The sequence below is a fragment of the Streptacidiphilus alkalitolerans genome (assembly GCF_042511045.1).
GTDB lineage: Bacteria > Actinomycetota > Actinomycetes > Streptomycetales > Streptomycetaceae > Streptacidiphilus > Streptacidiphilus alkalitolerans.
In genome coordinates this window covers 401,271-457,891 of sequence record NZ_JBHEZX010000004.1, presented here as the reverse complement: position 1 = coordinate 457,891, position 56,621 = coordinate 401,271, and the positions used below count along the sequence as shown (strand labels likewise).

At 72.0% G+C, this 56,621-nt stretch carries 52 protein-coding genes (2 of these 52 cut by a window edge); 18 read left to right on the top strand and 34 right to left on the bottom strand.

All coding sequences use genetic code 11. The features are described from left to right. From recO to leuA, 3 genes are all read right to left on the bottom strand, one after another. Nucleotides 1-587, bottom strand: the 5' portion of a protein-coding gene (gene recO, locus ACEZDG_RS11505; RefSeq protein WP_380506531.1) for a DNA repair protein RecO. Its footprint begins 160 nt before the window's first position; only the first 587 of its 747 coding nucleotides appear in the window; its start codon is at nt 585-587; its stop codon lies beyond the left edge, outside the window. Between the two features lie 46 nt (nt 588-633). Next, on the bottom strand, nt 634-1,296 hold the full coding sequence (locus tag ACEZDG_RS11500) for a TerB family tellurite resistance protein (protein ID WP_380506528.1): 663 nt from the start codon (nt 1,294-1,296) through the stop codon (nt 634-636). 171 nt (nt 1,297-1,467) lie between these two features. Continuing rightward, on the bottom strand, nt 1,468-3,234 hold the full coding sequence (gene leuA, locus ACEZDG_RS11495) for a 2-isopropylmalate synthase (protein ID WP_380506525.1): 1,767 nt from the start codon (nt 3,232-3,234) through the stop codon (nt 1,468-1,470). Between the two features lie 216 nt (nt 3,235-3,450). On the opposite strand from leuA, the gene ACEZDG_RS11490 reads away from it, so the two are divergent. Together ACEZDG_RS11490 and ACEZDG_RS11485 are read left to right on the top strand one after the other, a co-directional pair. After that, nucleotides 3,451-4,551, top strand: coding sequence for a M4 family metallopeptidase (locus ACEZDG_RS11490; protein WP_380506522.1), 1,101 nt, complete (start codon nt 3,451-3,453; stop codon nt 4,549-4,551). A gap of 60 nt (nt 4,552-4,611) precedes the next feature. Beyond that, nucleotides 4,612-4,881: a protealysin inhibitor emfourin gene (locus ACEZDG_RS11485; protein ID WP_380506519.1), complete on the top strand. Its 270-nt coding sequence runs from the start codon at nt 4,612-4,614 to the stop codon at nt 4,879-4,881. A 69-nt stretch (nt 4,882-4,950) separates the two neighbouring features. On the opposite strand, the gene ACEZDG_RS11480 is transcribed toward ACEZDG_RS11485, so the two are convergent. Genes ACEZDG_RS11480 through ACEZDG_RS11470 form a run of 3 tightly spaced genes read right to left on the bottom strand, consistent with a single transcriptional unit; the run spans nt 4,951 to nt 9,436 of the window. Continuing rightward, entirely contained in the window at nt 4,951-7,434 is a 2,484-nt protein-coding gene (locus ACEZDG_RS11480) for a beta-glucosidase family protein (RefSeq protein WP_380506516.1), read from the bottom strand. A gap of 2 nt (nt 7,435-7,436) precedes the next feature. Continuing rightward, nucleotides 7,437-8,135, bottom strand: a complete 699-nt coding sequence (locus tag ACEZDG_RS11475; protein WP_380506513.1) for an alpha/beta fold hydrolase — start codon at nt 8,133-8,135, stop codon at nt 7,437-7,439. A 23-nt stretch (nt 8,136-8,158) separates the two neighbouring features. Continuing rightward, nucleotides 8,159-9,436: an MFS transporter gene (locus ACEZDG_RS11470; protein WP_380506510.1), complete on the bottom strand. Its 1,278-nt coding sequence runs from the start codon at nt 9,434-9,436 to the stop codon at nt 8,159-8,161. 119 nt (nt 9,437-9,555) lie between these two features. On the opposite strand from ACEZDG_RS11470, the gene ACEZDG_RS11465 reads away from it, so the two are divergent. After that, on the top strand, nt 9,556-10,581 hold the full coding sequence (locus ACEZDG_RS11465) for a LacI family DNA-binding transcriptional regulator (protein ID WP_380506507.1): 1,026 nt from the start codon (nt 9,556-9,558) through the stop codon (nt 10,579-10,581). A gap of 22 nt (nt 10,582-10,603) precedes the next feature. Here the strand turns inward: ACEZDG_RS11465 and era are convergent, their stop codons facing one another. The 4 genes from era to ACEZDG_RS11445 form a co-directional block, all read right to left on the bottom strand. Beyond that, nucleotides 10,604-11,599 carry a GTPase Era gene (gene era / locus ACEZDG_RS11460; RefSeq protein ID WP_380506504.1) on the bottom strand — a complete coding sequence of 332 codons (996 nt, stop codon included), beginning with the start codon at nt 11,597-11,599 and terminating at the stop codon, nt 10,604-10,606. Between the two features lie 46 nt (nt 11,600-11,645). Then, nucleotides 11,646-11,804: a hypothetical protein gene (locus ACEZDG_RS11455; RefSeq protein ID WP_380506501.1), complete on the bottom strand. Its 159-nt coding sequence runs from the start codon at nt 11,802-11,804 to the stop codon at nt 11,646-11,648. 94 nt (nt 11,805-11,898) lie between these two features. Beyond that, complete coding sequence (locus ACEZDG_RS11450; protein ID WP_380506498.1) at nt 11,899-12,264, bottom strand: cytidine deaminase; 366 nt, start codon at nt 12,262-12,264, stop codon at nt 11,899-11,901. Nucleotides 12,265-12,299: 35 nt separating this feature from the next. Continuing rightward, nucleotides 12,300-12,734 (bottom strand): nitroreductase/quinone reductase family protein, encoded by a 435-nt coding sequence (locus ACEZDG_RS11445; protein WP_380506495.1) that lies wholly within the window; start codon nt 12,732-12,734, stop codon nt 12,300-12,302. A gap of 69 nt (nt 12,735-12,803) precedes the next feature. Between ACEZDG_RS11445 and ACEZDG_RS11440 the strand changes: the two genes are divergently transcribed. Then, nucleotides 12,804-13,727 carry an LLM class flavin-dependent oxidoreductase gene (locus ACEZDG_RS11440; protein WP_380506492.1) on the top strand — a complete coding sequence of 308 codons (924 nt, stop codon included), beginning with the start codon at nt 12,804-12,806 and terminating at the stop codon, nt 13,725-13,727. On the opposite strand, the gene ACEZDG_RS11435 is transcribed toward ACEZDG_RS11440, so the two are convergent. From ACEZDG_RS11435 to hrcA, 13 genes are all read right to left on the bottom strand, one after another. After that, entirely contained in the window at nt 13,708-14,925 is a 1,218-nt protein-coding gene (locus tag ACEZDG_RS11435) for a M20 metallopeptidase family protein (RefSeq protein ID WP_380506489.1), read from the bottom strand. The two genes, ACEZDG_RS11440 and ACEZDG_RS11435, sit on opposite strands and share 20 nt — an antisense overlap. Before the next feature lie 164 nt (nt 14,926-15,089). Further along, nucleotides 15,090-16,769, bottom strand: coding sequence for a beta-1,3-glucanase family protein (locus ACEZDG_RS11430; RefSeq protein ID WP_380506486.1), 1,680 nt, complete (start codon nt 16,767-16,769; stop codon nt 15,090-15,092). Between the two features lie 190 nt (nt 16,770-16,959). Next, complete coding sequence (locus ACEZDG_RS11425) at nt 16,960-18,303, bottom strand: hemolysin family protein (protein WP_380506483.1); 1,344 nt, start codon at nt 18,301-18,303, stop codon at nt 16,960-16,962. Beyond that, complete coding sequence (gene ybeY / locus ACEZDG_RS11420; RefSeq protein WP_380506480.1) at nt 18,300-18,788, bottom strand: rRNA maturation RNase YbeY; 489 nt, start codon at nt 18,786-18,788, stop codon at nt 18,300-18,302. The genes ACEZDG_RS11425 and ybeY overlap by 4 nt, the downstream gene beginning before the upstream one ends. Before the next feature lie 14 nt (nt 18,789-18,802). Beyond that, nucleotides 18,803-19,861 carry a PhoH family protein gene (locus tag ACEZDG_RS11415; RefSeq protein ID WP_380506477.1) on the bottom strand — a complete coding sequence of 353 codons (1,059 nt, stop codon included), beginning with the start codon at nt 19,859-19,861 and terminating at the stop codon, nt 18,803-18,805. 135 nt (nt 19,862-19,996) lie between these two features. Next, nucleotides 19,997-20,914 carry a ribonuclease Z gene (locus ACEZDG_RS11410; protein ID WP_380506474.1) on the bottom strand — a complete coding sequence of 306 codons (918 nt, stop codon included), beginning with the start codon at nt 20,912-20,914 and terminating at the stop codon, nt 19,997-19,999. 7 nt (nt 20,915-20,921) lie between these two features. After that, nucleotides 20,922-21,296, bottom strand: a complete 375-nt coding sequence (locus ACEZDG_RS11405) for a histidine triad nucleotide-binding protein (protein WP_380506471.1) — start codon at nt 21,294-21,296, stop codon at nt 20,922-20,924. 106 nt (nt 21,297-21,402) lie between these two features. Continuing rightward, complete coding sequence (locus ACEZDG_RS11400) at nt 21,403-22,464, bottom strand: tetratricopeptide repeat protein (protein WP_380506468.1); 1,062 nt, start codon at nt 22,462-22,464, stop codon at nt 21,403-21,405. Next, nucleotides 22,461-23,738, bottom strand: coding sequence for an ATP-binding protein (locus ACEZDG_RS11395; RefSeq protein WP_380506465.1), 1,278 nt, complete (start codon nt 23,736-23,738; stop codon nt 22,461-22,463). Before ACEZDG_RS11395 ends, ACEZDG_RS11400 begins: the two co-directional genes overlap by 4 nt. A gap of 115 nt (nt 23,739-23,853) precedes the next feature. Then, nucleotides 23,854-27,090 (bottom strand): S41 family peptidase, encoded by a 3,237-nt coding sequence (locus tag ACEZDG_RS11390; protein ID WP_380506461.1) that lies wholly within the window; start codon nt 27,088-27,090, stop codon nt 23,854-23,856. A 103-nt stretch (nt 27,091-27,193) separates the two neighbouring features. Then, nucleotides 27,194-27,937, bottom strand: coding sequence for a 16S rRNA (uracil(1498)-N(3))-methyltransferase (locus tag ACEZDG_RS11385; protein WP_380506458.1), 744 nt, complete (start codon nt 27,935-27,937; stop codon nt 27,194-27,196). 32 nt (nt 27,938-27,969) lie between these two features. Beyond that, nucleotides 27,970-29,118, bottom strand: a complete 1,149-nt coding sequence (dnaJ, locus tag ACEZDG_RS11380; protein WP_380506455.1) for a molecular chaperone DnaJ — start codon at nt 29,116-29,118, stop codon at nt 27,970-27,972. Nucleotides 29,119-29,175: 57 nt separating this feature from the next. After that, a complete protein-coding gene (gene hrcA / locus ACEZDG_RS11375; protein ID WP_380506452.1) occupies nt 29,176-30,207 on the bottom strand; it encodes a heat-inducible transcriptional repressor HrcA in 1,032 nt (343 codons plus the stop codon). 203 nt (nt 30,208-30,410) lie between these two features. Here hrcA and htpX point away from each other — a divergent pair, with 203 nt between their 5' ends. Genes htpX through ACEZDG_RS11360 form a run of 3 tightly spaced genes read left to right on the top strand, consistent with a single transcriptional unit; the run spans nt 30,411 to nt 32,795 of the window. Beyond that, nucleotides 30,411-31,331 carry a zinc metalloprotease HtpX gene (htpX, locus tag ACEZDG_RS11370; protein WP_380506449.1) on the top strand — a complete coding sequence of 307 codons (921 nt, stop codon included), beginning with the start codon at nt 30,411-30,413 and terminating at the stop codon, nt 31,329-31,331. Nucleotides 31,332-31,389: 58 nt separating this feature from the next. After that, complete coding sequence (pspAB, locus tag ACEZDG_RS11365) at nt 31,390-31,974, top strand: PspA-associated protein PspAB (RefSeq protein ID WP_380506446.1); 585 nt, start codon at nt 31,390-31,392, stop codon at nt 31,972-31,974. Next, nucleotides 31,971-32,795: a DUF3097 domain-containing protein gene (locus ACEZDG_RS11360; protein WP_380506443.1), complete on the top strand. Its 825-nt coding sequence runs from the start codon at nt 31,971-31,973 to the stop codon at nt 32,793-32,795. Before pspAB ends, ACEZDG_RS11360 begins: the two co-directional genes overlap by 4 nt. 5 nt (nt 32,796-32,800) lie before the next feature. Here ACEZDG_RS11360 and hemW read toward each other — a convergent pair whose 3' ends face one another. Beyond that, complete coding sequence (gene hemW, locus ACEZDG_RS11355) at nt 32,801-34,030, bottom strand: radical SAM family heme chaperone HemW (protein WP_380506440.1); 1,230 nt, start codon at nt 34,028-34,030, stop codon at nt 32,801-32,803. An 83-nt stretch (nt 34,031-34,113) separates the two neighbouring features. Here hemW and lepB point away from each other — a divergent pair, with 83 nt between their 5' ends. Beyond that, nucleotides 34,114-34,983, top strand: coding sequence for a signal peptidase I (gene lepB / locus ACEZDG_RS11350; protein WP_380506437.1), 870 nt, complete (start codon nt 34,114-34,116; stop codon nt 34,981-34,983). A 23-nt stretch (nt 34,984-35,006) separates the two neighbouring features. Here the strand turns inward: lepB and ACEZDG_RS11345 are convergent, their stop codons facing one another. Next, the gene (locus ACEZDG_RS11345; RefSeq protein ID WP_380506434.1) at nt 35,007-36,914 is read right to left on the bottom strand and encodes an AMP-dependent synthetase/ligase; all 1,908 of its coding nucleotides are present in this window, start codon (nt 36,912-36,914) and stop codon (nt 35,007-35,009) included. A 254-nt stretch (nt 36,915-37,168) separates the two neighbouring features. Here ACEZDG_RS11345 and ACEZDG_RS11340 point away from each other — a divergent pair, with 254 nt between their 5' ends. Beyond that, entirely contained in the window at nt 37,169-38,902 is a 1,734-nt protein-coding gene (locus tag ACEZDG_RS11340; RefSeq protein ID WP_380506431.1) for an ABC transporter ATP-binding protein, read from the top strand. After that, a complete protein-coding gene (locus tag ACEZDG_RS11335; protein ID WP_380506427.1) occupies nt 38,899-40,869 on the top strand; it encodes an ABC transporter ATP-binding protein in 1,971 nt (656 codons plus the stop codon). The genes ACEZDG_RS11340 and ACEZDG_RS11335 overlap by 4 nt, the downstream gene beginning before the upstream one ends. A gap of 67 nt (nt 40,870-40,936) precedes the next feature. On the opposite strand, the gene ACEZDG_RS11330 is transcribed toward ACEZDG_RS11335, so the two are convergent. Beyond that, nucleotides 40,937-41,443, bottom strand: coding sequence for a hypothetical protein (locus ACEZDG_RS11330; RefSeq protein WP_380506424.1), 507 nt, complete (start codon nt 41,441-41,443; stop codon nt 40,937-40,939). Nucleotides 41,444-41,461: 18 nt separating this feature from the next. Further along, nucleotides 41,462-42,256 (bottom strand): DUF6597 domain-containing transcriptional factor, encoded by a 795-nt coding sequence (locus ACEZDG_RS11325; RefSeq protein ID WP_380506421.1) that lies wholly within the window; start codon nt 42,254-42,256, stop codon nt 41,462-41,464. A gap of 65 nt (nt 42,257-42,321) precedes the next feature. Between ACEZDG_RS11325 and ACEZDG_RS11320 the strand changes: the two genes are divergently transcribed. Next, nucleotides 42,322-42,903, top strand: coding sequence for a TIGR03086 family metal-binding protein (locus ACEZDG_RS11320; protein WP_380506418.1), 582 nt, complete (start codon nt 42,322-42,324; stop codon nt 42,901-42,903). Between the two features lie 44 nt (nt 42,904-42,947). Here ACEZDG_RS11320 and ACEZDG_RS11315 read toward each other — a convergent pair whose 3' ends face one another. The 4 genes from ACEZDG_RS11315 to ACEZDG_RS11300 all read right to left on the bottom strand — a co-directional run bounded on the left by ACEZDG_RS11315 (nt 42,948) and on the right by ACEZDG_RS11300 (nt 49,336). Further along, complete coding sequence (locus tag ACEZDG_RS11315; RefSeq protein WP_380506415.1) at nt 42,948-44,273, bottom strand: extracellular catalytic domain type 1 short-chain-length polyhydroxyalkanoate depolymerase; 1,326 nt, start codon at nt 44,271-44,273, stop codon at nt 42,948-42,950. A gap of 219 nt (nt 44,274-44,492) precedes the next feature. Further along, entirely contained in the window at nt 44,493-46,442 is a 1,950-nt protein-coding gene (locus ACEZDG_RS11310) for a protein kinase domain-containing protein (RefSeq protein WP_380506412.1), read from the bottom strand. 174 nt (nt 46,443-46,616) lie between these two features. Further along, the gene (gene lepA / locus ACEZDG_RS11305; RefSeq protein WP_380506409.1) at nt 46,617-48,491 is read right to left on the bottom strand and encodes a translation elongation factor 4; all 1,875 of its coding nucleotides are present in this window, start codon (nt 48,489-48,491) and stop codon (nt 46,617-46,619) included. Nucleotides 48,492-48,898: 407 nt separating this feature from the next. Further along, entirely contained in the window at nt 48,899-49,336 is a 438-nt protein-coding gene (locus tag ACEZDG_RS11300; protein ID WP_380506406.1) for a DoxX family protein, read from the bottom strand. A 61-nt stretch (nt 49,337-49,397) separates the two neighbouring features. Between ACEZDG_RS11300 and ACEZDG_RS11295 the strand changes: the two genes are divergently transcribed. The 7 genes from ACEZDG_RS11295 (at nt 49,398) to ACEZDG_RS11265 (ending at nt 52,783) form a co-directional block, all read left to right on the top strand. Further along, nucleotides 49,398-49,718: an antibiotic biosynthesis monooxygenase family protein gene (locus ACEZDG_RS11295; protein ID WP_380506403.1), complete on the top strand. Its 321-nt coding sequence runs from the start codon at nt 49,398-49,400 to the stop codon at nt 49,716-49,718. Nucleotides 49,719-49,843: 125 nt separating this feature from the next. Then, a complete protein-coding gene (rpsT, locus tag ACEZDG_RS11290; RefSeq protein WP_380506400.1) occupies nt 49,844-50,110 on the top strand; it encodes a 30S ribosomal protein S20 in 267 nt (88 codons plus the stop codon). 331 nt (nt 50,111-50,441) lie between these two features. Then, the gene (locus ACEZDG_RS11285; RefSeq protein WP_380506397.1) at nt 50,442-50,564 is read left to right on the top strand and encodes a hypothetical protein; all 123 of its coding nucleotides are present in this window, start codon (nt 50,442-50,444) and stop codon (nt 50,562-50,564) included. 124 nt (nt 50,565-50,688) lie between these two features. After that, complete coding sequence (locus tag ACEZDG_RS11280; RefSeq protein ID WP_380506394.1) at nt 50,689-51,084, top strand: DUF6879 family protein; 396 nt, start codon at nt 50,689-50,691, stop codon at nt 51,082-51,084. A 108-nt stretch (nt 51,085-51,192) separates the two neighbouring features. Further along, on the top strand, nt 51,193-51,417 hold the full coding sequence (locus ACEZDG_RS11275) for a hypothetical protein (protein ID WP_380506391.1): 225 nt from the start codon (nt 51,193-51,195) through the stop codon (nt 51,415-51,417). A 43-nt stretch (nt 51,418-51,460) separates the two neighbouring features. Beyond that, complete coding sequence (locus ACEZDG_RS11270) at nt 51,461-51,913, top strand: DUF6879 family protein (RefSeq protein ID WP_380506388.1); 453 nt, start codon at nt 51,461-51,463, stop codon at nt 51,911-51,913. A gap of 15 nt (nt 51,914-51,928) precedes the next feature. After that, a complete protein-coding gene (locus ACEZDG_RS11265) occupies nt 51,929-52,783 on the top strand; it encodes a helix-turn-helix domain-containing protein (protein ID WP_380506385.1) in 855 nt (284 codons plus the stop codon). A gap of 486 nt (nt 52,784-53,269) precedes the next feature. On the opposite strand, the gene holA is transcribed toward ACEZDG_RS11265, so the two are convergent. The 3 genes in view from holA to ACEZDG_RS11250 are tightly spaced (at most 48 nt apart) and all read right to left on the bottom strand, a layout consistent with a single transcriptional unit that may run on beyond the window. Then, nucleotides 53,270-54,253 carry a DNA polymerase III subunit delta gene (gene holA / locus ACEZDG_RS11260; RefSeq protein WP_380506382.1) on the bottom strand — a complete coding sequence of 328 codons (984 nt, stop codon included), beginning with the start codon at nt 54,251-54,253 and terminating at the stop codon, nt 53,270-53,272. A 48-nt stretch (nt 54,254-54,301) separates the two neighbouring features. Continuing rightward, nucleotides 54,302-54,595, bottom strand: a complete 294-nt coding sequence (locus tag ACEZDG_RS11255; RefSeq protein ID WP_380506379.1) for a hypothetical protein — start codon at nt 54,593-54,595, stop codon at nt 54,302-54,304. A 7-nt stretch (nt 54,596-54,602) separates the two neighbouring features. Further along, nucleotides 54,603-56,621 carry the 3' portion of a ComEC/Rec2 family competence protein gene (locus ACEZDG_RS11250; protein WP_380506375.1) on the bottom strand. The gene runs 441 nt beyond the window's last position, so the window shows 2,019 of its 2,460 coding nt (coding positions 442-2,460); its start codon lies off the right edge, out of view — the gene reads right to left on this strand; its stop codon occupies nt 54,603-54,605.

Here is a 56,621-nt window from a genome sequence, read left to right as displayed (position 1 = left end):
GGGGAGGGTACGACACTGCCGGGAACCCGGCAGTCGGGGCAGAGCGAGCCTCCGGTCTGCACCGAGAAGAACCGGTTGGGGCCGGGCATCCCGCACTTGGCGCAGTCGTCGAACGACGGAGAGTAGCCGTTGACCGACAGCGAGCGCAGCAGGAAGGCGTCCAGCACCAGCGGGGAGTCGTGCTCGGCGGCGGCCAGCGTCCGCAGCGCGCCGATCAGCAGCAGGTACTGCTGGACCGCGGGCTCGCCCTCGTTCTCGGTGAAGCGCTCGGCGGTCTCCAGCATCGCGGTGGCGGCGGTGTAGCGGCCGTAGTCGTCGACGATCCGGCTCCCGTACGGGGTGATCGTCTCGACCTGGGTGCAGAGCGCGAGGTGCCGGCCGACCAGGTCCTCACCCCGGGAGAAGAACTGCACGTCGACATGGGAGAAGGGTTCCAGCCGGGCGCCGAACTTGGACTTGGTCTTCCGCACCCCGCGGGCGACGGCGCGGACCCGGCCGTGCTGCCGGGTGAGCAGGGTGATGATGCGGTCCGCCTCGCCCAGCTTCTGGGTGCGGAGCACCACCCCGTCGTCGCGGAACAGACTCATGCCCGCCATTGTCGCCCATGGGGGCGACAGCCAGGACCGTCCGCGGTCAGGAGTGCGGAGTCCTGGCCGCGGCGACCAGGGTGGCCTCGATCCGTCCCGCGCTGAGGTTGAGGCAGCGTCCGGCGGCGCGCAGCGCCTCCTGCTCGGCCGGGCGGTAGGGGCCGTCGGCGAGGGCGATCCAGGCGCCCTGGGTGAGCAGCCGCTCCCGTCCCGGCTCGGCCAGGTGCGGGGCCAGCGGTTCCAGCGCGGTGTGGAGTTCCACGGCCAGGCCGCTGCCGCAGCCGTAGAGCTCGCCCAACTCCTCGTCGGCCGCGGTCATCGCGGCCAGCGCAGCCAGGATCTGCGGCTCGTCCAGGTCGCTGTGGCCGGCCTCGTGGACCACGCCGAGGGCCGCCTCGCGGGCGCCGCGGGAGGTTCCGCCGGCGGCGAGGACGGCGAGGACGACCGCGTACTGCGCGGTGCGCAGCATCGCCAGCAGATTGCCGGAGGTGGGCCGTTCCAGGGCGTCGAGGCCGTAGCGGGCGCGGCAGGCGGTGCACTGCAGGGTGGTCCCGGCGTCACCGACCGGCAGCACCGGCAGTCCCAGCAGCCGCAGCCATCTGCGACCGCCCTGGCGGCGGTAGTTGCGGTCGCCGCCGCATCCCGGACAGAAGAACTCTCCGAGCGCCTCGGTACGCCACCGGGCTCGGACACCTGCCAGCTGTGCCACGGCGCACTCCCACCTGACTGCAGACCGACTGCGATGTCGGTCGCACCGATGCTGCCATGAGCAGTGACACCCTGTCAGTACCCCGGGCAGTCGGCAGATCAGAAATTTGTGGCCGAAAACACACTGGCTCCCCGCTGGAACAGCGGGAAGCCAGTGCCGGAACTGCGGGTGTCAACCGCGCTGCGCCCGGTTGACGGCGCTGACCACGGCCTTGATCGAGGCCAGCACGATGCTGGTGTCGATGCCGACCCCCCAGAGCACCCGTCCGTCCACGGCGCACTCCCAGTAGGAGGCGGCCTGGGCGCCGGAGCCCTGGCTCAGGGTGTGCTCGACGTAGTCCAGCAGCCGGGCGTCGATGCCGATCGAGCCCAGCGCGACGAAGAAGGCGTCCAGCGGGCCGTCGCCGACGCCGGCCAGCTCGACCGGGGCGCCGTCCACGGTGGCCTGGACGCTGATCGCGTCCTTGCCCTCGGGGGTGCTGCTCAGCCGGTAGGCGCCCAGCTGGATCCGGCCCCAGGGGGCGTCCGGGGTGGGCAGGTACTCGTCCTCGAAGGCGGCCCAGATCGCGGCCGGGGTGACCTCGCCGCCGTCGGTCTCGGTCTTCGCCTGGATGATCTTCGAGAACTCGATCTGCATCCGGCGCGGCAGGTCCAGCTTGTGGTCGTTCTTCAGCACGTAGGCGATGCCGCCCTTGCCGGACTGGCTGTTGACCCGGATCACGGCCTCGTAGGAGCGGCCCACGTCCTTGGGGTCGATCGGCAGGTACGGGACGCCCCAGGTGTGCTCGCCGACCGGGTGGCCGGCCGCGGCGGCGTCGGCCTCCAGCGCGTCGAAGCCCTTCTTGATGGCGTCCTGGTGGGAGCCGGAGAAGGAGGTGTACACCAGGTCGCCGGCGTAGGGGTGGCGCTCGGGGACGACCATCTGGTTGCAGTACTCGTAGGTGCGGCGGATCTCGTCGATGTCCGAGAAGTCGATCATGGGGTCCACGCCCTGGGAGAACAGGTTCATCCCGACGTTGACCAGGTCCAGGTTGCCGGTCCGCTCGCCCTGCCCGAACAGGCAGCCCTCGACCCGGTCCGCGCCGGCCATCACGGCCAGCTCGGCGGAGGCGACGCCGGTGCCCCGGTCGTTGTGCGGGTGCGTGGACAGCGCGACGAAGGCGCGGCGGGACAGGTTGCGCGACATCCACTCGATCATGTCGGCGTAGACGTTGGGGGTGCAGCGCTCCACCGTGGTGGGCAGGTTGAGGATGATCTCGCGGCCCTCGGCGGGCTGCCAGACGTCCATCACCGCCTCGCAGACCTCCAGCGCGAAGTCCAGCTCGGTGTCGATGAAGATCTCCGGCGAGTACTGGTAGCCGAAGACCGTGGTCGCGTCGAGCAGCTTCTCCGCGTACTCCATCACCAGCCGGGTGCCGTCCACGGCGATGTTCTTGATGTCCTCCTTGGAGCCCTTGAACACCACCCGGCGGAACAGCGGCGAGGTCGCGTTGTAGAGGTGGACGGTCGCCCGGGGGGCGCCGACCAGCGACTCCACGGTGCGGGCGATCAGGTCCTCACGGGCCTGGGTCAGCACGCTGATGGTGACGTCCTCGGGGATCGCGCCCTCGTCGATGATCGAGCGCACGAAGTCGAAGTCGGTGGCCCCGGAGGAGGGGAAGCCGACCTCGATCTCCTTGTAGCCCATCTTCACCAGCAGGTCGAACATCGCCCGCTTGCGGGCCGGGGACATCGGGTCGATCAGCGCCTGGTTGCCGTCCCGCAGGTCGGTGGACAGCCAGCGCGGGGCCTTGCTGATCACCTTGGAGGGCCAGGTCCGGTCCGGCAGGTCGACCGTGCCGAAGGGTACGTAGCGCTGGAACGGCATTCCGGAGGGCTGCTGCCGGACGGTGGCCGCGGTGACCGGGGTGGACCGCTCGTTGAAAGGCGTGTCGGACATTCTCATGCTCCATCAGGTAGGTACGGGTCCAGGGCCCGACCGACGGAACTGCGGCACCAGAGAGCGCACAGCACGAGTCCCCGCGGCGAGGGAGTCGGCCTTGTCGGAACTACAGGCCCTCGCCGCGGCAGCTAAGAAGAAGCAGCCCGGTACGCATGATGCGGACAAGACTAGCCCAGTCCCTTCCGTCGCCACAATCTCGTCCCGCCCGCTGGGATGACACAGAGTGAGATCTCTGCCACTTTTGGTGAGGTGATCAGCCGAATCCCCGCACCTGTCCACTGCGGCATCGTCCCGCCGCACATCCTCGAACACCTGGTCGCGCACGCCGAGGACCTCGCCGTGCGCGAGGCCGCCGAGCGGTCGCTGGCCCTGGACGCGCTGCACCGGGAGCAGCGGGTGCTGCCGCCGCCCGCCGCCCGGGCGCTGCTCCCCGAGCGGTCGCTCACCACGCCGCAGCGCACGGTCAGCGACGACCACCACACCGAGCGGCTGCCCGGCCGCACCGTACGCACCGAGGGCGCGCCGCCGGTGGCCGACCGCACCGTCGACCGGGCCTACGACGGCCTCGGCGCCACCTTCGACTTCTACCTGGCCGCCTACCGGCGGCACTCCATCGACGACCGGGGCCTGCCGCTGGACGCCACCGTCCACTACGGGCAGAAGTACGACAACGCCTTCTGGAACGGCTCGCGCATGATCTTCGGCGACGGGGACGGGGTGCTCTTCAACGACTTCACCGTCTCGGTCGACGTGATCGGGCACGAACTCACCCACGGGGTCACCCAGTTCAGCGCCAACCTGGACTACCAGGGGCAGTCGGGGGCGCTGAACGAGTCGGTCTCGGACGTCTTCGGCTCGCTGGTCAAGCAGTACGCGCTGGGGCAGACCGCCGACCGGGCCGACTGGCTGATCGGCGCGGGGCTGCTCGCCCCGCAGGTGCAGGGGATCGCGCTGCGCTCGATGCGGGCCCCGGGCACCGCCTACGACGACCCCAGCCTCGGCACCGACCCGCAGCCGGCCACCATGGCCGGATATGTGGACAGCAGCGGCGACAACGGCGGGGTGCACCTCAACTCGGGCATCCCCAACCACGCCTTCTACCTGGCCGCCACCGCGATCGGCGGCTACGCCTGGGAGCGGGCGGGGCAGATCTGGTACGACGTGCTGACCGGCGGCGGGATCGCCGCCTCGGCCGATTTCGCGGAGTTCGCCGCGGCGACGGTGGCGGCGGCCGAGACCCGCTACGGCGCGGGGGCGGAGGCGCGGGCGGTACGGGAGGCCTGGGTCCAGGTGGGGGTAATCACACAGAACTGATCAAAAGAGAGCACCCAACCCCCTGTTCCGGTCGCTACACAACGGTGCACACTGGCCACTATGCGTATCCAGGTCACCCGCTCCGGCGGGCTCCTCGGCGCCGAGCGCCGCTCCGTACTCGACACCGAAGGACGTCCGGACGCCCCGCACATCCATGCCCTGGCCAGGGAAGCCCTGGGCTCCTGCAACCGCACGCCCTCCTTCGGCGTGCCGGACGGCTTCCACTACGCGATCAGCGTCGACGAGCGCGGCACCGGGCACTGCGCGGAACCGCAGTTGACGGACAGTCAGCGAAGCCTGATCTCCCTGGTGCTGGCCCAGGGGCACTGACGGGCCGTCCGGGCGGGCGCTGACGCCGTCCGCCCCGGGCAGGCACTCCCGGGACGGACGGCGGGCCGGTCAGCCCTCCAGCGGCAGGTCGAAGGCCACGGCTGGCCCGCGGTCGGCGGCGCTGCGGCCCGCCTGCACCGCGTAGCTGCCGGGGCGCAGCGTCCACCCCGCGTCGCCCCAGGTCTGGAAGGCCCGCAGCGGCAGCTCCACCCGGGCCTCGACCACCTCGCCGGGCCCGGCCGCCACCACGGCGAACCCGGCCAGCCGGCGGTCCGGACGGCTGCGGTCGGCGCCGTCCGGGGCCAGGTAGACCTGGACCGTCTCGCGTCCGGCCCTGGTTCCGGTGTTGCGGACCCGGACCAGCGCCACCGCCCGCGCGGCGTAGGGGTCCGCGCCGCTGCCCGGATCGGCCGGGCGCAGCTCCAACCCCTGGTACTCCCAGTCGGTGTAGCCGAGGCCGTGGCCGAACCAGTAGGCGGGCTGGGCGGTGCCGCGGCGCTGCCAGGCCGGGTAGCCGATGAACAGGCCCTCCTGGTACTCCAGCGCCCCGTCGGTGGTCTCCACGCCCCAGACCGGGCTGTCGGCCTGCTCGGCCGGCCAGGTGGTGGGCAGCCGGCCGCCGGGCTCGGCCAGGCCGAGCAGCACGTCGCCCAGCGCCGCCCCGGCCTCCTGCCCGGGGAACCAGGTCAGCAGCACCGCGGCCACCTGCTCGCGCCAGGGCATCAGCACCGGGGCACCGGCGTTGACCACCACCACGGTGCGCGGGTTGGCCGCGGCGACCCGGGCCACCAGCTCGTCCTGACGGCCCGGCAGGGCCAGGCCGGTGCGGTCGACCCCCTCGCTCTCCACCTCCTCGGTGGTGGCCACCACGACCACGGCGACGTCGGCGGCGGCGGCCAGCGCCACCGCCTCCTCGATCAGCTGGTCCGCGGTGGCGACCGGCTCGGAGTGGCCCAGGGCGAAGGACACCAGGCCGAACCCGGCGAAGGCCGACGCCTCGGGCAGGGTGTGGGTGAGGCTGACCTCGACCGGCGCGGTGCTGGACAGCTCCAGCTCGAACACGGCCTCCGGCGGGTTCAGGAAGGCGGCGGCGGGGTCGTTGCCCTCGACCCGCACCACACCGTCGAACAGCAGCGCGCCGCCCGCCTCCAGCCGGAACCGGCCCGCGCCCCTGATCGCCAGCCGGTGCGTGCCGACGGCCCGCGGGGCCAGCGTCCCGGTCGCCCTGACCGAGCCCAGCGCATCGAAGCCGACCCCGGCCGGCAGTTCGCCGATCCAGCGGACGCTGCCGTCCGGCACCGGCACCGCGGCCAGCGCGGAGCCGTCCCTGCCGATCAGCTCCGCGCTCAACGGCGAGGCCAGCGGCGGGACATGGGTACGCGGGTCGGCGCCCAGCGCATAGCCCAGCGCGGTGCCGGGGGGCAGTGCCGCGCGCAGCCCGTCCAGCGGGCTGACCACCCGGGTCGGGAACACCTGGGCGCTGCCGCCGCCACCGATCCTGGCCTCGGCCGCCGCCGCGCCGATCAGCGCGATCGAGCCGGGGGCCGGGTCCAGCGGCAGGATGCCGTCGTTGCGGAGCAGGGTGAACGAGCGGGCGGCCACCTCCCGGGCCAGTGCCTCGCCGTCGATCGGCGCGGGCAGCCGGTCGGCCGGGACCGCGGCCGGGGCGTCCGCCAGCAGCCCGACCCGGGCGGCCAGCCGCAGCACCCGGCGGGCCAGGTCGTCCACCGCCTGCTCCGGGACCCGGCCGTCGCGGACGGCGGCGACCAGGTGCTCCCCGTAGACGGTGACCGGTCCCGGCATGGCCACGTCCAGGCCGCCGAGGGCGGCGCGGACGGTGTCGCGGGCGCCGGTCCAGTCCGAGACCAGGACCCCGTCGAAGCCCCACTCCCCGCGCAGCACCCCGTTGTTGAGCGCGTCGTGCTCGCTCATGCTGACGCCGTTGACCCGGTTGTAGGCGGCCATCAGGCCCCACGGCCGGGCCTTGCGGACGATGGCCTCGAACGGGGCCAGGTAGAGCTCGCGCAGGGTGCGCTCATCCGCCCGGACGTCCACGGTGTAGCGCTCGGTCTCGGAGTCGTTGCCGACCCAGTGCTTGGGCGTGGTGGCCACGCCCCCGTCCTGGACGCCGGCCACCAGGGCCGCGCCGATCTCCCCGGTCAGCAGCGGGTCCTCGGAGTACGCCTCGAAGTGGCGTCCGCCGCGCGGGCTGCGGTGCAGGTTGACGGTGGGCGCGAGCACCACGTGGGCGCCCTTGCGGCGGGCCTCCTGGGCCAGCAGCGCGCCCAGCCGGCGGGCCAGGGCGGTGTCCCAGGTGGCGGCGAGCGCGGTCGGCGAGGGGATGGCGATCGACGGGTCGTCCGGGGTCCAGTGCTCGCCGCGGACGCCGGCCGGGCCGTCCGACATCACCATGCGGCCGAGGCCGATGTCCTCGTTCGCAGGCAGCGACCACATGTCCGCGCCGGCCAGCAGGGCCACCTTGGCGGCCAGGTCCAGCTTGCCGAGAGCGGCCTCGACCGCCGTCTCCCGGAGGGTGTCGTCGTGGGTGGTCATGGTCAGATCCAGCCTTCCAGAGAGCTGAGGAAACCGTCGAAGTCGTCCCGGTGGACGGTGTGCCCGGCCCCGGCGACCGTACGCACCTCGAAGCCGCGGTCGCGCAGGGTCCGCGCGTCCTCGGGGCCGATCAGGAAGCTCGGGTCGGCCAGTTGCACCAGCGAGGGGACGACCGGCTTGTCCGGCAGCTCGGCCTCGGCCTCGCGTCCGGACAGGGCGAGTGCGGTGGCGCTGTCCCAGACCGCGAGGGTCTCCAGCTCGACCTGGACGTCCGCCTGTTCCCAGCGCGGGTTCATCGCGGTGATGGTCTCGGCGGTGGCCTGCGCGGCGAAGTCGACGAACATCGCCGGATCGAAGCCCCGGTCCCGCTGGACGAAGCGCCAGGCCGGGTCGGAGTAGACCGCGCGGGCCGGGCGCAGCCGGTCCACCGCGCGGGAGAGGGTCAGCCCGCCCAGCGAGTGGCCGATCGCCAGCTCCGCGCCCTGCGGCAGGGTCTCCACCAGGTCGTCGGCATACAGCGCGGGGGTGTACTCGCCGCGCCCGGAGGCACCGTGGCCGCGCAGGTCGACGGCGATGACGCGGTAGCCGCGCTCGGCCAGGGCCGGCCCGACCCGGCGCCAGGTGCGCGAGTCCGACATGATGCCGTGGACCAGCAGGGCGATCCGGTCGCCGCTGCCCCACTCACGGGTGTTGAGCTTCATGGTCAGTTGTGCCTTTCAGCGGATCAGCGAACGCTGCGGATGGGACGGACGGCGAGGGCGCCGAGGATGCTCAGCACTCCCCCGACCAGGAACAGGGTGGTGTAGCCGGCCGCGCCGACCACCACGGAGGCGACGAACGGCGCGACGATCTGCGGGGCCGCGTTGGCGATGTTCAGCACGCCCATGTCGCGGGCGGCGTCCTCGGCCCTGGGCAGGACCAGGGTGACCAGCGCGGTGTCCACGGCCATGTAGCAGCCGAAGGCCAGGCCGTTGACCACGCCGAAGACCGCCATCCCGGTGAAGGTCGGGCTCAGCATCGGGATGACCATGGCGCAGCCGGCCGCCGCGGCGGAGATGCCGACGAAGCGCTTGCGGGCGTCCAGCCGGTCCGAGAGCGGTCCGCAGACGGCGATGGAGACCAGCATGGCGACGCTGGCGACGGGGGTCAGGATGGCGACCGCGCCGGTCGGCGACATCCCGTGCGGCAGTGCGATGTGGTCCTGCAGGATGTAGAGCTGGTAGCCGCTGACCGAGAAGTAGCCGAGCACCAGCAGCGCCCGGCCGATGAAGGCCCAGCGGAAGTCGTGCGCCCGCAGGCTGTCGGTGAAGGCCGCCGCCCGCTGCCCCAACGTCGGCTGCTGCCGCGGCTGTTGCGGCCCCGCACTCCCCTTCGGCTCCCGGCTCAGGCCGGTGAACAGCACCGCGCCCGCCGCGACCAGCGCGCCCAGGGTCAGGTAGCCGGTGCGGAAGTGGTCCGAGAAGCCGTTGGCGACCAGCACCCCGAGGATGCTGCCGACCGGCATGCCCAGGCCCACCGCGGCGGAGGCCGCGCCCCGGCGCTCGACCGGGATCCGGTCGGGGACGACCGAGGTGATCGCGGCCTGGTAGACGTTCATCACGGCCTGGCCGAGGCACCAGGCGATGCCGACCAGCAGGACCGAGTTGACCGCCCCCATCAGCGCCATCACCGGCACCGCCAGCAGCCCGCCGGTCAGGATCCACGGGTTGCGCCGGCCCGAACGGTCGGACAGGGCGCCGGCGACCGGGTTGAACAGGGCCGCGAACACCGCGCTCACCCCCGAGACCAGGCCCAGCACGGCGACCTTGTGGTGCGGGGTGATCTGCTCGATCTGCAGCGGCAGCAGGATCCCGCCGACGCCGATGTAGAGGGCGTACATCACCGAGTTGCCGGCGAACAGCAGCGGCAGCAGCCCGCGCCGGTCCGGTCCGGAGCCCTCGGCACCGGCGGCGCCGGAGCTTGGGGCCGCCGATGCGGCTTCGGTCAGGGGATTCAGGGCCACATTGCCCTCCATCGTCGGGTCCCTACATGGTTACACGTGTCATGATGACTCGTGTAACCATAGGTGTAACAGCTCCCGGCCCCCTGCACCAGCCCTCGGTCTGGAAAGATGCGAAAGCGATGAACCAGCAACCGACCGCCCCCACGGGCACCCCCACCAGCGCCGACGTCGCGCGTCTCGCGGGCGTCTCGCGGGCCACCGTCTCGTACGTCCTCAACGACACCGCGGGCGGCCGGGTCGGCGAGCAGACCCGGCAGCGGGTCCGCGCCGCGGCGGAGGAGCTCGGCTACATCCCGCACGCCGCCGCGCGCTCCCTGCGGGCCGGGCACAGCGGGATCGTGCTGCTGGCCACTCCGGAGATCACCCTGGGGCCGCTGTTCAGCGAGTTCTTCACCGAGCTGCGGGCCGGGCTGCGCGACCACGGCTACACCGCCGTGATCTACGGCGACAACAGCGGGGACGGCGGCGACCGGGCCGAGTCCGCCGCCCGGATCTGGGCGGAGCTGCGCCCCACCGCCGTGCTGGCGGGCGTCGGGACCCCGCTCACTCCCCGCTCCGCCGAACTGCTCCGGCGCTCCGGCACCAGGGCCGTGATCACCCTGGCCGACCCGCCGGTGGCCGGGGTGCACGCGCTGGTGCTCGACCAGCGCCGGATCGGCGCCACCGCGGCGGAGCACCTGCTGGCCCGGGGCCACCGCGCCCTCGGCGTGGTCGTCCCCACCGACCGCAGCCTGGACCTGTTCAGCCTGCCCCGGCTGGCCGGGGTGCGGGAGGCGGTCGACGGCGGGATCCGGGTCGAACGGCTGGACCTCGACTACACCGAGCAGGCCGCCGCCCGGCTCGCCGCCGACTGGCCCGGGCTCGGCCTCAGCGCCCTGTTCAGCTACAACGACGAGTACGCGATGCTGTTGATGAGCGCCTTCCAGGACGCCGGCATCGGCATCCCCGACGAGGTCGCCCTGGTCGGCGCGGACGACCTGATGCTGGCCCGGCTGCTCCGGCCCCGGCTGACCTCGGTGCAGCAACTGCTGCCGCCGGGGCGGACCCTGGCCGATCTGATCGACCGTCTGATCCGGCACCCGGACACCCCGCCGGAGATCCACGACCTGGGCACCGCCAGGATCGCCGTCCGCGACTCCAGCTGACCCGACATCAGCTGTTGGTGCGTCAGAAACCGAGCTTGCGCAGCTGCTTGGGGTCGCGCTGCCAGTCCTTGGCGACCTTCACATGCAGGTCGAGGTAGACCGGGGTGCCGAGCAGCGCCTCGATCTGCTGGCGGGCCACCGTCCCCACGTGCTTGAGCCGGGAGCCCTTGGAGCCGATCACAATGGCCTTCTGGCTCTGCCGCTCGATGTAGACATTGGCGTGGATGTCCAGCAGCGGCTTGCCCTCCGGGCGGCCCTCGCGCGGCAGCATCTCCTCGACCACCACGGCCAGCGAGTGCGGCAGCTCGTCCCGCACGCCCTCGAGCGCGGCCTCGCGGATCAGCTCGGCCACCATGATCTGCTCGGGCTCGTCGGTGAGGTCGCCCTCCGGGTAGAGCATCGGGCCCTCGGGCAGCATCGGCACCAGCAGGTCCGCCAGCAGCTCCACCTGCACGTCACCGGTGGCCGAGACCGGCACGATCTCGGCCCACTCGATGCCGAGTTCGGCGCCCAGCTGGGAGATCGCGATCAGCTGCTCGGCCAGCTGCTTGGAGGTGACCAGGTCGGTCTTGGTGATGATGGCGACCTTGGGGGTGCGCTTGATCCCGGCCAGCTCCTTGGCGATGAACTTGTCGCCGGGGCCGAGCTTCTGGTCGGCGGGGAGGCAGAAGCCGATCACGTCGACCTCGTTCCAGGTCGCCCTGACCACGTCGTTCAACCGCTCGCCGAGCAGCGTGCGCGGCTTGTGCAGGCCGGGGGTGTCCACCAGGATCAGCTGCGCGTCGGGCCGGTGCACGATGCCCCGGACGGTGTGCCGGGTGGTCTGCGGGCGGTCCGAGGTGATCGCGACCTTGATCCCGACCAGGGCGTTGGTGAGGGTGGACTTGCCCGCGTTGGGGCGCCCGACGAAGCAGGCGAAGCCCGACCGGTGCGGGCGGGCCCCCTGGGGGGCGGCGTCGGCGGCGTCAGTGGCGGGCTTGGCGGTCTGCTGGGTGGGGCGAGAGCTCATAGGGACCATTCTCCCCTATGCCGGGCAGCTGCATGGTCCACAGCGGGCGAGCGGGCTACTTGCCGCGTTTGAAGAGGGAGCCGATGCCGCCGAAGACGGTGAACAGGGCCACGATGATCGAGGCGGCGAGCCAGCCCGGGTTGCGGTGCTCCTGCCAGTGGCCCATCCCCATCAGCACGAACAGGACCCCCGCGACAAAACCTATGCCCCCCACGGCTTCCCTCCCTAGACACTTCTGCCCCGACCCTAGTCGGGCCGGGGCAGAAGGCAAGACGCACGTTCGAGCAGCGGACGCTTCAGCGGACCCGTCAGCCGGCCTCGACGGTCGACCGCAGCGCGCCGTCGAGTCCGGCCAGCAGCACCGGGGTGCCGGCGCCGCCGAGGTCGCGCACCGCGGCGAGGTCCGCCGCGGCGGGCTCGGTGGCGGCGCTGACCACGGCTGCCGCCTCCAGGCCCTTCGCCCCGCTGGCCACGGCCATCGCCACGGCCGTCTGCAGCGCGGTGAGCCGCAGCGACTCCAGGGCGACCGTCCCGGCGACATAGGTGCGGCCGGTCTCGTCCCGCACCGCCGCCCCCTCGGCCACGCCGTTGCGGGCACGCACCGAACGCGCCAGGGTGATGATCTTCTTGTCCTCGGGGTCGATCCCGGTCGCGTGATCGCTCGCGTCGCTCATACGTCCGAGGATACGGCCCCGTACTGCCTGGTCAGCTACCGCCTGGTCAGCACGACCACCGGGATCGGTCCGGGCGCGGTGGCCTGGAACTCCTCCAGTGCGGGCAGCCGGGCCAGCTGGGCCGCCCACAGCGCCGCCCGCTGCTCCCCCTCGGCGTCGGCCGCCACCGCCGCGAACGTCTCCGTGCCGATCTCGACCGTCACCTCGGTCGGATGCGCCAGCAGGTTGTAGTACCACCCGGGCCGGGTCGGCCGGCCGCCGTTGGCGGCGAACACCGCCCACTGCCCCTCCCCCGCCGGGAGCGCCGCCAGCGGCATGGTCCGCTGCTCGCCGGTGCGCGCACCGCGGGTGGTGAGCAGCAGCAGCGTTCCACCGGCGAACGGGCCGCCGACCACCCCCTTGTTCGCCCGGAACTCCTCGATGATCTGCTGGTTCCACTGCAACCGCTGGGCCTGATCCTGCTCCGCCACTGAAACTCCTCAGTTCTGTCGGCCAGTTGCCATGAATCCTGGCAGGCTTCCGGCACTAGCGTGCGCGGTATGACAAGGGACCGAATCGGAGTGATGTACGAACGCGACTGGGCGCCGGAAGGTCTGCCGCAGTTCGCCAGGGATGTGGAACGGCTCGGCGTGGACGAGCTGTGGGTGGTCGAGGACCTGGAATGGGCCGGCTCGATCGCGTCCGCGTCCACCGCGCTCGCGGTGACCGAGCGGCTGCGGGTCGGGATCGGGATCACCCCCGCGCCGCTGCGGAACCCCGCGCTGCTGGCCATGGAGCTGGGCGCGCTGGCCCGGATGTTCCCCGGCCGGCTGTCCGCCGGGGTGGGCCACGGGCTGCGGGCGTGGATGGCGAAGGTCGGCGCGGCGCCGCGCAGCCCGCTGGCGCTGCTGGAGGAGACGCTGACCGCGGTGCGCGGGCTGCTGCGCGGCGAGGAGGTCAGTGTGGACGGCCGGGAGGTGCGCCTCGACCGGGTACGGCTGGTGCACCCGCCCGCGGTGGCGCCGCCGGTGCTGGCCGGGGTGGTCCGGCCGCGGTCGCTGGAGCTCGCGGGCCGGGTCGCGGACGGCACGATCGTGGCCGAGGGCCACGGACCGCAGGACCTGGCGCAGGCGCTGGCCCACATCGCCAAGGGCCGCGCCGACCGGGCCGGGGGCCGCGCGGCGGACGGTACGGAGGGCGGCGCGGAGGGCCCGGCGGAGCACGGCCTGACCGTGTTCGCCTTCCTGTGCGTGCAGGACGACCCGGAGCTGCTGCGGGCCACCGTGGGCCCGGCCCTGGCCGCCCACGCCGCCTGGCTGGAGCGCCCGGTGGAGCAGGTCTTCGCCGCCCTCGGCCCGGCCGGCGACGCGGCCGCGCGGGTGCGCGACCTGTGGGCGGCCGGGGCCGACTCGGTGGTCCTCCGCGCCGTCGGCCCCGAGCCCCTCGCCCAGCTGACGGCGGTGCTCAGCGAGCTTCGCGGCTGAGACGTCCTACGGCCAGGGCGGCGAGCAGGGCCGCGCCGTCGGCGAGGACGGCGTCGGCGAAGGCGGCTTCCGGCGAGTGGTTGTAGGGCGCGGTGGCCGGGTCCTTGCCGTCCACGCAGGCGCCCAGGAAGACGAAGGCGGCCGGGACCTGCTCGGCGACGAAGGAGAAGTCCTCGGCCCCGGCCAGCGGCTGCGGCATCGTGGTCCAGCGGTCGGGGCCGAGCAGTTCCCGGACGGTGGCCTCGGCGAAGGCCAGCTCGGTCGGGTCGTTGACGGTGACCGGGTAGACGTCGACGTACTCCGCCTCGGCCTCCAGGCCGTGGGCGGCGGCGATGCCGCGGACCACCCGCAGCGACTCCTCGCGCACCCGGTCCCGCGCCTGCGGCGAGAAGGAGCGGACCGTGGTCTCCAGGTAGGCGTCGTCCGGGATGACGTTGTTGATGGTCCCGGCGCGGAGCAGCCCGGTGGTGACCACGACCGGGTCGAAGGCGTCGAAGCGCCGGGTCACCATGGTCTGCAGCGCGAGCACCGTCTCGCAGGCCGCGGGGACGGGGTCCAGCGCGGAATGCGGTGAGGAGCCGTGGCCGCCGCGTCCGCGCAGGGTGACCTCAAGGGTGTCGGCGGCGGCCATGATCGTCCCGGTCCGGCCCAGCACCTGCCCCTGCGGCATCGACGAGGCCACATGCAGGGCGTAGGCGGCCACCGGCAGCGAGCCGCTGGCCTGCAGCAGCCCCTCGTCGATCATCACCTTGGCGCCGCCGCGGCCCTCCTCCCCCGGCTGGAACATGAACACCACGTCCCCGGCCAGGGTCTCCCGCCGTTCGCAGAGCAGCCTGGCCGCGCCGACCAGCGCGGTGACATGCAGGTCGTGGCCGCAGGCATGCATCGCCCCGGCAATCTGCGAGGCGTACGGCAGGTCGGCGGTCTCCTGCACCGGCAGCGCGTCCATGTCGCCGCGCAGCAGCACCGTCGGCCCGGGCAGGCCGCCGCGCAGCACCGCCGTCACCGAGCTGAGCTGCTTGCCCAGGGTGACGGTCAGCGGCAGCCCCTCCAGCGCGGCCAGCACCTTGGCCTGGGTCAGCGGCAGTTCCAGGCCGATCTCCGGTTCCCGGTGCAGGGCGTGGCGCAGTTCGACCAGCCCGGGCTGCAGGGCGGCGGCGGACTCGCGGAGGGCGGAAACGGCGGAGGCAGCGGGCATGGGCGGGGACTCCCGGGTCGGACGGCGCGGACCTGACGACAAGAGGCCTATCACCCGACCCCCGCCGCCGTCACCACCGCCTCCGCCGCCGGCTCGCCCGCCGGCCCCGCCGCCTCGGCCGCGACCGGAGCGGGGGTGCCGGCTCCGGTCGCCCCGCGGACGGGTCAACTGGGCTTGAAGGTGAACCAGTTGACGTTGACGTAGTCCGCCGGCTGACCACTGGTAAAGGTCAGGTAGACGGTGTGCACACCGGTGGTCCTGGCGATCCCGGCCGGGACCGTCCGCCAGCTCTGCCAGCCGCCGGTGTTCGCCAGCGCGAAGCTGCCGACCGGGGTGGCGGTGCGGCTGTCCAGCCGCACCTCGACCAGGCCGCTGGCGCCGGAGGGGGCCCCGGAGGCGACCCTGGCCTGGAACTGGGTGGCGCCGCTGCCGAAGTCCACCCCGTTGTAGGCGAGCCAGTCGCCGTTGGCGATCGAGCCGACGTCCTGGCCGCCGCCGCTGTCCGTGGTGCCCTCGGTGATGGTGCCGGACTGGGCGGAGTACGCCTCGGCCTGGATCGTGGCGAAGGCGCTCACCCCGCCCACCGGCGGCGCCGTGGTGGGCGGCGCGGAGGTCGGCGGGGTCCCCCCGCCGCTGCTCGCGCCGCCGCCGACGCTGATCGTCCACAGGGTCGGCACCGAGGACTGGACCCGCCCCTCGAAGTCCACCCCGGCCGGGTGCACGTCGTCGTAGGGGAAGGCATAGCCGAGGTGGTCGGTCTCGATCTGGTGCAGCAGCCGGGCGTAGTGGTTGGTCCGCGGCTGGGCGTAGAAGTTGGCCGGGTTCTCACCGTCCGGCTGGTTCGGGTTGTCCAGCAGCGTGGTGCGGTTCAGGGCGGCGGCCAGCCGGGCGCTGATGTTGCCCATCTCGTCGTTGCCGGTGGTGAACGGAGCGCTGCTGCAGTTGAACACCGCCGCGGTGGAGGGCTTGCTGAAGCTGCCCACCCCGGGGAAGGACAGCACCCCGTTGCTGACCCGGCCGCGGGTGGTGCCCCAGGACGCCTGGGTGTCCAGCACCAGGTCGGTGCTCTGGTACTTCTGCCACACCTGGTCGATGTAGCTGTCCAGATAGCCGCTGAAGAGCGCCGGGTTGGAGGTGATCGCGGTGTTCGGGCTCAGCACCCGCAGCGGGTTCCCCGCCCCGTCCCTGACGATCAGTCGGCCCCAGTCGCTGCCGTCGGTGGCGGCCTGCGCGGTCAGCGAGTTGGCCAGGGTGGTCAGACCGGTCGTGGAGAGCCCCTGCACGGTCTGGGTGCCCTGGCTGGTCTGCAGGTTGAAGCCGATCGCCACCGCGGCGAAGTCCACATAGCTGATGTTGGCGTAGAGCTGGTTGGTGTCGTACGTGAACTCGCAGAAGGCGTAGGAGGTGGCGATGTTGGGGTCGCTCGGGTTGCTCACCGACGGCATCGCGATACCCGGGCCCGGGTTCACCAGGAAGGTGAGCTTGGCCCCGACCGAGAAGTAGATCCGCCCGCTGGCCAGGTGCGGCACGGAGATGGTCCGCGAGGCGCCCCGGGCGGGCAGCGCGATGGCGCAGTCCGCGCCCAGGGCGGCGCCCGGCGCGCTGGGGGACGGCGGGTGGTAGAGCGTGCTCCCGTCGGCCTCCAGGAAGGCCCAGCTGTTGCCCTGCGAGATGTCCAGGCCCAGCACGTACGCGTACACGGTGTCGGACGACGTGTTGTTGACCAGTTGCACATTGAGCGTCGTGGGGGTCGACGCCGAGGCGCTGCGCTGCAGCGAGGTGAGCAGGATCGGCGCGGCGACGGCCGCGAGGGAGGCGCCGATCAGGGTTCGACGGTTGATCACGTCATGCTCCTGGGGGACCGGACAGTCGAACGTGGGGGTTGCCGGCTGTCGTGGCAGTTGATGGCACGCGGAAAGGGCGTTTTCACTGTCTCGGTGCTGACCGTGAATGGTCAAGACCTCTGACTGAAAGCGCTCTCAAGCGCGCCTTAGCGCTACCTGTCGCCCCGGCCGTCGCGGCCGTCGCGGCCGGTCAGTCGGACTCGGGGCGCTCCTGGTCGTCCTCGTCGTCCCGGCCGTCCCGCAGCGGCACCGGCTCGGCCAGCAGAGTGCCGATCCGGTTGCGACGGCCCGCGGTGCTCTCCGCGGTCAGCCGGATCGCGCTGATCGGCAGGTCGTGCTCCTCCGGCACCGGCACCTCGATGGCGGACCCGGGGATCGGCACCCGGCCCAGCGACTTCGCCAGCAGACCGCCGACCGTCTCGACGTCCTCGTCCTCCAGCTCGATGCCGAACAGCTCGCCCAGCTCCTCCACCGGCAGCCGCGCGGTGATCCGGTAGGAGCCGTCGCCCAGCGCCTCCACCGGCGGGGCCTCGCGGTCGTACTCGTCGGTGATCTCGCCGACGATCTCCTCCAGGATGTCCTCGATGGTGACCAGGCCGGCCGTGCCGCCGTACTCGTCGATCACCACCGCGACATGGATCCGGTCCCGCTGCATCTCCCGCAGCAGATCCGCCACCGGCTTGCTGTCCGGGACGTACGTCGCCTGCCGCATCACCTCGCTGACCGGCTCGGACTCGGCCTCCCGGTTCACATGGGTGCGGCGCACCAGGTCCTTGAGGTAGACGATGCCGACCACGTCGTCCTCGTTGTCGCCGACCACCGGCATCCGGGAGAAGCCGCTGCGCAGCGCCAGCGTCAGCGCCTGACGCACCGTCTTCTCCCGCTCCACCATCACCAGGTCGGTGCGCGGCACCATCACCTCGCGGACGATGGTGTCGCCCAGCTCGAACACCGAGTGCACCATCCGGCGCTCGTCGTCCTCGATCAGCGAGTCCTTCTCGGCCAGGTCGACCAGCGCCCGCAGCTCCGCCTCCGAGGCGAACGGGCCCTCGCGGAAGCCCTTGCCCGGGGTGAGCGCGTTGCCGAGCAGGATCAGCAGCCGCGGGATCGGGCCGAGGATCCGGTTCAGCGGCAGCAGCACCACCGACGCGGCGGTGGAGACGTTCATCGGGTGCTGCCGCCCGATGGTCCGCGGCGAGACCCCCACCGCCACGTACGAGACCAGCACCATCGCGCCGATGGCGACCAGCAGCGCCAGCCAGGTCTCGTGGTACGAGCGGACGCAGACCACGGTCACCAGCACCGCGGCGGCCATCTCGCAGGTCACCCGGATCAGCGTGGCCAGATTGAGGTAGCGGATCGGGTCGGCGGCCAGCGTCAGCATCCGCTGCGCGCCGCGCCGGCCGTGTCGGACGGCCTCCTCGGCGCGGAAGCGGGACACCCGGGAGATGCCCGCCTCCGCACACGCCGCCAGCCACGCGAGGATCACGAGGAGGACGGCGAGCACCAGGAAGCCGGTACTACTGCCGCTCATCGGGTCGTGGGGGCCGGCGACGGCCCCGTATCGCCGCGCTCGGCGCGCCAGTCGTCCAGGATCCGCTTCTGCAGCCCGAACATCTCACGCTCCTCGTCCGGGTCCTCGTGGTCGTAGCCGAGCACGTGCAGCACCCCGTGCACGGTGAGCAGCTGCAGCTCGGCGTCCATGGAGTGCCCGTTGGCCTTGCCCTGGCGCTCGGCGACCTCCGGGCAGAGCACGATGTCGCCGAGCAGGCCCTGCGGCAGCTCCTCGTCCTCCTTGCCCGGACGCAGCTCGTCCATCGGGAACGACATCACGTCGGTCGGCCCGGGCTCGTCCATCCACTGGATGTGCAGCGCCTCCATCGCCTCCGCGTCGATGACGATCACGGACAGTTCGGAGAGCGGGTGGATCCGCATCCGGTCCAGGGCGAAGCGGGCGATGTCCAGGATCGCCTGCTCGTCCACCTCCGTGCCGGACTCGTTGTTGATGTCGATCGACATGAGGGGTGTGGTTCTCAGCTTTCGGTACGTCGGGGCTTGCCGGACTTGGCGGCCTCGTGCGCGGCATCGTACTGCCCGTAGGCGTCCACGATCCTGCCGACCAGCTTGTGGCGCACCACGTCCTGGCTGGTCAGACGGCTGAAGTTGATGTCTTCGACATCGGCCAGGATCTCCTGGACGATCTTCAGCCCGCTGACGGTGCCGCCCGGCAGGTCGATCTGGGTGACATCGCCGGTGACCACGATCTTCGAGTTGAAGCCGAGCCGGGTCAGGAACATCTTCATCTGCTCGGCACTGGTGTTCTGCGCCTCGTCCAGAATGATGAAAGCATCATTAAGAGTTCTTCCACGCATGTAGGCCAGGGGGGCGACCTCGATGGTGCCGGCGGCCATCAGGCGGGGGATGGAGTCGGGGTCGATCATGTCGTGCAGGGCGTCGTAGAGCGGGCGCAGGTAGGGGTCGATCTTCTCGTAGAGGGTGCCGGGGAGGAAGCCCAGGCGCTCGCCGGCCTCGACCGCGGGGCGGGTCAGGATGATCCGGGAGACCTGCTTGGCCTGCAGCGCCTGGACCGCCTTGGCCATGGCCAGGTAGGTCTTGCCGGTGCCGGCCGGGCCGATGCCGAAGACGATGGTGTGCTGGTCGATGGCGTCGACGTAGGTCTGCTGGTTGAGCGTCTTGGGGCGGATCGAGCGGCCCCGGCTGGTCAGGATGTTGGCGGTGAACACGGCCGAGGGGCTCTGCGAGCCCTCGGGGCTGTTCGGGTCCTCGGCGGCCTTGCGCAGCATGGCGATCGAACGCTCCACGGAGTCCTCGGTCAGGGGCTGGCCGGTGCGCAGCACCAGCATCATCTCGTCGAACAGGCGCTGCACCAGGGCGATGGCGACGCGGTCGCCGGTGGCGGTGATCTCGTTGCCCCGGGCGTGGATGTCCAGGTCGGGGAAGGCCTTCTCGATCACCTTCAGGAGTGAGTCCCCGGTGCCCAGGACGGTCACCATCGGGTGGTTCTCCGGAATGATGATCTTTGCCTGGGGCTGTGCGGGCACCTGCTGGGCGCGTGGTTTCGTTGAAGTCATGGGTTGGCGCTGCGGCCTGCCTCTTCCCAATCACTGTCGGGTCCGTGGTGTGACAAGGGTACGTCGGACGGTAGGGCTGGAATGCATGATGCTCCGCCTGTACCGGGCGTGGCGCCAGTCGTTTTATGCGAACGCTCACGCACGGTTGGGTACCGGGACCCGGCCGAGGTCCTCGGCGAGGACGATCTCGCCGTCGAAGTGCTTCCGGGCCTCGGCGAGGTGGCCCGCGGTGTCGGCGTAGCGCTGGGAGAAGTGGGTGAGCACCAGCCTGCGCACCCCGGCCTCGGCGGCGGCGCGGCCGGCCTCCGCGGCGGTGAGGTGGCCGTGGTCGCGGGCCAGCCGGGCGTCCGGTTCCAGGAAGGTGGCCTCGATGACCAGCAGGTCCACGCCCTCGGCCAGCCGGGCCACGCCCTCGCAGAGCCTGGTGTCCATCACGAAGGCGGCGCTCTGGCCCCGGCGCGGCTCGCTGACCTGCTCCAGGGTCACCGTGGAGCCGTCCTCCAGGGTGAGCGCGCCCTCGCGCTGGAGCCGGCCGACGGCGGGCCCGGCGAGGCCGTGGGCGGCCAGCCGTTCGGGCAGCAGCCGGCGGCCGTCGGGCTCGGTGAGCCGGTAGCCGAAGGACTCGACCGGGTGCGAGAGCCGGACCGCCTCCAGCGTGAACGGGGCGCCCGGCGCCTTGAGCTCGCCGGGGTGGACGATCGGCTCGGGGCGGAGTTCGACGGTCTCGTGGAACACGCTGGCGTGCCGCAGCCGGTCGAAGAAGTCCTGGCCGGAGGCGGGGTAGTAGGCGGTGACCTCGTGCGGCGGCCGGTCCAGGTTGATCCGCTGGATGATGCCGGGAAGGCCGAGGCAGTGGTCGCCGTGGAAGTGGGTGACGCAGATCCTGGTGATCGCGGAGGCGCTGACCCCGGCGTGCAGCAGCTGCCGCTGGGTGCCCTCGCCGGGGTCGAACAGCAGGCCCTCGCCGTCCCAGAGCAGCAGGTAGCCGTTGTGGTTGCGGGTCCGGGTGGGGACCTGGCTGGCCGTGCCCAGGACCACCAGTTCACGTTGCACGGCCGGGTCAGACCAGCTTCTCGCGCAGGCCGTCCCCGCCACCGAGGACGTGGACGTGGGCGTGGAACACGGTCTGGCCGGCCCCGGCGCCGGTGTTGAAGACCAGCCGGTAGCCGGTGCCGCCGGCCGACTCGGCGACCTTCTCGTCCGCGGCGACCCGGCCGGCCTCGGCCAGCAGGGCGCCGGCCAGCGCCGGGTCGGCCTCGGCGAGGGAGGCGGCGTCGGGGTAGTGCGCCTTGGGGACCACCAGGACGTGGGTGGGGGCCTGCGGGGCGATGTCGCGGAAGGCGAGGGTGGCCGCCGTCTCCCTGACCACGGTCGCCGGGATCTCCCCCGCCACGATCCTGCAGAACAGGCAGTCCGCCTGCGGCTCTCCCGACACCGGTCATCTCCTCGGTCGCTGCGGTCCGGATCGCCCGGACGGCGTGCTGGCATCGTACCGGCGGCCGGCCTGCCGCCCTTGCGGGTCGGCGTGGTTCAGCGCCGGGTCAGATGTCCTTGGAGGCCCGTTTGGAGGCCGACTGGGCGGCCTGGAAGGCGGCGATCTGGAGCACGAACGCGGTGAGCACGACCAGGTTGAGGTGCGGGTCGAGGGGCGGGAAGAGCAGCAGGGCGAGGGCGGCGATGGTGAAGGCGGCGACGCCGAGGAAGGAGAGCCGGACCGAGAGGCTGCCGCGGACGGTGCGCAGCAGCGGCATCCGCAGCCGGGCGGGCAGCTGCCGGGCGGCCCAGACCCACCATCCGGCCCAGCCGAGCACCACCAGCGCCAGCAGCACCGCCCGGCTGTAGCGGCCGAGGCCGGCGTCGGTGGAGACGATGCCGAGGTCGGTGAGCAGCAGCACGGCGACCGAGACCCAGCGGGCCCGGGAGATCAGCTGGGTGGCGACCACCCGGAGGTTGTGCGCGCCCACGCCGGTGCCCCGGTCGTTGGCGGCGACGGCGGCGAAGCCCTCGGCGGCGGAGCGGTGGTCGCCGCGCTTCATGTCGATCCTGGCCAGGTTGTTGCGGGCGCCGAGGTGCTCGGGGTCGAGCCGCAGCGCCTCGCGGTAGCAGGCCTCGGCCTGGTCCGTGCGTTCGCTCCGCTCGGCGACGCAGCCGGCGATGTAGTGCGGGGCGGGCTGCTGCGGGGCCAGTTCCCGGGCCCGCTCGGCCGCTTCGCGGGCCACCCGGGTGTTCGCGGCGGTGACGTCCGCGAGTTCGACCTGGGCGATCAGCATGTGGCCGTACCAGAACCAGGGTTCGAGCCGTACGGCCTCGTCGGCGCTGGTCCTGGCCTCGGCGTAGCGTTCCAGGCCGACCAGGGCGAGGGCGCGCATCCGCCAGCCGAGCGCCTTGTCGGGCGCCTCGACCAGGGCCCGGTCGGCGGCGTCCAGGGCGCCGCGGTGGTCGTCCAGGCCGTAGCAGCAGCGGGCCATGGCGCACCAGGCGTCGGCGTCGGCCGGGTCCTCGGCGAGGGCCTCGGCGAGCACCGCCTTGGCCTGGGCGTTGCGGTCCAGGTCCATCAGCGCGCGGGCGCGCCTGACCCGTACCGACGTCTCTCCTTCGGTCACAGCCTGCGGGTCCGCTTCAGGTGGGCCAGCAGGTCGTCGTAGCTGCCGCCGTCGTTGGCGAACAGGGCGACGTTGCGGGCCGCGGTGAACCAGCTCTCGATCGAGGGCTTGACCTCCTTGGCGGCGGCCAGCAGGTCCGGCATGCCGATCATCCGGACGGTGCCGCTGGCGGCGGAGTCCAGCAGGGCGGTCTCGGCCGCGGTCTCGCAGAGGTGGGCCAGGTCGGCGCCGGAGTAGCCGTCGGTCTTCTTGGCCAGCTTGGCCAGGTCGACGCCCTCGATCGGACGGTCCCTCAGGTGGTACTTCAGCACTGCCACCCGGGCCTCCTGGTCCGGCGGCAGCACCAGCAGGGTGCGGTCGAGCCGGCCGGGGCGGCGCAGCGCGGTGTCCACGTCCCAGGGCGCGTTGGTGGCGGCCAGGACGAACACCCCCTCGTTGTCCTGCTGGGCCCCGTCCAGTTCGGTCAGCAGCTGGTTGACGGTGCCGCGCATGGCGTTGTGGCGCATGCTCTGCCGCTTGCCGCCGAGGGCGTCGATCTCGTCCAGGAAGACCACGCAGGGGGCGTTGCGGCGGGCTGCGGCGAAGACCTCGTGCAGATTGCGCTCGGACTGGCCGATGTACATGTCGAGCACGTCGCTGAGGCTGACCGAGAGGAACTTGGCGCCGAGCTCGCCGGCGACGGCGCGGGCGATGAAGGTCTTGCCGCAGCCGGGCGGCCCGTACAGCAGCAGGCCGCCGCGCAGCGACTTGCCGTAGAGGCGGCGCAGTTCGGGGTTGCGCATCGGGGCCAGGAAGGCGGCTTCGAGCCGCTGTTTGACCTCGGTCATCCCGCCGACGTCGGCGAGGCCGACGTGGCTGGTCTCGACGTCCCAGGCGAGTTCGTCGCCCGGGTCGTCCTCGCCGTCCGCGGCGGCGGGGTCGACGAAGCGGGGCTGGGCGATGTCGCTGAGCTGCTGCTCGGCGCTGGTCCAGTCGAACGGGGGCGGCTCGGCGGGCAGCGGGTCGGGTGCGGGCTGCGGGTCGAGCGCGGGCGCCGGGTCGAGCGCGGGCAGGCCCAGCGCACGCATCATCAGTTTCCGTGCCTCGGTGCTCCCCGGGTCGTGCTGCAGCGCCGCCGCGGCCTGGGCCACGGCCTCCTCGGTACGGGCGTCGTCGAGCAGCAGCGCGGCCAGGTGCAGCCGCAGCGGCACGTCGGCCGGCGTCGCCGCGACGGCCGCGCGGAGGCTGCGGATCAGCGGTGTGTCGAGGGAGTGGTCCGGGGAGTCTTCTGCCATGTCGTGACCCTAACCGGCCGGTGCGGGCCGCTGCGGGCGGGTTGCCGAGGTGTGACGCGGACAACCCGCCCGCAGCGCGCTACCGGCCTGTGGCCGGCTGGAACTGCCGACAAGCCTAGAGCGCGGGGATGGCCGGCGGGGTGGCCGCCGGGGTCTCCTGCAGGGCGGCCAGGGCGATCCGGATCGCCTCGTCCAGTTGCGGGTCGCGGCCCGCGGCCCAGTCCTGCGGGGTGCAGACCACCTCGACGTCGGGGTCGACGCCGTGGTTCTCCAGGCCCCAGCCGTAGCCCTCCATCCAGGTGGAGTAGCGGGGCTGGGTCACCCCGGTGCCGTCCACCAGCTTGTAGCGGCCGTCGATGCCGACCACCCCGCCCCAGGTGCGGACGCCGACCACCGGGCCGAGCTTCAGCGCCTGGAAGGCGGCGTTGACGATGTCGCCGTCCGAGCCGGAGAACTCGTCGGCGACCGAGACCAGCGGGCCGCGCGGGGCGATCTCCGGGTAGGTGTGCGGGGTGCGGTCGCGGACCACGCCCCAGCCGATGACCCGGCGGTTCAGCTTCTCGATGATCAGCTGCGAGGTGTGGCCGCCGCGGTTCTCCCGGACGTCCACCACCAGGCCGTCCCTGGCCATCTCGGTGCGCAGGTCGCGGTGCACCTGGGCCCAGCCGTTGGCCACCATGTCCGGGACGTGCAGGTAGCCGAGGGCCCCGGCGGACCGCTCGTGGACGTAGGCGCGGCGGTCGGCGACCCAGGCGTGGTAGCGCAGCGCCTCCTCGTCGGCGAGCGGGACCACCACCACGGTGCGGCGGCCGTCGCCCTCGGCCGCGCCGACGGTCAGCTCGATCGGCTTGCCGGCCGTGCCGACCAGCAGCGGGGCCGGACCTGACACCGGGTCGACCGGGCGGCCGTCCACCTCGAGCAGCGACTCACCGGCCCGGACGCCGACGCCGGGGGCGGCCAGCGGGGAGCGGGCGGCCGGGTCGGAGGACTCGCCGGGCAGCACCCGGGCCACCCGCCAGACCCCGTCCCCGTCCCTGGCCAGGTCCGCGCCGAGCAGCCCTTGGCGGCGGTTCGCCGGGGCGCCGGGACCGGACGGCTGCACATAGGCGTGTGAGGTGCCGGGCTCGCCCTGCAGCTCCCAGAGCAGGTCCACCAGGTCGCTGTGGCTGCCGACCCGCTCCACCAGGGGGCGGTAGCGGCGCTGCACGGCCGGCCAGTCCAGGCCGCCCAGGTCGATCCGCCAGAAGTTGTCCCGCATCAGCCGGGCGGTCTCGTCGAACATCTGCCGCCACTCGGCGGCGGGGTCGACGGTGACCCGGATCCGGGAGAGGTCCACGGTGACGGCGTCGTCCCGCTCGTCCTTGCCGACCCGGTGGTCGGAGGGGACGATCCGCAGCTCGCCGTGGTCCACCACGGCGATCCGGCTGCCGTCGCCGGAGACCTCGAACCGGTCCAGCTCGTCGACCAGGGTCTCGGCCCGGCGGGTGGCGAAGTCGAAGCGCTGCAGGCTGTTGCGCTCGGCCTCGTCCTCGGGGGTGGCCCTGCTGGTGCCGAGCTCGCCGGCGGTCGGGTGCTCCAGCCAGGCCACTCCGCCCTTGACCGCGCGCAGGCCGCTGTAGTTGCCGCTGGGCACCGGGAAGGGGACGATCCGGTCGGCCAGGCCGTCCAGGTCGAGCCGGGTGGCCTCCGCGGCCTCCTCGGCCGAGGTGTCGGCGTCGGCCGAGGTGTCGGCCGCGGTGTCGGCGCCCTCCTTGGCCGCGTCCTTGTCGTCCTCGCCGCCCTTGCCCAGCGCGCGGCCCTGCGGCTGCGGGCCGAACGGGGAGAGCGTGTCCGCGGCCAGGGTGAGCAGGTAGGGGCGGCAGGCGACCGGGAACGACAGGTCGAAGACATGGGCGTCGTAGACCGGGTCGAAGTCGCGCATGGACAGGAAGGCGAGGTGCTTGCCGTCGGTGGTGAAGACCGGGGCGTAGTCGGTGAAGCGCGGCGGCGTCAGCTCGGTGACCGTGTCGTCGGCGAGCCGGGCCAGCCGGAGCTGCCGCGGCACCTCCTCGACGCCCAGCCCGTGCGACCACACCAGCCACTGCGAGTCCGGCGAGAAGGCCAGGTCGGTGGCGTGCGAGCCGTTGCTGCGGTCGATCTCGCGGACCGCGCCGTCGGCGACCGCGACCAGCAGCACCAGGCCGTCCCGGTTGGCGACGGCGACCGCGGACCCGTCCGGGGCGGCGGCCAGTTCCTCGACCCGGCCCAGCCCGCCGACCGCGACCCGGCGGCCGTCGGAGAACTCGAGCCCGTCCTCGCCCCCGGCGTCGGTGACCCAGACCGACGCACCGTCAGGAAGCGACTGCGGCAGCCGGTTGCGCACCCCGGGCTGGACCGACAGGGCCCGGGCCGGGCCGTCCCGGTGGGTGACCCGGTGGATCGTGCCGCGGACCTCGACCACGCTGGAGCGGGCGTCCGCGTCGGGGGCGACCCGGCCGAGGTGCCGGCTCGCCGTGATCGGGTACGGCTGGCGGTCGGCCCGGGGGCCGCCGAGGCGGATCTCCAGCCGCCGGGGCTCGGCCCGCTCCAGGTCGTCGACCAGGAAGAGGTCGCCGCCGCTGTGGTAGGCCACCCGGGCGCCGTCGCTGGCGGCGTTGCGGGCGTAGAACTCATGACCGCTGTGCCGCCGCAGGTCGGAGCCGTCCGGCAGGCTGGACCAGAGCTGCCCGATCCCGTCGTGGTCGCTCAGGAACGCGATCCTGCCGCCGACCCACATCGGCGAGTCGAGGTTCCCGTCGACCTCCGCGTGCAGCCGGGCGAAGTCGCCCTCGGTGCCGATCCACAACTTGCCCGCGGTGCCGCCGCGGTAGCGCTTCCAGTGGGCCGGCTCCCGACCCATCCCGGCCGAGCCGAGCAGCACCCGGTCGCCGCCCGGCTCCTGCGCCACCCCGCCCACCCGTCCGTACGGGAGCTGCCGGGCCGGGCCGCCGTCCAGCGGCACCGCGAAGGCCCAGGGGTGGGCCCGTGACATCCGGCCGACCGAGCTGCGGACCAGCACCTCCGGGTTGCCCTCGGCGTCGGCGGTCCAGCCCAGCACCGCGGTCTGCGCGCTGCCCCAGAACGTCAGCCGCCGGGACGGGCCGCCGTCGACCGGGGCCAGGTGCACCTCGGGAGCGCCGTCCCGGTGCGAGGTCCAGGCGAGCAGCGTGCCGTCGGGCGAGATCCGCGGGCGGCTCACCGGCACCTGGTCGGCACTCACCCGCCAGGCCCTGCCACCTGCCAGGGGCGCCAGCCAGACGTCGTCCTCGGCCACGAAGGTGACCAGGTCAGCGTGAATATGGGGGAACCGGAGATAGCTGTCGGCTTCAGTCACGCGGCCACCCTAGCCGCCACCACTCCCAGTGCGACAGAAGCTTTCGCTGCCAGCTGATCATCACTTTCGACGCACCGCGACGGACCGCCGCGGACCGGACGGGTCAGCCCCAGCGCCCCGTGCGCCCCAGCAGCAGCGCGCCCGCGGCCACCCCCGCGGTGGAGGTCCGCAGCACCGTGGAGCCCAGCCGGTACGGGGCCGCGCCGGCCTCGGCGAAGCGGGCCAGCTCGTCCGGGGAGACCCCGCCCTCGGGGCCGACCACCAGCACCAGGTCGCCCTTGCCGGGCAGTTCGGCGGAGGCCAGCGGCAGCGCGCCCTCCTCGTGCAGCACCGCGCCGAGCGCGGCTCCGGACAGCAGTTCGGCGACCTGACGGGTGCTCATCGGCTCCCGGACCACCGGGAACCGCAGCCGGCGCGACTGCTTCCCGGCCTCGCGGGCGGTGGCCCGCCACTTGCCCAGGGCCTTGAGGCCGCGGTCGCCCTTCCACTGGGTGATGCAGCGGGAGGCCGCCCAGGGGACCACCTCGTCCACGCCGACCTCGGTCATCAGCTCGACCGCCAGCTCGCCGCGGTCGCCCTTGGGCAGCGCCTGCACCACCACCACCCGCTGCGCGGGCTCCGGTTCGGCGAGCTGCTCGGCGATCCTGACCTCCAGCGCCTCCTTGCCGAGCACGCCGACCACGGGCCCGGAGACCCCGAGCCCGGCGCCGTCGGTCAGCACCACCTGCTCACCGACCGCGAGACGGCGCACGGCCACCGCGTGGCGGCCCTCCGCCCCGTCCAGCCGGACCACCGAGCCGACCGGGGCCAGCCGCGAGGTCTCCACCACGAACACGGGGGCTGTCACGGTGTACGTTCCTGTCCTCGGTGCCGCGCAGCTCAGGCGCGGCCGTTGAAAGCGTCCTTCAGGCGGGAGAAGAGGCCCTGCTGCCCCGGCTCGAAGGTCCCCTTGGGACGCTCCTCGCCGCGCAGGGTGGCGAGCCGCCGCAGCAGTTCCTCCTGCTCCGGGTCGAGCTTGCCGGGCGTCTGCACCTCGACGTGCACTATCAGGTCGCCGCGACCGCCGCCGCGCAGGTGGGTGATGCCGCGCCCGTGCAGCGGGATGGACTGCCCGGACTGGGTGCCGGGGCGGACGTCGATCTCCACCTGGCCGTCCAGGGTCTCCAGCGGGACCTTGGTGCCCAGCGCCGCCGCCGTCATCGGCAGGGTCACCGTGCAGTGCAGGTCGTCGCCGCGGCGCTGGAAGATCTTGTGCGGGTTCTCGCTGATCTCGACGTAGAGGTCGCCGGCCGGGCCGCCGCCGGGGCCGACCTCGCCCTCGCCGGCCAGCTGGATCCGGGTGCCGTTGTCGACACCGGCCGGGATCTTCACGGTCAGCGTGCGCCGGGCGCGGACCCGGCCGTCGCCGGCGCACTCCGGGCAGGGGGTGGGCACCACGGTGCCGAAGCCCTGGCACTGCGGGCACGGCCGGGAGGTCATCACCTGGCCCAGGAAGGACCGGGTGACCTGCGACACCTCGCCCCGGCCGCGGCACATGTCGCAGGTCTGCGCGGAGGTGCCGGGAGCCGCGCCCTCGCCGTTGCAGGTGCTGCAGACGACGGCGGTGTCGACCTGGATGTCCTTGGTCGTGCCGAACGCGGCCTCTTCGAGGTCGATGTCGATCCGGATCATCGCGTCCTGGCCGCGCCTGGTCCGCGAGCGCGGACCGCGCTGGCCGCCGCCGGCCGCGCCGAAGAAGGCGTCCATGATGTCGCTGAAGCCGAAGCCCGCGCCCGCGCCGAAGCCGCCGGGGCCGGCCCCGCCGCCGTTCGCCGACAGCGGATCCCCGCCCAGGTCGTAGATCTGCCGCTTGTTGGGGTCCGAGAGGACCTCGTAGGCGGCGTTGATCTCCTTGAACCGCTCCTGGGTCTTCGGGTCGGGGTTGACATCCGGGTGGAGTTCGCGCGCCAGTCGGCGGAACGCCTTCTTGATCTCGTCCTGACCCGCGTCACGCCGGACGCCGAGTACCGCGTAGTAGTCCGTGGCCACCAAAATGCTCCGCTTGTCTTCTATTCGCGCGCCGACGTTCCCGACACCGCTGTAAGGCTATGACGCAGCCAGGATCTGACCGACGTACCGTGCAACCGCCCGGACGGCACCCATGGTTCCCGGGTAGTCCATCCTGGTCGGCCCGAGCACACCCAGTTTGGCGACGGTCTCGTCGCCCGAACCGTAGCCCACCGACACGACCGACGTGGAATTGAGCCCTTCGTAGGCGTTCTCGTGACCGATACGGACCATCATGCCCGCGTCCGCGGTCTCCCCGAGCAGCTTCAGCAGGACGACCTGCTCCTCCAGCGCCTCCAGCACGGGGGCGATGGTGAGCGGGAAGTCGTGCGGGAAGCGGGTGAGGTTGGCGGAGCCGCCGATGACGATCCGCTCCTCGGTCTGCTCGGCCAGCGCCTCGAACAGCGCGGTGAGCACGGCCGTGACCGCGCCCCGGTCCTCGCGTTCGAACGCCTCGGGCAGGTCCTGCAGCAGGGTCGGCACCTCGGCGAAGCGCTGGCCCGCGGCCCGGGTGTTCAGCCTGCTGCGCAGATCGGCGAGCACCGTCTCGCCGACCGCGGCGGGGCAGTCGATCAGCCGCTGCTCGACCCGGCCGGTGTCGGTGATCAGCACCAGCATCACCCGGGTCGGCGTCAGCGCCACCAGCTCCACATGGCGCACCGTCGAACGGGAGAGCGAGGGGTACTGCACCACGGCGACCTGCCGGGTCAGCTGCGCCAGCAGCCGCACGGTACGGGCCACCACGTCGTCCAGGTCCACCGCGTGGTCCAGGAAGCTGCCGATGGCCCGGCGCTCGGGCGCGGACAGCGGCTTGACCTCGGTCAGCCGGTCCACGAACAGCCGGTAGCCCTTGTCGGTCGGCACCCGGCCCGCACTGGTGTGCGGCTGGTGGATGTAGCCCTCGTCCTCCAGCGCGGCCATGTCGTTGCGCACCGTGGCCGGCGACACGCCGAGGCTGTGCCGCTCCACCAGCGCCTTGGAGCCGACCGGCTCCTCGGTGCCGACATAGTCCTGGACGATGGCACGCAGAACCGCCAGCTTGCGGTCGTCGAGCTTGCGCTCCTCAGGCACGGGCCACGCACCTCCTGTCCTCGGTCTGTCCTCAGTGGGCCGGTCTCGGGACTGGCACTCCGGGCGAACGAGTGCCAACGCCTGTTCGGCCAGTGTAAGGCGCGAGGGTATGCCACCGGAACGCCTGCGCCCTCCCGTACGTACCTGTTGGTAGGCCCACAAGGCAGAATTGCAGGACCAGCCCGATTTCGAGGAGTGGCGACATGCCCAGAACACGCTTCGCGCCCGACCGCGGTCTGACCAGCCGGATGCTGCTGACGATGTTCCTCATCGGACTGCTGTACGTGGTCTTCGTCGGCGCGCTGCTGGTCTTCCTCAAGGGCGCCTGGCTGATCATCGTGATCATCGCAGGCGGCCTGTTCATCGCCCAGTTCTGGTTCAGCGACCGGATCGCCTCCTTCAGCATGGGCGCCCGCGAGGTCAGCGCCCAGGACTATCCGGAGCTGCACGGGACCGTGGACCGGCTGTGCGCCCTGGCCAACATGCAGAAGCCCAAGGTCGCGGTCGCCCAGAGCGACATCCCCAATGCCTTCGCCACCGGCCGCAACGAGAAGAACGCGGTGGTCTGCGTCACCACCGGGCTGCTGCGCCGCTTGGAGCCGGAGGAGCTGGAGGGCGTGCTCGCGCACGAGCTGTCGCACGTCGCGCACAAGGACGTGATGGTGATGACCATCGCCGGCTTCCTCGGCGTGCTGACCGGTGTGCTGACCAGGGTCGGCCTGCAGGCCGGCCTGTTCGGCGGCTTCAGCAGCCGGGACAACCGGGACGGCGACAACACCGGCATGGTGCTGCTGATCGTGATCGCGGTCAGCGCCGTGGCCTACAGCATCAGCTTCCTGCTGACCCGGCTGCTCTCCCGCTACCGCGAGCTGTCCGCCGACCGGGCCGCCGCGCTGCTGACCGGGCGCCCCTCGGCGCTGGCCTCCGCGCTCACCAAGGTCAGCGGGCAGATGGCGGCGATCCCCACCGAGGACCTGCGCCGGGCCCAGCCCTTCAACGCCTTCTACTTCGCCCCGGCGGTCTCCGCCCGGCAGGCGGCCAGCCAGGCCTTCTCCACCCACCCCTCGCTGCAGCAGCGGCTGGAGCAGCTGGGCCGGATCTCCGCCGAGCTCGGCCGCCAGTAGATCCGCCAGTAGATTCAGTCCTCCGTCTCGTTTCTTCCGCCTCCCGAGGAGTGGACCCGTGGGCTTCCTGGACACCCTGCTAGGCCGCACCAAACCGGTGAAACCGGACCTCGACCAGCTGTTCGGGCTCCCCTCGGCGGCGATCACCCTGGAGGCCGCGGCCGACTTCCGGCCGACCGGGGTCGGCTCGGTCTGCTTCGCCGCCGTCGAGGGCGGCGCCTTCGCCCAGGTCCAGCAGGACGTCCAGGCCCTGCTGGACGCCGACACCGGGCGCGGCGGCGTCCCGATCGAGTCGAGCCAGGACTCCTACGGCTACACCTGGCTGACCGCCCGGCAGAGCCCGGACGACATCGTCGCCCTGGTCAACGATGTGCACGCGGTGAACTCGGCCCTGGAGAGCACCGGCTTCGGGCCCCAACTGCTCTGCTCCCTGGTCAACTTCACCGACAGTCAGCACCGGCCGCTGGCGCTGGTCTACCTCTACAAGCGGGGCAGCTTCTACCCCTTCGCCCCGGTGCCCGGGGCCGGCGAGAAGCGGGACAACCCGCTGGAACTGCAGATCAAGGCGATGCTCGGGAACGACCTCAGGGTCGAGCAGGACCTGACCCGCTGGTTCCCGGTCTGGGGAGCGCCCGGCCTGTGACCCGCAGCTACGGCCCCGACCTCACTCCCCCGTGGAAGCGCTCCGTCCCCGCCCCCGAGGTGCCCGCCGAGCGGGACCTGGTGGTGGAGGAGGTGGTCACCGGCTTCTGCGGCGCGGTGGTGCGCTGCGAGAAGACCGCCGAGGGCTTCACCGTCACCCTGGAGGACCGGCACCACAGGCACCGGGTGTTCCCGCTGACCCCGAGCGGCTTCCTGCTGGACGGAAAGCCGGTCACCCTGGTCCGGCCGGGCTCGGTGGCCCCGCCGGTGCCGGTCGCCCCGGCCCGCACCGCCTCCGGCTCGGTCGCGGTGCGGGGCGTACGGGCCCGGGTGGCCCTGCCCAGCCGGATCTATGTCGAGGGGCGGCACGACGCCGAGCTGGTCGAACGGGTCTGGGGCGACGACCTGCGGATCGAGGGCGTGGTGGTCGAGTACCTGGAGGGCGTCGACGACCTGCCGCAGATCGTGAAGGAGTTCGCGCCCGAGCCGGGGCGGCGGCTGGGGGTGCTGGTGGACCACCTGGTCCCGGACTCCAAGGAGTCCAGGATCGCCGCCCAGGTCAGCGGGGCGGACGTGCTGGTGGTGGGACACCCCTTCATCGACATCTGGGCCGCGGTGAAGCCCTCCTCGGTCGGCATCGCGGCCTGGCCGGAGGTCCCGCGCGGCGAGGAGTGGAAGGAGGGGGTCTGCCGCCGCCTCGGCTGGCCGGTGAACACCCCGGCCGCCTGGAAGCGGATCCTGGCCTCGGTGGACTCCTTCAAGGACCTCGACCCCTCGCTGCTGGGCCGGGTCGAGGAACTGATCGACTTCGTCACCACCTGAGGGGGCTAGTCCACCAGGTCGCGGACCACCGCGTCGGCCAGCAGGCGTCCGCGCAGGGTCAGCACCGCCCGGCCCGCCGCGTAGGGCGCGGGGTCGAGCAGGCCGTCGGCCAGGGCCCGGTCGGCGGCCTTGCGGCCGGCCTCGTGCAGCAGGTCCAGCGGGCAGCCGTCGGCGAGCCGGAGCTCCAGCAGGATCCGCTCCACCCGGCGGTCCTCGTCCGCCAGGCGCTCGCGCCCGTGCGCCGGGGTGCGGCCCTCGGCGAGCGCCTGGGCGTACGCCGCCGGGTGCTTGACGTTCCACCAGCGCACGCCGCCGACGTGGCTGTGCGCGCCGGGGCCCGCGCCCCACCAGTCGGCGCCGGTCCAGTAGAGCTCGTTGTGGCGGCAGCGGGCCGCGGGCCCGGTGGCCCAGTTGGACACCTCGTACCAGTGCAGCCCGGCCGCGCTCAGCAGTTCCTCGGCGATCAGGTAGCGGTCGGCGTGCACGTCGTCGTCGGTCATCGGGATCTCGCCGCGGCGGATCCGGGCGGCCAGTTTGGTCCCCTCCTCGACGATCAGCGCATAGGCGGAGACATGGTCCGGCCCGGCGCCGAGGGCCGCCTCCAGCGAGGCGCGCCAGTCGTCGTCGCTCTCCCCCGGGGTGCCGTAGATCAGGTCCAGGTTGATGTGCTCGAAGCCCGCCGCGCGGGCCTCCGCCACGCAGGCCTCGGGCCGCCCCGGCGTGTGCCGGCGGTCCAGCAGCCGCAGTACCTCGGGGCGGGCGCTCTGCATGCCGAAGCTGAGCCGGTTGAAGCCGCCCTCGCGCAGCTCGGCCAGGTAGGCCGGGTCGACCGACTCCGGGTTGGCCTCGGTGCTGACCTCGGCCCCGTCCGCGAGCCCGAACTCCTCGCGGATCGCGGCCAGCATCCGGACCAGGTCGGCGGCCGGGAGCAGGGTGGGGGTGCCGCCGCCCAGGAACACCGTCTCCACCGGCAGGTCGGTGTCGCCCAGCACCCGCCGGGCGTGCCGGATCTCGGCGACCAGGTTGTCCGCGTAGGTGTCCTGGGACGCCACCGCCCCGGAGGAGCGCAGCTCGGTCGCGGTGTAGGTGTTGAAGTCGCAGTAGCCGCAGCGGGTGGCGCAGTACGGCACATGGACGTAGAAGCCGAAGGGCCGCTGCCCGAGCTCGCTGAGCGCGTGCGCGGGCAGGGCCCCGTCGGCGGGGACGGCTTCGCCGTCGGGAAGTGCGGAGGGCATGGGCCCATTGTCGGTCATACCGGAGCAGGGAACTCCCGAACGTTGGTGTGATGGGTGTGATCGGCTCGGGAGGGGACACGGGGATGGACCAGCAGCTGGCAGGAACGGGCGAGGCCGCGTCCGGGACGGGACGTGCCGGGGGGACGGCGAAGCCGAGGCGGTCGATCTGGGTGGAGCTGCCGCTGCTGGTCGTGCTCGCCCTGGTGCTGGCGGTGGTGGTCAAGACCTTCTTCGTGCAGGCGTTCTCGATCCCCTCGGACTCGATGAACAACACCCTGATGAAGAACGACCGGGTGCTGGTCGACAAGTTCAGCCCCTGGTTCGGGGCCACGCCGGAGCGCGGCGAGGTGGTCGTCTTCCACGACCCCGGCAACTGGCTGAGCGCCGCGGACCTGCCGCCGCGGAGCAGCAGCGCCACGGTGCGGAACATCCAGTCGGCGCTGAGCGATATCGGCCTGCTGCCCTCGGCGACCGAGAAGGACCTGATCAAGCGGGTGATCGCGGTCGGCGGCGACACCGTGGTCTGCAACGCGGGGGCGCCGGTCTCGGTGGACGGGGTGAAGCTGCAGGAGCCCTACATCTTCCCCGGGGCCACCCCCTGCGACGACTACCCGGTCGGCACGGTGACCGTGCCCAAGGGCTACCTCTGGGTGATGGGCGACCACCGCAACGACTCCGAGGACTCCCGCTACCAGCGGACCCACAACAACGGCGGCGGCTTCGTCCCGGTGAGCGACGTGGTCGGCCGGGCGTTCGTGGTGGCCTGGCCGCTGAGCCACTGGGCCACCCTGCCGGTGCCGGCCACCTTCGGCCAACCGGGGCTGTCCCAGCCCTCCGGCAGCGCGGCCCCGTACGCCTTCGGCGGCCTGCTGGCGCTGCTGGCGGCGGTGCCGACCACGGTGTGGTGGCGCAGGCGCCGGAACCGCCGGGCGGCGGCTGCTGCCCGGCGGTGAGCCGTGGGCCTGGGCCGACCGGCTCAGGCCTCGTTGGCGCCCGCGTACATCGCCTCGATCGCGGCGGCGTTCTCCCGCTCCACCACCGGGCGCTTGACCTTGAGGCTGGGGGTGAGCTCGCCGTGCTCGATGTCCAGGTCGCGCGGCAGCACGGTGAACTTCTTGACGGTCTGCCAGCGCTGCAGGTCGCCGTTGAGGCGCTGGACGAAGCCGTCGATCAGCTCGTGCACCTCGGTGGAGGAGCAGACCTCGGCGTAGGACTTGCCGCCCATGCCGTGGGCGCCGGCCCACTGCAGGATGGTGGGCTCGTCCAGGGTGATCAGCGCCGAGCAGTAGTTGCGGCCGTTGCCGATGACCAGGATGTTGCTGACGAAGGGGCAGACCGCCTTGAACCGGCCCTCGACCTCGCTGGGCGCGACGTACTTGCCGCCGGAGGTCTTGAACATGTCCTTCTTGCGGTCGGTGATCCGGACGAAACCGTCCTTGTCGATCTCGCCGATGTCGCCGGTGTGGAACCAGCCGTCGCTCTCCAGCACCTCGGCGGTCTTCTCGGGCTGGTTGTGGTAGCCGCGCATCACGCCGGGGCCGCGCAGCAGGATCTCGCCGTCCTCGGCGATCCGGACCTCGGAGCCGGGCAGCGGGGTGCCGACGGTGCCGACCCGGTAGTCCTCACCGGGGTTGACGGTGGATCCGGCGCTGGTCTCGGTCAGGCCGTAGCCCTCCAGGATGTGCACGCCGGCGCCGGAGAAGAAGAAGCCGATCTCCGGGGCCAGCGCGGCGCTGCCGGAGACGCAGGCGCGCATCCGGCCCCCGAAGGCCGCCCGGATCTTGGCGTAGACCAGCTTGTCGGCGAGGGCGTGCTGCACCCTGAGCCCCAACGGCACGCTGCGGGTCCCGGTGGCGATCAGGGTCTCCTGGCCGGTGCGGGCGTAGTCGCGGGCGACCTTGGCGGCCCAGAGGAAGATCTTGTACTTGGCCCCGCCCTCGGCCCGGGCCCGTCCGGCGATGCCGTTGTAGACCTTCTCGAACACCCGGGGCGCCGAGGCCATGTAGGTCGGCCTGACCACCGGCAGGTTGTGGATGATCCGGTCCACCCGGCCGTCCACCGCGGTGACCGAGCCGAGCTGGATGTGGCCCGAGGTCAGCGTCTTGCCGAAGACGTGCGACAGCGGCAGCCAGAGGTACTGCACGTCCTCGGCGCTGAGCAGCCCGGTGCTGGACTGGGCCGCGGCCTGGTAGGACCAGCAGTCGTGGACCAGCCGGACGCCCTTGGGACGGCCGGTGGTGCCGGAGGTGTAGATCAGGGTGGCCAGCTGCTCGCGGTCGATGGCGGCCACGGCGCTGACGACCGCGTCCGGGTGCTCCTTGAGGTAGGCGCCGCCGCGCTCCTCCAGCTCGGCCAGCGACAGCACCTCGACACCCTCGGGCAGGTCGGCGCCCTCGGCCGGCTTGCTGCCGTCGACGGTGACGATGTGCCTCAGCTCGGGCAGCCCGCCGATCACACCGAGGATCTTGGCCAGCTGCACGCCGTCCTCGGCGATGATCGCCCGGCTGCCGGAGTCGTCCAGGATGTAGGAGGTCTCGTCGGCGTTGGTGCTGGGGTAGACGGCCGTCACGGCCGCCCCGGTACACATGATGCCGAGGTCGGCCAGGATCCACTCGATCCGGGTGGAGCAGGAGATGGCGACCCGCTCCTCCGGCCGGATCCCCAGCGCCATCAGCCCGCCGGCGATGGCGTACACCCGTTCGGCGGCCTGGCCCCAGCTGAGCGAGCGCCACTGCTCGGCGCCGGGCGTACTGTCGGCGGCGTGCTCGTCCACCGGGACCGGGTAGCGGTACGCCTCGCGGTCGGGCGTCTCCGCGACCCGGGAGAGGAACAGCTGCGCCACGGAGGCGGGGCGGCTGTCGATCAGCGGTGCTGCGGAATTCACGGCTACCTCCGGGGCCCGGTTCAGGGGGCCGAGACCTTTGTTAACTCACGAGTAACTAGCTGGCAACGATCAGGGTAGGACGTTCGGGCGGCGAGCGTAAGAGGGGTTCTCCAGCGGGGGTCGAAATGAACTTGCCGGTCGACAAGTAAGTTGCCTACGATGGCCGTCCTGATGCGATGCCCTCCCCCGTTCCGGCAAAACCGAGTACGGTGTACGCAGATACCCCGTGCCCCCCGACCTCCTGCGAGAACCGTGTGCTGATCCGACTCCTGCGGGCCCATCTGCGGCCCTACACCAGGCCCATCACCCTCCTGGTGCTGCTGCAGCTGATCCAGACCATCGCCACCCTCTACCTGCCCACCCTGAACGCCGACATCATCGACGACGGGGTGATCAAGGGCGACACCGGCTACATCCTGCAGACCGGCGGGATCATGCTGGGGGTGACCCTGGCCCAGGTCGTCTGCGCCGTCGGCGCGGTGTACTTCGGCGCCCGCACCGCGATGGCCCTCGGCCGCGACATGCGCGCCTCCGTCTTCAACCAGGTCCAGTCCTTCTCGGCCCGCGAGGTCGGCCACTTCGGCGCGCCCTCGCTGATCACCCGCAGCACCAACGACGTCCAGCAGGTCCAGATGCTGGTGCTGATGACCTTCACCCTGATGGTCTCCGCGCCGATCATGTGCGTCGGCGGCATCATCATGGCGCTGAACCAGGACGTGCAGCTGTCGCTGCTGCTGGTGGCGATCGTGCCGGTGCTCGGCGTGGTGATCGGACTGATCGTCAGCCGGCTGCGCCCGCTGTTCCGTTCGATGCAGGTGCGCATCGACGGCATCAACCGGATCCTGCGCGAGCAGATCACCGGCCTGCGGGTGATCCGCGCCTTCGTCAAGGACACCCACGAGCGCGAGCGCTTCGCCGTCGCCAACGAGGAGCTGACCGACAACGCGATCCGCGTCGGCAAGCTGCTGGCGCTGATGTTCCCGCTGGTCATGATGGTGGTCAACGTCTCCAGCGTGGCCGTGCTGTGGTTCGGCGCGCACCGGATCGACAGCGGCGGGATGCAGATCGGCGCGCTCACCGCGTTCCTCAGCTACCTGATGCAGATCCTGATGTCGGTGATGATGGCGACCTTCATGTTCATGATGGTGCCGCGCGCCGAGGTCTGCGCCGAGCGGATCCAGGAGGTGCTGGACACCGAGAGCACCGTGGTCCCGCCGCTGGCCCCGGTCCGCGAGCTCAAGCGGGCCGGCTACCTGGAGCTGCGCGGGGCCGAGTTCCGCTACCCCGGCGCCGAGTCGGCGGTGCTGCGCGACGTCAGCATCTCCGCCCGCCCCGGCGAGACCACCGCGATCATCGGCAGCACCGGGTCAGGCAAGACCACCCTGCTGACCCTGATCCCCCGGCTCTCCGACACCACCGACGGCAGCGTCCTGGTCGACGGCGTGGACGTCCGCGACCTCGACCCGGTGCTGCTGGCGAAGACGGTCGGCCTGGTCCCGCAGAAGCCGTACCTCTTCTCCGGCACCGTCGCCAGCAATCTCCGCTACGGCAACCCGGACGCCACCGACGAGGAGCTCTGGGCGGCCCTGGAGACCGCCCAGGCCAAGGACTTCGTCGAGAAGCTGCCCGAGGGCCTGGACGCCCCGATCGCCCAGGGCGGCACCAATGTCTCCGGCGGCCAGCGCCAGCGCCTGGCCATCGCCCGGGTACTGGTCCGCCGTCCGGAGATCTACCTGTTCGACGACTCCTTCTCCGCCCTGGACTACGCCACCGACGCCCGGCTGCGCGCGGCCCTCTCCCGGGAGACCGCCGACGCCACCGTCGTCATCGTCGCCCAACGTGTCAGCACCATTCGCGACGCCGACCGGATCATCGTCCTGGACGAGGGCTCCGTCGTCGGCACCGGAACCCACCACGAGTTGATGGACAGCAACGAGACCTACCGCGAGATCGTCCTCTCCCAGCTGACCGAGGAGGAGGCGGCATGAGCTCCGAACAGGAAGCCGCGGCCAAGCGCCGCGGACCGGCCCCGATGCCGGGCCCCGGCCGGATGATGGCCGGCGGCCCGGTCGAGAAGTCGATGAACTTCAAGGCCTCCGGCAAGCGGGTGCTCGGGCTGCTGCGGCCCGAGCGCGCCCTGCTGGGCGTCGCCGTGCTGCTGGCCCTGGGCAGCGTCACCCTGTCGGTGATCGGACCGAAGATCCTCGGCCACGCCACCGACCTGATCCTGGCCGGGGTCTTCGGCCGGACGCTGACCCACGGCGCCACCCAGGCCGACGCGGTCGCGCACCTGCGCCAGTCCGGCCACGGCAACCAGGCCGACCTGCTGGCCGGCATGCAGCACGTCCGGCCGGGCCAGGGCATCGACTTCCACGCCGTCGGCGGCGTGCTGCTGTGGGTGCTCGGGATCTACCTGCTGGCGGGCCTGTTCGGCATCCTCCAGGCCCGGCTGATGAACCGGGCGCTGCAGCGGGCCGTCAAACGGCTGCGCGGCTCCGTCGAGGACAAGATCGCCCGGCTGCCGCTCAGCTACTTCGACCAGCAGCCGCGCGGCGAGGTGCTGAGCCGGGTCACCAACGACATCGACAACATCGGCCAGACCCTGCAGCAGACGCTCAGTCAGATCCTGGTCTCGCTGCTGACCATCGTCGGCGTGCTGACCATGATGTTCTACATCTCCTGGCTGCTCGCGCTGATCGCCCTGATCAGCGTCCCGGCCTCGATCGTGGTCGCCGCCAAGGTCGGCAAGCGGGCCCAGCCGCAGTTCGTCGCCCAGTGGAAGACCACCGGCAAGCTCAACGCCCACATCGAGGAGATGTACAGCGGGCACGCCCTGGTCAAGGTGTTCGGCCGGCAGGAGGAGTCGGCGGAGCTGTTCCAGGAGCAGAACGAGAAGCTCTACGCGTCCAGCTTCAAGGCGCAGTTCATCTCCGGCCTGATCCAGCCCTGCATGATGTTCATCGGCAACATCAACTACGTGCTGGTCGCGGTCGTCGGCGGACTGCGGGTCGCCTCCGGCGCGCTGTCCATCGGCGACGTCCAGGCGTTCATCCAGTACTCGCGGCAGTTCAGCCAGCCGCTGACCCAGGTGGCGAGCATGTCCAACCTGGTGCAGTCCGGTGTCGCCTCCGCCGAGCGGGTGTTCGAGCTGCTGGACGCCAAGGAGCAGGACCCGGACCCGGTCGACCCCCCGCGTCCGGCCGAGCTGCGCGGCCGGGTCGCCTTCGAGCACGTGGCCTTCCGCTACGACCCGGCCAAGCCGCTGATCGAGGACCTGTCGCTGACCGCCGAGCCCGGTCACACCGTCGCCATCGTCGGCCCCACCGGCGCGGGCAAGACCACCCTGGTCAACCTGCTGATGCGGTTCTACGAGGTCAGCGGCGGCCGGATCACCCTGGACGGGGTGGACGTGGCGCGGATGTCCCGCGAGGAGCTGCGCTCCGGCATCGGCATGGTGCTGCAGGACACCTGGCTGTTCGGCGGCACCATCGCCGAGAACATCGCCTACGGCCGCGAGGGAGCGAGCCGTGAGGAGGTCGTCGACGCGGCGCGGGCCGCGCACGTCGACCGCTTCGTCCGCACCCTCCCGGACGGGTACGACACCGTCATCGACGACGAGGGCACCGGGGTCAGCGCGGGCGAGAAGCAGCTGATCACCATCGCCCGGGCGTTCCTGGCGAACCCGTCCATCCTGGTCCTGGACGAGGCCACCAGCTCGGTCGACACCCGCACCGAGGTGCTCATCCAGCGGGCCATGGCCACGCTGCGCAGCGGGCGCACGGCCTTTGTCATCGCGCACCGTCTGTCGACCATCCGCGACGCCGACACCATCCTGGTGATGGAGGACGGCGCGATCGTCGAACAGGGCAGCCACAGCGAGCTGCTGGACGCGGACGGCGCCTACGCCCGGCTCTACGCGGCCCAGTTCAGCCAGGCCGTCGCCGAGGTCGACTGACACCGCACCGGACGAACGCGGCGGGGCCGGGTGTGATCACACACCCGGCCCCGTTTCGCTGTTCGTGCTACCGGCTCAGGGTGAGTGCGTCGGGCGCGGCGCCGTTGCTCAGGGTCAGCCGGGACAGCGGCCGGTCTGCCGCGGCATGGAACAGGTAGACCAGGTGGGTAGTTCGGTCGGGCGCGACCGCGGCGGGACCGGCGCCGGAGCCGGAGTCGTCGGCAAGGGTCAGCGCCGCTCCCCCGTCCGCGAGCAGGTGTGGTGGGAGGTAGCGCCCCGCCGTCGCGCTCCCCCACACCTCGACCCGCACGGTGCAGTCCGCCTCCGTGCAGGAGATGCCGTCGACGCGGACGCTGAACGGGCCGTCCGCCGTCCAGGCCGAGGCCCCGGCCGCCGGGGCCGCACGGTAGTCACCGGCCAGCCGCGGGCCGTCGGGGTGCGACTGGTAGTGCACCACCAGGGCGGCCACCACCGCGCCCGCGATCAGCAGTCCGCCGGCGCCGGCCAGTTCAGGGCTGAGCAACTGGGCGCGCGGGTACCGGGACTTCTGCTCAGCGGCACCAGCACCAGCCATGCGTCCCCCGTTTCGCCTTCAGCTGCGGGCGTAGTGAGTGGGCGGTAGGCCCACCACGGCTGTGAAGTCGCGGCTGAGGTGGGCCTGGTCGGCGTAGCCGAGGTCGGTGGCGAGGGCGGACCAGTCGACGGACGCGTCCTCGGCGCGCTGCGCCGCCTCGTGCAGCCGGGCCCGGCGCAGCACCCACTTCGGACCCGCGCCCACGTACTCGGCGAACAGCCGCTGCAGCGTGCGGACGGACACCCCGTGGCGCTCGGCCAGCTGTTCCACCCGGACCAGGGTGTGGTCGCCGGTGGCGGTCTCCACCATCGCGGCGACCTCGGCCGCCTGCGGGTCGATCGCGGGAAGGCGGGCCAGCAGGAAGGCGTCCGCGAGCCCGGCCATCACCATCGTGTCCTCCCCGGACAGGGACAGGATCTGACGGCTCGTCCGCTCCACCGCCGGACCGAAGACCTCGGTCGCCGGCAGCACCCGGTCGGCGAGCTCCTGGACCGGCCGCCCCCAGAACGCCCGGAACCCGCCCGGCCGGAACTTCACCCCGAGCACCTGCCCGCGCGCCTCCAGCCGCCGTACGAAGAGCCCGCGGTCGACCCCGTAGACGGCGGCCCGCGGCTCCTCGAACACCAGGTGCACATTGGGGTGCGACAGCACCTTCTGGTCGTACGGGGCCTGCCCGCACAGATCCCAGCGGACATGCCAGTAGAACTCGACCAGCGGCTCCAGCGCCGGATCGGGCTGCCGCTGGTCGAGGGAGAAGCGCCCGGCCGCGCCCTGCGGACGGAGCACTCCGCGCGGGGCGTCGGAACCGGTCATGACCCCAGCCTAGGCTGTCGCGTTTCTTCAAGACAGGCGATCGCCGCCGACCTAGCGTGGAGGGCATGACGAATCTACTTCCGCAGCTCACCGCCGCTTCCGCCGAGGCCGCCCGGGTCGCCCGCGCCGTCTCCGACGACCAGCTCTCCGACCCCACTCCCGACACTGAGTGGGATGTCAGGACTCTTGCCAACCACCTGGTGCTCTGGACCTCCTACAACTTCGAACTCCGCGCCCGCGGCGAGTCCGTCCCCGACGACTGGCAGCAGCGCGACTTCACCTCCGAGCCCGGCTGGGCCCAGGCGTACACCGAGCAGTTGGACCGGGCGCTGGCCGCCTGGTCGGACCCGGCGGTGTGGGAGGGCGAGGTCAAGATGGGCGATGCCAGCATGCCCGCGGCGGCCGTCGCCGGAATGATCCTGCTGGAGCTGGTCCTGCACGGCTGGGAGCTCGCCGTGGCCACCGGCCAGGAGTTCCACGTCCCCGGCAGCGCCGAGGCGGCCACGGTCGGCCTGGTCGAGGAGTACGCCGAGATGTACCGGCAGTACCAGGGCTTCGCCGAGCCGCTGCCGGTCGCCCCCGACGCCACCCCGTTCGACCGCGCGCTCGCCCTGTCGGGCCGCGACCCGGAGTGGACCGCGGCCTGACGCAGAGCGGTGTGGTGCGGCGGGGTGCCCCGGCCGGGCGTGGCTCAGGCGGGGCACCCCGAGTCGGCGATCACGTAGTAGCCGGGCGAGGTCTCCTCAAGGGTGTGGGTGACGAAGAGGTTGTAGAGGCCCATGTTCTGCTGCGAGCCCAGGGCGTAGACGTAGCCGAGGTTCTGGGTGGCACGGCCTGCGGTGACTTGGTGGTAGTTGTCGGTGCTGAAGCAGAGCGGCTTGAAGGTGGAGGTCGGCGTCGGGGTGGGCGTCGGCGTCGGGGTGGGCGTCGGCGTAGCGGTGGGGGTCGGCGTCGGCGTAGCGGTCGGGGTGGGGGTTGGCGTCGGCGTCGGCGTGCTGCCGGTGCTCTGGTCCAGGCCCCAGAACAGCGCGGTGTAGTAGCTGGAGCAGATCGACCCGAGGAAGTACGCCCCGGTGGCCCCGCACTGGTCGGCGCCGCTGCCCGGGTTCACCGCGAGCCCGTGCCCCATCCCCGAGATGAAGTAGGTCTGCACGGCCGGTCGGCCACTGCTGTCGTTGTAGTCGCTCTCGGTGGTGCCACCGGTCAGCGTCCGGGTGCTCGACGGCGTCTGCGAGATGCCCCAGACCCCGGTCCACTGGTCCCTGAGCTCGGTGGCATTGGCCTGGTTGACGGTGTAGTCGGAGGTGCCCTGCCAGATCGCGACCCGGGGCCACGGGCCGGTCCAGCCGGGGTCGGAGTCGGTCGCCAGCTTCGCCCACTGGGCGACGGTCTTGTTCACCGCGCCGCCCATGCAGGTGTAGGCCGAGGCGCTGCCGCCGGTCGCGCACTGGGCCGGCAGCCCCGAGTCCACCGCCCCGCCGGCGAAGACGTCCGGGTAGTCGGCCAGCAGTTCCGAGGTCAGGCCGCCGCCCGCCGACAGCCCGGTGACATAGACCCGTGAGGCGTCGATGCTGTAATGCGCCTCCATGTACTGCACCATCTGCAGCACCGAGGCCGCGCCGCCCTGGCCCCGGCTGTCCTGGGCCGGGTCGAAGAAGTCGAAGCACTCGCTGGAGTTGTTGGTGCTGGTCTGCTGCGGGTAGACCACGTCGAAGCCCCACTGGTCGGCGTACTTCTGCCAGCCCGAGTCCTGGTGGTAGCCGGTGGCGGTCTGGGTGCAGCCGTGCAGGGCCACCACCAGCGGTGCCTTGCTCTGCGGAGCGCTGGAGAGATAGCTGAACATCTGCAGCCCGCCGGGGTTGCTGCCGAAGCTGCTGACCTGCTGGAAACTGCCGGTCGCCGCTGCGGCCTGGCCGCCTCCCGCGGCGACCGCCAGTCCGGCCGCGACCAGGCCGAGGACGACCGCGGGGGCAAGGCGGCTGACGGTGCGTCTACTGCGGAGAAGTCCGGAGAACATCGGGGCCTCCTGGGTGGGGTGGAGGTGGCGGCCGGGCCGACCGTCGACAGCGGACGCTACGACCGCGCCCGATCCCCAGGCATGTATCCGACAACCACTGCTCGGCCGACCGGACTGTCGGCGTCCCCCATGTCCCGCACGTCCCCGCAGGTGGGCCCGCGCGTCCCGCCGTTGTCCAGTCGGCGCTCAGTCAGCGCTCAGTTGGCGCTTAGTTGGCGCTTAGTTGGCGCTGCGCAGGGCGGCCCAGGTCAGCGGCCCCACCTGGCCGTCCACCTCCAGGTGCTTGGCCGTCTGGAACTTCTTCACCGCGGCCTCGGTGTCCTTGCCGAACTGTCCGTCCACCCCCGAGGAGCCCACGCTGTAGCCGCGGTGGACCAGCAGGCACTGGAGCTCGGTGACCCGGACGTTCGCGGCCCCTGGGTCGGTCTCCGCGTTCCCCGAGTAGTAGGTGCAGGCCTGGTCCCACGGCGGCACGGACTTGGTGGCCGGCGGGCTGGTCTTGGGCGGAGCCGCGGTGGCGGGCGGGGCAGCCGAGGTACCGGCCCGCGCGGTGGTCTGCACCGGCGCCGGCGGCTGCGAGGCCCCCTTGGCCGGGACGCTGCCGGGCGCCCCCGCGCTCTGCCCCGGCTGCGCCGACTGTCCCGGCTGCGCCGAGGAGCCCGGGGACGGGGAGCCGGACGCGGGGGCCGCACCGGACGCCGAAGCCTGGTTCGCGGCGGAGGACGAAGCCGCCCCGGCCGGGAGCGGACCCGCGCCCGCGCCTGTTGCCGGGTCCGTCGCCGTGGCTCCGACCGAGCCGACCGCCACGGCTGCCGCAGACCCGCCCGAGGAGCCGGTGAGCAGCACCGCCGTCCCGGCGACAGCCGCGACCGCCACCACCGCGCCGCCGACCAACAGCCCGGTCCGGAGCCCGAGTCGGCCGCCCCGGGACTCCCGCGGCTGCGTGTACCGGGGCAGTTCAGCCACGGGGACCACCGCCGGGGCGGCGGTCTGCGGAAAGTACGGGGGTGCGAGCGGTCCCTGCAGTGCCGCGACCGTGGGCGGCGTCGGCGCCTGCTGCCCGTGCACCGGCGTGGGCGACAGCACCGGTACCGGCACGGGAGTCTCGGCCGCCGGTGCTCCCGGGGTCGACGACACCGCCGCCGCGCCCCGGCCGAGCAGCAGCGTCTCCTGCACCGGCACCGGCACCTGCTCCAGCGGCAACTGCCGTACAGCCGCCGCGATCTGAATACGGGTCATCACCGCGTCGGTGAGCGACTGCGGCCAGGGGGCCGGCACCTGACGGGTCGCCGCTGTCTCCATCACCGACTCCGGCCCCGGCCGCCGCTCCTGGTCCTTGTCCAGGCAGGAGGCGATCAGCGCGGCCAGATCCGGATCGATCCCGGCGACCCGGTCCAGCACGTCCTCCTTCGGCGGCTCGTACGCCACCCGGTGCAGCACGTCGACGCTGGTGCCGTCGCCGAAGGGGGCGTTGCCGGTGAGCGCATAGGCCAGGACCGAGCCCAGCGCGAAGACGTCGGAAGCGGTCCGCACCGGGAGGCCGCGTACCTGCTCGGGTGACATATAGGCCGGGGTGCCGACCTGCTGGCCGGTCATGGTGATCGAACTGGCGTCCCCGGCCTGGGATATACCGAAGTCGATCACCCGGCAGCCGTCCGGGCCGAGGATGACGTTGGACGGTTTGATGTCCCGGTGCACCACCTCGGCCTCGGCCATCGCCGCCACGGCCTGGCCCAGGTCGGCGGCCAGCCGCCAGGTCGCCGCGAGGTCGAGCGTCCCGTACTCGGCGACCGTCGCGGTCAGGCTGAGGCCGGGGATGTACTCGGTGGCCATCCACAGCAGTTCGTCGTCGAAGCCGCTGCCCAGCAGCACCGCGGTCTGCCCGCCCTGGACCCGGGCCAGCGACTCCGACTCGCGCTTGAAGCGGCGGCGGAACTGGTCGTCCTCGGCGTACTCGGGCCGGATCACCTTGACTGCGGCGAGCCCGTCCCGTGCGGTGTCCCGGCCGAGGTAGATCCGGCCCATGCCGCCGCTGCCGAGCAGGGCCACGATCCGGAACGGGCCGACCTGCCGGGGATCGACGCCGCGCAGCGGGGTCGCCCCGAGCCGGTCCAGGCCCAGGCCGGCGAAGACCCGCGGGTCGGACAGGGGCTGGCTGTGCTCTGGCATCGGACGTCCCGGCTTCCACACGCGACAGCAGTTGGCAGCGGGAGGCTACCGCACCCGTGTGCACGCCGGTACGCGCGCCAGTACACGGCCGGTGCCCGTGCCTGGACGCAGCCGGTGGACATAGCGGTGGGGCCCGTCGAAGGACGGGCCCCACCGGTGCTAACTGCCGTGCTGCTACTTCCTCTTGTCGGCCGCCGGGGCATCGGCGTCGGTGGACAGCGCGGCGATGAAGGCCTCCTGCGGGACCTCCACCCGGCCGACCATCTTCATCCGCTTCTTGCCCTCCTTCTGCTTCTCCAGCAGCTTCCGCTTACGGGAGATGTCACCGCCGTAGCACTTCGCCAGCACGTCCTTGCGGATCGCCCGGACGGTCTCGCGAGCGATGACGCGCGAGCCGATCGCGGCCTGGATCGGCACCTCGAACTGCTGGCGCGGGATCAGCTTCTGCAGCTTCCCGGCCATCATCACGCCGTAGTTGTAGGCCTTGTCCTTGTGCACCACGGCGGAGAAGGCGTCCACCGCGTCACCGTGCAGCAGGATGTCGACCTTCACCAGGTCGGCCGCCTGCTCGCCGATGGGCTCGTAGTCGAAGGAGCCGTAGCCGCGGGTCTTGGACTTCAGGTGGTCGAAGAAGTCGAAGACGATCTCGGCGAGGGGAAGGGTGTAGCGGAGCTCGACCCGGTCCTCGGAGAGGTAGTCCATGCCCTGCAGCGCACCGCGGCGGCCCTGGCACAGCTCCATGATCGCGCCGACGAACTCGTTGGGCGCGAGGATGGTGCCGCGCACGATCGGCTCGTTCACCTCGGTGATCTTGCCGCCGGGGAACTCGCTGGGGTTGGTGACGGTGATCTCGCTGCCGTCCTCCATCACCACCCGGTAGACCACGTTGGGCGCGGTGGAGATCAGGTCCAGGTTGAACTCGCGCTCCAGCCGCTCCCGGATGATCTCCAGGTGCAGCAGGCCGAGGAAGCCGCAGCGGTAGCCGAAGCCCAGCGCCACCGAGGTCTCCGGCTCGTAGACCAGCGCGGCGTCGTTGAGCCGCAGCTTGTCCAGCGCGTCGCGGAGCAGCGGGTAGTCCGAGCCGTCCAGCGGGTAGAGGCCGGAGAACACCATCGGGCGCGGGTCCTTGTAACCGCCCAGCGCCTCGGTCGCGCCCTTGTGCATCGAGGTGATGGTGTCACCCACCTTGGACTGCCGGACGTCCTTCACCCCGGTGATGATGTAGCCGACCTCGCCGACCCCCAGGCCGTCCGCGACCTTGGGCTCCGGCGAGATGACGCCGATCTCCAGCAGCTCGTGAGTGGCGCCGGTGGACATCATCTGGATGCGCTCGCGCTTGGTCAGCTCACCGTCGACCACCCGGACGTAGGTGACCACGCCGCGGTAGGTGTCGTAGACCGAGTCGAAGATCATCGCGCGGGCCGGGGCGTCCTTGACGCCGACCGGGGCCGGCACCCGCTTCACGACCTCGTCCAGGATCGCCTCGACGCCGAGACCGCTCTTCGCACTGGCCAGCAGCACGTCCTCGGGGTCGCAGCCGATGATCCGGGCGAGCTCCTCGGAGTACTTCTCCGGCTGGGCGGCCGGCAGGTCGATCTTGTTGAGCACCGGGATGATGGTGAGGTCGTTCTCCAGCGCCAGGTAGAGGTTGGCGAGGGTCTGCGCCTCGATCCCCTGGGCCGCGTCCACCACCAGCAGGGTGCCCTCGCAGGCCGCCAGCGAACGGGAGACCTCATAGGTGAAGTCGACGTGCCCGGGGGTGTCGATCATGTTGAGGATGTGCGTGGTGCCCTGCTGCTCACCGGTCAGCGGGGCCCAGGGCAGCCGGACCGCCTGCGACTTGATGGTGATGCCGCGCTCGCGCTCGATGTCCATGCGGTCGAGGTACTGGGCACGCATCTGCCGAGGGTCGACCACGCCGGTGATCTGCAGCATCCGGTCGGCGAGCGTGGACTTGCCGTGGTCGATGTGGGCGATGATGCAGAAGTTGCGGATCAGCGCCGGGTCGGTACGGCTTGGCTGCGGAACGTTGACGGGGATGGCGGGCACTCAGGGTCCAATGGTGTCGAGTGGCTGGAGCAGGCTCCTTCCGCACGGCGTCCGCGTGACGTCCAGGCGAGGGCGCGACCGGGAAGGTACACCTATCGTCCCACGAGCGGGGACCTCGCCGCTCAGGCCCGTCCGGGCGGCGTTCCCGGCTTTCGCCGGGGGCGGTTCGCGGGGGCCTGTTCGCCGGGGTCTGTTGCCGCGACCGCGACCGCGGCTGGGCGCGGGGGCACGGCCTGGCACGCGCCTTAGCGTGTGGCTTAGGTATGTGGCTGGACGCGCGGCTTGGGTGTGTAGCTGGGCACGCGCCTGAGCGTGTGGCTGGGCGCGCGGCGTCACGCGGAGGCAGGGCACGCACGTCGCGCAGCAGCAGCAGCTCGTTCTCGGCCCGCGCCTGGGCGCTTCGCGGCCTACTCGGACGCCTTGCCGGGCACCCGGCCGGGTGCGCCGGAGGCGCGACCGCGGACCACGAGGGCCCAGCCGATGAGCGGAGCCTGAAGCGGCAGCCGGCCGAACGCGACGGCCCGCTTCACCGGCGAGGCGTTCCGGTAGTCGTAGGCCATCTGCACGTTCGCCGGGAAGACCGCCGCCAGCAGCCCGGCCGCGGCGAGCCCGCCGACCCGGCGGGTCTGCGGCAGCGCCACGGCCGCGGCGACCGCCAGCTCGACCGCGCCGCTGGCCTTGGTCCAGGCCCGCGGGCTGCCGGGCAGCACCTTGGGGACGATCGAGTCGTACGGTCCCGGGACGGCGAAGTGCAGCACCCCCGACCCGGCCAGCAGGCCGGAGAGCAGCAGCGCGGAACGGTTGCCGGAGACCTTGGCGTGCAGGCGGTCGATGACTGGGAGCATGCCGCCCACCCTGGCACAGACGACTGGCACCGCGTGCGGAGAGCGGGGAGGATCACAGCCCATGATCCTGGAATCCGCGGTACTCGACGTCGTCCCCGGCCGCCGGGAGGAGTTCCTGGCCGCGTTCCGGCAGGCCCGCCCGCTGATCGCCGCGCAGCCCGGCTTCCTCGCCCTGCGGCTGCTGCCCTGCCTGGACCCCGGACGCGAGTCGCGTTTCCTGCTCCAGGTGGAGTGGCAACGTGTCGAGGACCACACCGAGGGCTTCCGCCGCTCCCCCGAGTACGCGCAGTGGCGCGAGCTGCTGCACCCCTACTACGACCCGTTCCCACTCGTCGAGCACTACGGCGAGCCAGTGGCGGGATCGAGGCCGGGCCCGGCATGACCGGTTTGGGCCGGGCCCCGGCCCGCTGGTAGTCTGGGCCATCGTGTCTGCGATGCCCCATGCCCTCGGGCCGGTGGCCTAGCGGACACACCTTCTGTTCCAACCAATCAGACTGAGGCTCTTTCGTGGCGAACATCAAGTCCCAGATCAAGCGCATCAAGACCAACGAGAAGGCTCGGCAGCGCAACAAGTCTGTCAAGTCCTCGCTGAAGACCGCCGTCCGCAAGGCCCGTGAGGCCGTGGAGGCGGGCGACTTCGAGAAGGCCATCGTGCTGACCCGCGAGGCCAACAAGAAGCTCGACAAGGCCGCCAGCAAGGGCGTTATCCACAAGAACCAGGCTGCCAACAAGAAGTCTGCTCTCAGCGCCAAGATTGCCGGCCACCAGGCCTGATCTGCCTGCTGTCCAACCGCTCCACCCTCCGCGCAGACTTCGTCCGGCCCTCTATCCAGACGCTGCGCGGAACCCACGCACCGCACGCGGCCTGCGTTCGCCACGCGGGTGCGGTGCAGCAACAACACATACGAAACGCCTGCTCACAGGCTGATTGCCCACTGCCCGCCGGGGAAGCCCCCGGCGGGCAGTGGTCGTTCCAGCCGCCCTCGCGCCCGCCGGAAGCGCCCGGAAGCCCGGCGCGAGTGCCCCCTTCTGATTCTCGCCGCCATACCACTACGGTGCGCAGCAGCCCGGTCACAGATCCGGGATCGAACGAAGGGTGATCACCATGAAACTCACGTTCCTCGGCACCACCTCGAAGGACGGCGACTGCCCGACCCTGTACGAGACCGAAACCGGCGACATCGCCGTCCAGGGCGACCGGCTCACCGACCCGCAGGCGCTGGAGTAGTTGCGGGACGTCAAGCACTCGGAGACCTTCGTCGTCATCCCCCGGGCCCTGCTCACGCGTTTCGCGCCGAGGGGTTGCCGCTCTGACCTCCGAGACATTCCGTCAGTTCCAGCGCAGCGGTGCCGTGTCCGACGAGCCAGACAACCCCTGGGTGCTCAACGTGAGCCACCAACTCGCGTCCGGGAAGCGGTTCGAACGGGCACGCATCGTTGACGATCCGATGATCGACAATCAACGCTTCCTGCTGGCCAGCTCCTTGGCCAGGCCGGAGGACATCAGGATCCTCGGACGGCACAGGGCCGAGGAATTGGAGTTGCCGCAGACCGACTTCTTGCTGTTCGACTTCAAGACCCTGGCACGGCTGCACTTCGACAGCTCAGACCGAACGCTCGGTGTCGAGTTGACCGAAGATCCGACCGAAGTGCTCAACGCGTGCCAGATCAGGGACGCCGCTTGGCATTACGCACAGCCTGCGCGGGCCTTTGCGGCGGCGATGGCCCGGTCTCAGACGATCTCTTGATTCTCGCCAGGGATTGGACGTGCAAGTTCCTGCACACTCCTGGCCATCTCGACAGCGGAGCGTGCAATCTCGATCACAGCACCTCCCCGATCGAGAGAGGCAACAGCCATGGCACTACACCTGCTCGGCAAGGACCCCGACAGCCCCGACGGCAAGTCCCCCACCGTGTACCTCGACGACGTCACCGACAACTACGTGCTGCAGGGCTGGAAGATCACCGATTCTGCGCGACTCGCTGAAATGGACATCCCCGAGCACGAGACCGTGATCGAATTTCCCCGGCGGATGATGCGGTTCTTCCCGGAGGTCAACGATGGCGGCTCCGACGCTTGAGCAACTGCTGCGCAGCTGCGAACGGTCAGCGGTACACCTGGAGATGCGCGACGGCTACATGCTCGACGACCCGCTGTTCATCGCTTGGAAGGCCGGCCACCGGTACGACCCGGCCGACCGCCGGTCATGGTGGCGTCCCTGGTTGCAGATCATCGCAGACACCACACAGCGCGGTGTCGACCTGCGCCGGGCGCGCATCGTCTCCGAACCAGTCAGCGAGTACATCCGCTTCGAGTACGACGTCACCTTCACCAACACGGCGGCAGGCGAACGGGTGCGCTGGCTTCCTCGCCGACAGGCCACCGACATCCCATTGCCCGGGAACGACTTCTGGGTGATCGACGACAGCATCGTCATGGTCCACCACTTCAGCGGCGACGGAGACTTCGTCACCGAGGAGGTCACCAGCGACCCGGCCGTGGCAAAACTCTGCACCTCCGCCTTCGAAGCGGTGTGGGAGCGCGCCATCGACCATGACGACTACCGGCCCGCCTAACCGACAGTTGGGACTGTGTCACCGACCGCACCAGCGTCCAGCGTTGAGCAGGCCAGACAAGCACTCGGCCAGCGCCTCCGCGAGATCCGGCTCGATGCCGGGCTGACCGCGAGGGCGCTGGCTGCGCTGTGCGAATGGCACGAGTCGAAGTGCTCCCGGATCGAGCACGGCAGGGTGACCCCGTCGGACGCCGACCTGCGGGCGTGGACGCTGCACTGCGGTGCGTCGAACGAGATCGCTGACCTGATCGCCACCGCCCGTGGCATCGACGGAATGTACGTCGAGTGGCGACGCATCGAACGGGCAGGTCTGCGTCAGGTCCAGGAGAACGTGCAACCGCTGTTCGAGCGCACCCGACGCTTCCGGATCTACCAGTCCTGGGTCATCCCCGGCCTGCTCCAGACCGAGGCGTACAGCACCGCCGTGCTGAACACCATCGTCGCCCTGCGCGGCGTGCGCGACGACGTGGCGGAAGCGGTTGCCGTCCACATGGCTCGCCAGAGCATCCTCCGCTCACATGATCACCGCTTCGCGTTCCTGGTCGAGGAGTGGGTGCTGAGGACGGTCATCGGCGACGTCGACGTCATGGGCGCCCAGCTCGGCCACCTCATCCAACTGGCCCTCCTTCCGTCCGTGAGCCTTGGCGTGATCCCTGTGGGGGCACGGCGGGGAGCAGGCTGGCCCGTTGAGTCCTTCACGCTCTACGACGACGCGCAGGTGAACGTGGAGCTGGTGTCCGCGCACCTGACGGTGACTCAGCCGCACGAGGTCGCAATGTACGGACAGACCTTCACCGACCTTGCGGCGCTGGCCTGTTACGGCGGGACAGCACGGCGGCTCGTCGGGGCGGCGATCCAGGCACTCGGATGAGCTGCTGCAAGTTCCCGCACATCCGTTGAGGACGCTTGCCGGCCATACCTACCGTCGGCGACATGGAGGACACAGCGGCACCCTCAATGCTCGCGCTGCAGGACAGCCGCCTGGGATGGTCCGTGGTCGCGTGTGCTGAGCGCTGGGCCTCTCTGGAGGTGACTGGATGACCGCGGGCGTTCGTTGCTCGTACTGTCAGGAGCCGGCCGACGGGTTGCGGTGCAGGCTGATCCGCGGGGACCGGGGGTCGCCGGTTGTCGCTGTTGGTCATGCTGGGTGCTATCGGGTGTTCTTGGACGACCTGGTCCTGGTTGCCGGGGGTGTCGAGGGTGCGCATCCTCGGGCCGGGTCCTGTCATCTGTGTGGGACGTATGTGCAGCGGGCTCGCGTGTATCGCTGAGATCCATGGTGACAGCGCGGCAGGTGCGACTGTGGTGCGCTGCCTCGCCTGCTGCGAGAGGCCGCCCCGGCCTGGGTATGACTGGGTCAGCGTTGGGAGCGGGCGGCGGCGGAGACGGTGACGATGCACTGCTCCAGGGCGTAGGCGGGGTCGCCGGAGCCGCCCTTGACGGCGGCGTCGGCGTCGGCGATGGCGCGGAGGGCGGTGGCGACACCGTCGCCGGTCCAGCCGCGGAGCTGCTGCCGGACGCGGTCGATCTTCCATGGGGGCATGCCGAGTTCACGGGCCAGGTCACCGGGCCGCATACCGCGGTCGGCGGTCGCGACCCTGCCGATGGCGCGGACGCCGGAGGCCAGCGCGAAGACGATGCCGGTGGGCTTCTCCCCCACCGCCAGGGCCCAGCGCAGCTGGCCCAGCGCCTCGGCGGTGCGTCCGGTCACGGCGAGGTCGGCGACCTGGAAGCCGGAGGACTCGGCGCGGCCGGTGTAGTAGCGGGCGACGACGGTCTCGTCGATGGTGCCCTCGGTGTCGGCGGCGAGCTGGCTGCAGGCGGAGGCCAGTTCGCGCAGGTCGCTGCCGACGGAGTCGAGCAGGGCCTTGCAGGCGTCCTCTGTCGCGGAGCGGCCGGTCACGCGGAACTCGGAGCGGACGAACGCCAGCTTCTCCGCGGGCTTGGTCAGCTTGGGGCAGACCACCTCGCGGGCACCCGCCTTCTTGGCCGCGTCCAGCAGGCCCTTGCCCTTGGCCCCTCCCGCGTGCACCAGGACCAGCATCACCTCGGGCGCCGGGTTGTCCAGGTAGGCCTTGATCTCCTTGACCGTGTCGGCGGCGAGGTCCTGGGCGGCGCGGACGACGATGACCTTGCGCTCGGAGAACAGCGACGGGCTGGTCAGCTCGCTGAGCATGCCCGGCTGCAGCATGCCGGGCTGCAGGTCGCGCAGGTCGGTGTCCGGGTCGGCCTGCCGGGCCGCGGTGGTGGTCTGCGCCACGGCGCGGTCGAGCAGCAGCTCCTCCTGGCCGACGACGACGGTCAGCGGGGCGAGTAGGTCTTCGGTCGGGTTCTTAGCCATCGCGGTCAGCCTATCGGCCGGGGCCGACAGCGTGCCGACAGCACGGGCTCAGTCCTCCGGCGGTGACCCCGGCGGGTGGCCCTCCAGCCAGCCGTCGTGGTCGGCGGCGAGCGCGTCCAGGACGGCCGGGGTGAGGCCGGGCGGGAGCGGCGGTTGGAGGACGACCAGCCACTGGGCGTCCTCGGCGTCGTCCTCGCCGGCCAGCGCCTCGCGGTGCAGTTCGGGCTCGGGGAGCGCGGGGTGCGTGGCGGCGAGCTGCTCGGCGACAGAGTCAGCGGCGTCGCGGTCGGGGAGGACCAGAACGTAGTGGTCATCGGAGTAGGGGTCATCAGAACTGTGCACCTCGGCATTATCGGGGACGGGTGGCGACCGAGATCCTGCCCACCTGGTCGATGACGGCCAGGTCGCCCTGCTGGTCGGTGCGGAGCACGGTGCTGCCGATCGAGCGGAGCAGGCGCAGGGTGGCCGGGGCCGGGTGGCCGTAGCTGTTGCCCAGGCCGCAGGAGATCAGCGCCAGGCGCGGGGCGAGCGCGCGGATCAGTTCGGCGTCCTGGTTGGCCGAGCCGTGGTGGGCGACCTTGAGGACGTCCACGTGGCGCAGGGCCGGGTAGTCGGCGAGGTGGTCGAGCAGTCGGGCCTGGGCGGGCGGTTCCAGATCGCCGAGGAAGGCCATCCGCAGCTGCGGGGTGGTGATGAGCAGGGCAACGCTGGCGTTGTTGGGCCCGGGGGTTCCGGCGTCCAGCGGTCCGGCCGGCCAGAGCACCTGCCAGTGCAGGTCGCCCAGGCCGCGGCGCTCGCCGGGGGCGGCCTCCAGCAGCGGGATGCGCGCGGCACCGGCCCAACGCCGGATCCTGGCCCACTCGCCGGGCGGGTCCTGGTCAGGGGTGGTCTCGATGGCGCCCACCTCACGGTCGTGCAGGACTCCGGGCAGGCCCTCGGCATGGTCGGCGTGGTCATGGGTGAGCAGCAGCAGCGGAATGCGGGTGATCTCCAGGCTGCGCAGACAGCTGTCGACGGCGTGCGGGTCAGGCCCCGCGTCGATCACCAGGGCGGTGCCCGGGTCCGTCCCCGAGGAGATCACCAGCGCGTCACCTTGGCCCACGTCGCAGGCGACGACCCTCCAGTGCGGCGGCGGCCAGCCGGTGACCAGCCGGGTCAGCGGCGCCGGTCGTAACAGCAGGGCAAGTAGCGCCAAGGTCAGCGCCAGGGCGACGAAGCGGTGGCGCAGCACCGGAAGGCAGGCGACCGCCGCGCAGGTGACGGCGACCAGCAGCAGTGCGCCGCCCCAGCCGCCCGGCCAGGCCAGCTCCGCCCCGGGCAGATCGGCGGCCCAGCGGGCGAGCATGATGATCCAACTCGCCGGGACGGCGGCCAACCTGGCCAGCACCACGGCCGCGGGCATGGACAGCGGTGCCGCCGCGAGGGCGGCGAAGCCGAGCAGGGTGGCCGGGGCCACCGCGATCTCGGCGAGCAGGTTGCAGGGGATCGCCACCACACTGACCCTCGCTGCTTTGAGGGCCAGCAGCGGGCCGCACATCACCTGGGCCGACGCCGCGCAGCCGACCGCCTCGGCGAGCCGTTCCGGCCAGCCCCGCTGGACCAGCGCCTCGGTCCAGCGCGGACCCAGCACCAGGATTCCGGCCGTGGCCAGCGCGGACAACGCGAAGCCGTAGGAACGGGCCAGCCACGGGTCGACCAGCATCAGCAGCAGCGTGGCCCCGCTGAGGGCGGAGAGCGCGGAGGCCCGGCGCCCGGTCGCCAGGGCCAACAGCATGACCAGGCCGGTGGTGGCCGCCCGCAGCACGCTGGGATCGGGACGGCAGAGGACGACGAAGCAGGCCGTCAGCAAGGCTCCGACCAGGGCCGTCGGCCGCAGCGGCAACCCGAGTCGGGCAGCGAGGCCGCCGCGTTCCGGGGTACGGGAGCGTGAGGCCGCGCCGATCAGCAGCACCAACAAGATACTGAGGTTTGCACCACTTACGGCAGTGATGTGGGCGAGGTCGGTGGCGAGGAAGGCCTCCTCCAGGTCGTCGGGCATTTCGCTGGTGTCCCCCACGACCAGGCCGGGGAGCAGCGCGCGGGGATCCGGAGCCAACGGGGCGCTGGCCCGGCGCAGCCCGGCCCGCAGCGCCCCCGCCGCACGCTGCACCTGTCCCGGGGGCGAGAGCACCTGCGGTGGGCCGCGGGTGAGCAGCAGGGCCGCGGTGTCACCGCCCGGGGCCACTTCCTGCAGCCGGGCCTGGACGGTCAGTCGGGTCGAGGGCAGCAGGGCGAGCCAGGCGTCGACTCCCGGGCCGGGGTCCTTCCCCCGGGAGCGGCTGCCGACGCGGCTGCCTTGGGCGATGACGACGACCGGGGTCCTCACCGC

Excerpts from the sequence above, each read along its gene's own strand:
- leuA (WP_380506525.1), bottom strand. The coding sequence starts at position 3,234 with ATGTCCGACACGCCTTTCAACGAGCGGTCCACCCCGGTCACCGCGGCC.
- ACEZDG_RS11490 (WP_380506522.1), top strand. The coding sequence starts at position 3,451 with ATGACACAGAGTGAGATCTCTGCCACTTTTGGTGAGGTGATCAGCCGA.
- ACEZDG_RS11485 (WP_380506519.1), top strand. The coding sequence starts at position 4,612 with ATGCGTATCCAGGTCACCCGCTCCGGCGGGCTCCTCGGCGCCGAGCGC.
- ACEZDG_RS11480 (WP_380506516.1), bottom strand. The coding sequence starts at position 7,434 with ATGACCACCCACGACGACACCCTCCGGGAGACGGCGGTCGAGGCCGCT.
- ACEZDG_RS11475 (WP_380506513.1), bottom strand. The coding sequence starts at position 8,135 with ATGAAGCTCAACACCCGTGAGTGGGGCAGCGGCGACCGGATCGCCCTG.
- ACEZDG_RS11465 (WP_380506507.1), top strand. The coding sequence starts at position 9,556 with ATGAACCAGCAACCGACCGCCCCCACGGGCACCCCCACCAGCGCCGAC.
- era (WP_380506504.1), bottom strand. The coding sequence starts at position 11,599 with ATGGTCCCTATGAGCTCTCGCCCCACCCAGCAGACCGCCAAGCCCGCC.
- ACEZDG_RS11450 (WP_380506498.1), bottom strand. The coding sequence starts at position 12,264 with ATGAGCGACGCGAGCGATCACGCGACCGGGATCGACCCCGAGGACAAG.
- ACEZDG_RS11440 (WP_380506492.1), top strand. The coding sequence starts at position 12,804 with ATGACAAGGGACCGAATCGGAGTGATGTACGAACGCGACTGGGCGCCG.
- ACEZDG_RS11435 (WP_380506489.1), bottom strand. The coding sequence starts at position 14,925 with ATGCCCGCTGCCTCCGCCGTTTCCGCCCTCCGCGAGTCCGCCGCCGCC.
- ACEZDG_RS11425 (WP_380506483.1), bottom strand. The coding sequence starts at position 18,303 with ATGAGCGGCAGTAGTACCGGCTTCCTGGTGCTCGCCGTCCTCCTCGTG.
- ybeY (WP_380506480.1), bottom strand. The coding sequence starts at position 18,788 with ATGTCGATCGACATCAACAACGAGTCCGGCACGGAGGTGGACGAGCAG.
- ACEZDG_RS11415 (WP_380506477.1), bottom strand. The coding sequence starts at position 19,861 with ATGACTTCAACGAAACCACGCGCCCAGCAGGTGCCCGCACAGCCCCAG.
- ACEZDG_RS11395 (WP_380506465.1), bottom strand. The coding sequence starts at position 23,738 with ATGGCAGAAGACTCCCCGGACCACTCCCTCGACACACCGCTGATCCGC.
- htpX (WP_380506449.1), top strand. The coding sequence starts at position 30,411 with ATGCCCAGAACACGCTTCGCGCCCGACCGCGGTCTGACCAGCCGGATG.
- hemW (WP_380506440.1), bottom strand. The coding sequence starts at position 34,030 with ATGCCCTCCGCACTTCCCGACGGCGAAGCCGTCCCCGCCGACGGGGCC.
- lepB (WP_380506437.1), top strand. The coding sequence starts at position 34,114 with ATGGACCAGCAGCTGGCAGGAACGGGCGAGGCCGCGTCCGGGACGGGA.
- ACEZDG_RS11335 (WP_380506427.1), top strand. The coding sequence starts at position 38,899 with ATGAGCTCCGAACAGGAAGCCGCGGCCAAGCGCCGCGGACCGGCCCCG.
- ACEZDG_RS11330 (WP_380506424.1), bottom strand. The coding sequence starts at position 41,443 with ATGGCTGGTGCTGGTGCCGCTGAGCAGAAGTCCCGGTACCCGCGCGCC.
- ACEZDG_RS11325 (WP_380506421.1), bottom strand. The coding sequence starts at position 42,256 with ATGACCGGTTCCGACGCCCCGCGCGGAGTGCTCCGTCCGCAGGGCGCG.
- ACEZDG_RS11320 (WP_380506418.1), top strand. The coding sequence starts at position 42,322 with ATGACGAATCTACTTCCGCAGCTCACCGCCGCTTCCGCCGAGGCCGCC.
- ACEZDG_RS11315 (WP_380506415.1), bottom strand. The coding sequence starts at position 44,273 with ATGTTCTCCGGACTTCTCCGCAGTAGACGCACCGTCAGCCGCCTTGCC.
- ACEZDG_RS11310 (WP_380506412.1), bottom strand. The coding sequence starts at position 46,442 with ATGCCAGAGCACAGCCAGCCCCTGTCCGACCCGCGGGTCTTCGCCGGC.
- ACEZDG_RS11300 (WP_380506406.1), bottom strand. The coding sequence starts at position 49,336 with ATGCTCCCAGTCATCGACCGCCTGCACGCCAAGGTCTCCGGCAACCGT.
- ACEZDG_RS11295 (WP_380506403.1), top strand. The coding sequence starts at position 49,398 with ATGATCCTGGAATCCGCGGTACTCGACGTCGTCCCCGGCCGCCGGGAG.
- ACEZDG_RS11285 (WP_380506397.1), top strand. The coding sequence starts at position 50,442 with ATGAAACTCACGTTCCTCGGCACCACCTCGAAGGACGGCGACTGCCCG.
- ACEZDG_RS11275 (WP_380506391.1), top strand. The coding sequence starts at position 51,193 with ATGGCACTACACCTGCTCGGCAAGGACCCCGACAGCCCCGACGGCAAG.
- ACEZDG_RS11270 (WP_380506388.1), top strand. The coding sequence starts at position 51,461 with ATGCGCGACGGCTACATGCTCGACGACCCGCTGTTCATCGCTTGGAAG.
- holA (WP_380506382.1), bottom strand. The coding sequence starts at position 54,253 with ATGGCTAAGAACCCGACCGAAGACCTACTCGCCCCGCTGACCGTCGTC.